At 67.7% G+C, this 56902-nt stretch carries 49 protein-coding genes (2 of these 49 running past the window's edge); 22 read left to right on the forward strand and 27 right to left on the reverse strand.

Translation table 11 applies throughout. The features are described 5' to 3' along the window. Both UAA55_RS22535 and UAA55_RS22540 read right to left on the reverse strand, forming a co-directional pair. Positions 1–8, reverse strand: the beginning of a protein-coding gene (locus UAA55_RS22535; RefSeq protein WP_322955535.1) for a tetratricopeptide repeat protein. The gene continues 1081 nt to the left of window position 1, outside the view; 8 of the gene's 1089 nt are visible here — the first part of the coding sequence; its start codon is at positions 6–8; its stop codon lies off the left edge, out of view. A 337-nt stretch (positions 9–345) separates the two neighbouring features. Continuing rightward, positions 346–2058 carry a methyl-accepting chemotaxis protein gene (locus tag UAA55_RS22540; RefSeq protein WP_322955536.1) on the reverse strand — a complete coding sequence of 571 codons (1713 nt, stop codon included), beginning with the start codon at positions 2056–2058 and terminating at the stop codon, positions 346–348. A 452-nt stretch (positions 2059–2510) separates the two neighbouring features. Between UAA55_RS22540 and cimA the strand changes: the two genes are divergently transcribed. Next, positions 2511–4133, forward strand: coding sequence for a citramalate synthase (gene cimA, locus UAA55_RS22545; protein ID WP_322955537.1), 1623 nt, complete (start codon positions 2511–2513; stop codon positions 4131–4133). 32 nt (positions 4134–4165) lie between these two features. Then, on the forward strand, positions 4166–4972 hold the full coding sequence (locus tag UAA55_RS22550; RefSeq protein ID WP_322955538.1) for an RNA methyltransferase: 807 nt from the start codon (positions 4166–4168) through the stop codon (positions 4970–4972). A 24-nt stretch (positions 4973–4996) separates the two neighbouring features. On the opposite strand, the gene UAA55_RS22555 is transcribed toward UAA55_RS22550, so the two are convergent. The 5 genes from UAA55_RS22555 to UAA55_RS22575 all read right to left on the reverse strand — a co-directional run bounded on the left by UAA55_RS22555 (position 4997) and on the right by UAA55_RS22575 (position 11998). Continuing rightward, complete coding sequence (locus tag UAA55_RS22555) at positions 4997–7144, reverse strand: peptidase domain-containing ABC transporter (protein WP_322955540.1); 2148 nt, start codon at positions 7142–7144, stop codon at positions 4997–4999. After that, the gene (locus UAA55_RS22560) at positions 7141–8424 is read right to left on the reverse strand and encodes an HlyD family secretion protein (RefSeq protein ID WP_322955541.1); all 1284 of its coding nucleotides are present in this window, start codon (positions 8422–8424) and stop codon (positions 7141–7143) included. The genes UAA55_RS22555 and UAA55_RS22560 overlap by 4 nt, the downstream gene beginning before the upstream one ends. Beyond that, positions 8421–10451, reverse strand: a complete 2031-nt coding sequence (locus UAA55_RS22565) for a S9 family peptidase (protein WP_322955542.1) — start codon at positions 10449–10451, stop codon at positions 8421–8423. The genes UAA55_RS22560 and UAA55_RS22565 overlap by 4 nt, the downstream gene beginning before the upstream one ends. 62 nt (positions 10452–10513) lie before the next feature. Beyond that, a complete protein-coding gene (locus UAA55_RS22570) occupies positions 10514–11707 on the reverse strand; it encodes a radical SAM protein (RefSeq protein WP_322955543.1) in 1194 nt (397 codons plus the stop codon). Between the two features lie 66 nt (positions 11708–11773). Further along, positions 11774–11998, reverse strand: coding sequence for a hypothetical protein (locus UAA55_RS22575; protein ID WP_322955544.1), 225 nt, complete (start codon positions 11996–11998; stop codon positions 11774–11776). Between the two features lie 168 nt (positions 11999–12166). Here UAA55_RS22575 and UAA55_RS22580 point away from each other — a divergent pair, with 168 nt between their 5' ends. Further along, entirely contained in the window at positions 12167–12928 is a 762-nt protein-coding gene (locus UAA55_RS22580; protein ID WP_322955545.1) for a Fic family protein, read from the forward strand. A 23-nt stretch (positions 12929–12951) separates the two neighbouring features. Here UAA55_RS22580 and UAA55_RS22585 read toward each other — a convergent pair whose 3' ends face one another. After that, positions 12952–13842: a S1/P1 nuclease gene (locus tag UAA55_RS22585; RefSeq protein WP_322955547.1), complete on the reverse strand. Its 891-nt coding sequence runs from the start codon at positions 13840–13842 to the stop codon at positions 12952–12954. A gap of 145 nt (positions 13843–13987) precedes the next feature. Then, on the reverse strand, positions 13988–14881 hold the full coding sequence (locus UAA55_RS22590; RefSeq protein ID WP_322955548.1) for an AraC family transcriptional regulator: 894 nt from the start codon (positions 14879–14881) through the stop codon (positions 13988–13990). Between the two features lie 131 nt (positions 14882–15012). On the opposite strand from UAA55_RS22590, the gene UAA55_RS22595 reads away from it, so the two are divergent. From UAA55_RS22595 to UAA55_RS22620, 6 genes are all read left to right on the forward strand, one after another. Then, complete coding sequence (locus tag UAA55_RS22595; protein WP_322955549.1) at positions 15013–15963, forward strand: alpha/beta fold hydrolase; 951 nt, start codon at positions 15013–15015, stop codon at positions 15961–15963. Between the two features lie 14 nt (positions 15964–15977). After that, complete coding sequence (locus tag UAA55_RS22600; protein ID WP_322955551.1) at positions 15978–16412, forward strand: nuclear transport factor 2 family protein; 435 nt, start codon at positions 15978–15980, stop codon at positions 16410–16412. Positions 16413–16494: 82 nt separating this feature from the next. Continuing rightward, on the forward strand, positions 16495–18201 hold the full coding sequence (locus UAA55_RS22605) for an amidohydrolase (RefSeq protein WP_322955553.1): 1707 nt from the start codon (positions 16495–16497) through the stop codon (positions 18199–18201). Between the two features lie 103 nt (positions 18202–18304). Further along, positions 18305–19087, forward strand: coding sequence for a tetratricopeptide repeat protein (locus UAA55_RS22610; protein ID WP_322955555.1), 783 nt, complete (start codon positions 18305–18307; stop codon positions 19085–19087). Positions 19088–19089: 2 nt separating this feature from the next. Further along, the gene (locus tag UAA55_RS22615; protein ID WP_322955556.1) at positions 19090–19854 is read left to right on the forward strand and encodes a tetratricopeptide repeat protein; all 765 of its coding nucleotides are present in this window, start codon (positions 19090–19092) and stop codon (positions 19852–19854) included. A gap of 106 nt (positions 19855–19960) precedes the next feature. After that, complete coding sequence (locus UAA55_RS22620; protein ID WP_322955557.1) at positions 19961–20659, forward strand: peroxiredoxin-like family protein; 699 nt, start codon at positions 19961–19963, stop codon at positions 20657–20659. A gap of 7 nt (positions 20660–20666) precedes the next feature. On the opposite strand, the gene UAA55_RS22625 is transcribed toward UAA55_RS22620, so the two are convergent. Together UAA55_RS22625 and UAA55_RS22630 are read right to left on the reverse strand one after the other, a co-directional pair. Further along, positions 20667–21275: a hypothetical protein gene (locus UAA55_RS22625; RefSeq protein WP_322955558.1), complete on the reverse strand. Its 609-nt coding sequence runs from the start codon at positions 21273–21275 to the stop codon at positions 20667–20669. Continuing rightward, positions 21272–22102 carry a MerR family transcriptional regulator gene (locus UAA55_RS22630; RefSeq protein WP_322955559.1) on the reverse strand — a complete coding sequence of 277 codons (831 nt, stop codon included), beginning with the start codon at positions 22100–22102 and terminating at the stop codon, positions 21272–21274. The genes UAA55_RS22625 and UAA55_RS22630 overlap by 4 nt, the downstream gene beginning before the upstream one ends. Positions 22103–22403: 301 nt before the next feature. Here UAA55_RS22630 and rpsD point away from each other — a divergent pair, with 301 nt between their 5' ends. Further along, positions 22404–23018: a 30S ribosomal protein S4 gene (gene rpsD, locus UAA55_RS22635; protein WP_322955560.1), complete on the forward strand. Its 615-nt coding sequence runs from the start codon at positions 22404–22406 to the stop codon at positions 23016–23018. 74 nt (positions 23019–23092) lie between these two features. On the opposite strand, the gene UAA55_RS22640 is transcribed toward rpsD, so the two are convergent. Next, a complete protein-coding gene (locus tag UAA55_RS22640) occupies positions 23093–23647 on the reverse strand; it encodes a cytochrome b (RefSeq protein WP_322955561.1) in 555 nt (184 codons plus the stop codon). A gap of 18 nt (positions 23648–23665) precedes the next feature. Next, positions 23666–26167: a cation-translocating P-type ATPase gene (locus UAA55_RS22645; protein ID WP_322955563.1), complete on the reverse strand. Its 2502-nt coding sequence runs from the start codon at positions 26165–26167 to the stop codon at positions 23666–23668. Between the two features lie 242 nt (positions 26168–26409). Between UAA55_RS22645 and UAA55_RS22650 the strand changes: the two genes are divergently transcribed. After that, positions 26410–26799 (forward strand): VOC family protein, encoded by a 390-nt coding sequence (locus UAA55_RS22650; RefSeq protein ID WP_322955564.1) that lies wholly within the window; start codon positions 26410–26412, stop codon positions 26797–26799. Between the two features lie 444 nt (positions 26800–27243). Next, positions 27244–28260: a sulfotransferase family protein gene (locus tag UAA55_RS22655; protein ID WP_322955565.1), complete on the forward strand. Its 1017-nt coding sequence runs from the start codon at positions 27244–27246 to the stop codon at positions 28258–28260. 15 nt (positions 28261–28275) lie between these two features. Here the strand turns inward: UAA55_RS22655 and UAA55_RS22660 are convergent, their stop codons facing one another. The 5 genes from UAA55_RS22660 to purQ all read right to left on the reverse strand — a co-directional run bounded on the left by UAA55_RS22660 (position 28276) and on the right by purQ (position 32787). Continuing rightward, complete coding sequence (locus UAA55_RS22660) at positions 28276–28563, reverse strand: hypothetical protein (RefSeq protein WP_322955567.1); 288 nt, start codon at positions 28561–28563, stop codon at positions 28276–28278. 375 nt (positions 28564–28938) lie between these two features. After that, the gene (gene grxD, locus UAA55_RS22665; RefSeq protein ID WP_004272927.1) at positions 28939–29277 is read right to left on the reverse strand and encodes a Grx4 family monothiol glutaredoxin; all 339 of its coding nucleotides are present in this window, start codon (positions 29275–29277) and stop codon (positions 28939–28941) included. A gap of 218 nt (positions 29278–29495) precedes the next feature. Further along, positions 29496–29732 (reverse strand): BolA family protein, encoded by a 237-nt coding sequence (locus UAA55_RS22670; protein WP_040846404.1) that lies wholly within the window; start codon positions 29730–29732, stop codon positions 29496–29498. Positions 29733–29881: 149 nt separating this feature from the next. Next, positions 29882–32101: a phosphoribosylformylglycinamidine synthase subunit PurL gene (purL, locus tag UAA55_RS22675; RefSeq protein WP_322955568.1), complete on the reverse strand. Its 2220-nt coding sequence runs from the start codon at positions 32099–32101 to the stop codon at positions 29882–29884. Beyond that, complete coding sequence (purQ, locus tag UAA55_RS22680; RefSeq protein WP_277907354.1) at positions 32098–32787, reverse strand: phosphoribosylformylglycinamidine synthase subunit PurQ; 690 nt, start codon at positions 32785–32787, stop codon at positions 32098–32100. Before purQ ends, purL begins: the two co-directional genes overlap by 4 nt. Before the next feature lie 251 nt (positions 32788–33038). On the opposite strand from purQ, the gene UAA55_RS22685 reads away from it, so the two are divergent. The 3 genes from UAA55_RS22685 (at position 33039) to UAA55_RS22695 (ending at position 36241) form a co-directional block, all read left to right on the forward strand. Beyond that, positions 33039–34145 (forward strand): hypothetical protein, encoded by a 1107-nt coding sequence (locus tag UAA55_RS22685; protein ID WP_322955569.1) that lies wholly within the window; start codon positions 33039–33041, stop codon positions 34143–34145. A 90-nt stretch (positions 34146–34235) separates the two neighbouring features. After that, the gene (locus UAA55_RS22690) at positions 34236–34667 is read left to right on the forward strand and encodes a hypothetical protein (protein ID WP_322955570.1); all 432 of its coding nucleotides are present in this window, start codon (positions 34236–34238) and stop codon (positions 34665–34667) included. Between the two features lie 182 nt (positions 34668–34849). Continuing rightward, positions 34850–36241, forward strand: a complete 1392-nt coding sequence (locus UAA55_RS22695; protein WP_322955571.1) for an NAD-dependent succinate-semialdehyde dehydrogenase — start codon at positions 34850–34852, stop codon at positions 36239–36241. 47 nt (positions 36242–36288) lie between these two features. On the opposite strand, the gene UAA55_RS22700 is transcribed toward UAA55_RS22695, so the two are convergent. From UAA55_RS22700 to galA, 3 genes are all read right to left on the reverse strand, one after another. Further along, entirely contained in the window at positions 36289–38463 is a 2175-nt protein-coding gene (locus UAA55_RS22700) for an EAL domain-containing protein (RefSeq protein ID WP_322955573.1), read from the reverse strand. Beyond that, complete coding sequence (locus tag UAA55_RS22705) at positions 38460–40241, reverse strand: PAS domain S-box protein (RefSeq protein WP_322955576.1); 1782 nt, start codon at positions 40239–40241, stop codon at positions 38460–38462. Before UAA55_RS22705 ends, UAA55_RS22700 begins: the two co-directional genes overlap by 4 nt. 382 nt (positions 40242–40623) lie before the next feature. Further along, the gene (gene galA, locus UAA55_RS22710; protein WP_322955577.1) at positions 40624–43161 is read right to left on the reverse strand and encodes a beta-galactosidase GalA; all 2538 of its coding nucleotides are present in this window, start codon (positions 43159–43161) and stop codon (positions 40624–40626) included. 142 nt (positions 43162–43303) lie between these two features. Between galA and UAA55_RS22715 the strand changes: the two genes are divergently transcribed. Further along, positions 43304–43534: an AbrB/MazE/SpoVT family DNA-binding domain-containing protein gene (locus tag UAA55_RS22715; protein ID WP_322955578.1), complete on the forward strand. Its 231-nt coding sequence runs from the start codon at positions 43304–43306 to the stop codon at positions 43532–43534. A 2-nt stretch (positions 43535–43536) separates the two neighbouring features. On the opposite strand, the gene map is transcribed toward UAA55_RS22715, so the two are convergent. Both map and UAA55_RS22725 read right to left on the reverse strand, forming a co-directional pair. Then, a complete protein-coding gene (map, locus tag UAA55_RS22720; RefSeq protein ID WP_322955580.1) occupies positions 43537–44316 on the reverse strand; it encodes a type I methionyl aminopeptidase in 780 nt (259 codons plus the stop codon). After that, positions 44316–44537: a ParD-like family protein gene (locus tag UAA55_RS22725; RefSeq protein ID WP_145609532.1), complete on the reverse strand. Its 222-nt coding sequence runs from the start codon at positions 44535–44537 to the stop codon at positions 44316–44318. Before UAA55_RS22725 ends, map begins: the two co-directional genes overlap by 1 nt. Before the next feature lie 187 nt (positions 44538–44724). Here UAA55_RS22725 and UAA55_RS22730 point away from each other — a divergent pair, with 187 nt between their 5' ends. From UAA55_RS22730 to UAA55_RS22750, 5 genes are all read left to right on the forward strand, one after another. After that, the gene (locus UAA55_RS22730; RefSeq protein ID WP_322955582.1) at positions 44725–45681 is read left to right on the forward strand and encodes an ImuA family protein; all 957 of its coding nucleotides are present in this window, start codon (positions 44725–44727) and stop codon (positions 45679–45681) included. Positions 45682–45684: 3 nt separating this feature from the next. After that, the gene (locus UAA55_RS22735) at positions 45685–47400 is read left to right on the forward strand and encodes a Y-family DNA polymerase (RefSeq protein ID WP_322955584.1); all 1716 of its coding nucleotides are present in this window, start codon (positions 45685–45687) and stop codon (positions 47398–47400) included. Between the two features lie 140 nt (positions 47401–47540). Then, positions 47541–50801: an error-prone DNA polymerase gene (locus UAA55_RS22740; protein ID WP_322955586.1), complete on the forward strand. Its 3261-nt coding sequence runs from the start codon at positions 47541–47543 to the stop codon at positions 50799–50801. Between the two features lie 71 nt (positions 50802–50872). Then, positions 50873–51106: an antitoxin gene (locus UAA55_RS22745; RefSeq protein ID WP_004273055.1), complete on the forward strand. Its 234-nt coding sequence runs from the start codon at positions 50873–50875 to the stop codon at positions 51104–51106. Then, positions 51106–51507, forward strand: a complete 402-nt coding sequence (locus tag UAA55_RS22750; protein WP_322955587.1) for a type II toxin-antitoxin system VapC family toxin — start codon at positions 51106–51108, stop codon at positions 51505–51507. The genes UAA55_RS22745 and UAA55_RS22750 overlap by 1 nt, the downstream gene beginning before the upstream one ends. Before the next feature lie 5 nt (positions 51508–51512). Here UAA55_RS22750 and UAA55_RS22755 read toward each other — a convergent pair whose 3' ends face one another. After that, entirely contained in the window at positions 51513–52055 is a 543-nt protein-coding gene (locus UAA55_RS22755) for a MarR family winged helix-turn-helix transcriptional regulator (RefSeq protein ID WP_322955590.1), read from the reverse strand. A gap of 336 nt (positions 52056–52391) precedes the next feature. Between UAA55_RS22755 and UAA55_RS22760 the strand changes: the two genes are divergently transcribed. Next, complete coding sequence (locus UAA55_RS22760; protein WP_322955592.1) at positions 52392–53189, forward strand: SDR family NAD(P)-dependent oxidoreductase; 798 nt, start codon at positions 52392–52394, stop codon at positions 53187–53189. A 4-nt stretch (positions 53190–53193) separates the two neighbouring features. On the opposite strand, the gene UAA55_RS22765 is transcribed toward UAA55_RS22760, so the two are convergent. The 3 genes from UAA55_RS22765 to UAA55_RS22775 all read right to left on the reverse strand — a co-directional run. Continuing rightward, positions 53194–54651, reverse strand: a complete 1458-nt coding sequence (locus UAA55_RS22765) for an esterase/lipase family protein (RefSeq protein WP_322955595.1) — start codon at positions 54649–54651, stop codon at positions 53194–53196. A 79-nt stretch (positions 54652–54730) separates the two neighbouring features. Further along, positions 54731–55066, reverse strand: a complete 336-nt coding sequence (locus UAA55_RS22770; protein WP_322955596.1) for a MoaF-related domain-containing protein — start codon at positions 55064–55066, stop codon at positions 54731–54733. Between the two features lie 134 nt (positions 55067–55200). Further along, positions 55201–56902: the 3' portion of a TonB-dependent receptor gene (locus tag UAA55_RS22775; protein WP_322955597.1), read on the reverse strand. It continues 608 nt past the right edge of the window; only the last 1702 of its 2310 coding nucleotides appear in the window; its start codon lies beyond the right edge, outside the window — the gene reads right to left on this strand; the stop codon is at positions 55201–55203.

Below are 56902 nucleotides of genomic sequence, written 5' to 3' on the forward strand. Positions count from 1 at the left end.
GCCGGCATGCGGGGATGGTTTCCTGCAAAGGGTGCCGGCCAAAGGTGGGGACTGGGTCCGGGGCTGTCAACGCGCGGCGGCCCCGGGGGGCCTTATGGGCAGGGGGACTGTACGCCGGCTATGGAGGAAGGAATACGGCGCGCGCCATAGCCAACCCCGCGAAAGACCAAGGCCCCCCGATGCGTGGCGGGCGGCCTTGCCCTTTCGATCAAGCACGGGCGTCACAACGCCGCGGCGGTCCCGTCACATCTTCCAGTTGATGCTGAGGGTGCCGTTCAGGCCCAGGTCGTAGTGGCGCTGCGGCCAGTGCACACTGCCGCCACCCGGGGCCCCAGGTGCCGCCCCTCACGCCGCCCGCACCGTCCCCAGGAATCGCTCCACGGCGCCCGTCAGCACGTCGGCGTGTTCCGCCAGCTTGCCTGAGGTGCCGCGGATCTGGGTGGCGGCGCTGCCGGTGGTGGCGGCCGCGGCGCTGACTTGGGTGATGTCGCGCGACATGTCCTCGGTGCCGGTGGCGGCCTCGTTGATGCCGCGGGCCACTTCGCGGGTGGCGGCGGTCTGTTCCTCCACGGCGGACGCGATGGCCATGGCGATGTCGGCCATGCCGGTGATGGCACTTTGCATGCCGGCGATGGCGGCGACCGTCCGTTCGCCCAGGGCCTGGATGCGCTGGACCTGGGCGGTCACGTCCTCGGTCGCCCTGGCGGTCTGGGTGGCCAGCGCCTTGACCTCGCCGGCGACGACGGCGAAGCCCTTGCCGGCCTCCCCGGCGCGGGCGGCCTCGATGGTGGCGTTCAGCGCCAGCAGGTTGGTCTGTGCCGCGATGCCGGCGATGATCCCCACCACCTCGGTGATCCGGGCGGTGCTGTCCTTCAGCTGGCCCACCACCTCGGTCGAGGTGGCGCAATCGGTGATGGCGTCCTGGGCCTGCAGGCGGGAGCGTTCGACCTGGCGGGCGATCTCCTGCACCGTGGCGGCCAGTTCCTCCGACGCGGTGGCCACCATCTGCACGTTGGCGGAGGTCTGCACGGCGGCCCCGGCGACGGAGCTGGAGCGGTCGCGGGTGACCCCCGCCGCTTCCGCCATGGCGTCCGCCGTGTCCTTCATCTCGCGGGCGGCGCCGGCCAGGGCGTCGATCAGGCTGGCCACCTGGGCCTCGAAGGCGTCGGCCACGGCGGCCTGCGCGGCCTTGCGGTCGCGCTCCGCCCGGGCGCGCAGGGCCGCCTGTTCCGCCTCCAGCCGCCGCACGGCCAGGGCGTTGTCGCGGAAGACGGCCAGGGACCGGCCCAGCAGGCCGACCTCATCCCGACGGTCCTGGCCCAATAGGGTGACGTCCAGGTCGCCTTCCGCGACATCTCCACGGGCCAGGCGGCCCAGCGCGTCCGCCATGGCGGTCAGGGGCCGGGCCACGGTGCGCGACATGGCCAAAATGACCACCACGCCCAGGGCCAGGCTAGCGGCCAGCGCCCCCAGCACGGCGGTGCGCGCGGCCTCGCCGGTGGCGTTCGCCGACTGGGCCAGCTCCCGCCCATGGCGGGCGTTCCATTCCAGCGCGTCGGTCAGGGGGCTGATGACGGCACGGAAGGCGTCCTTCAGCGGGCCGGAGGCGAAGCTCTGCATGCCGGCGTCGTCATGCGCGTCAATCAGGGTGACCAGCTTGGCCGTGGCGGCCGTATAGCGCTGCCAGGCCTCGGTGAAGGCGCGTTGCCCGTCCGGGTTGTCGGCGCCGGCCTTGGCGGCGTAGTCGCGGATGGCCGCCTCAACCGCCGCCCGGGTCTTGGGAAGGTCGGCCTCGGCCCCCTGGACGTCGGCGGCGTCGTGCACGGCGGCGGCCAGCGCCAGGCGCAGTTCCAGCCGGCGGTAGCGGTTCAGGCTTTCCATCAGCTCGCCCAGCCGCACGGCGTTGGGCAGCGCCGCCCCGGCCAGGGTGTCGGTCGTCCGTCCCAAGGTGGCCTGCGTCCATAGCGACGTGCCGCCCAGGGCCGCGATCAGGAACAGGACGGCCAGGAAGGAGGTGAGGACCTTGGCGCGTAGCGACAGGTTCAGCCAGAGCGTCATGGGGCGGTTTCCTTCCGATGGGGACGGCGGGTGCATGCGGGGGTGATGAAAAACGTCGGCGGCGGCGTAGCGGCCCCGCGCTCGAATAAAATTTGATAAAATTTTCGATATTAACTGGATTATTCTCGGTTCAGTTTGGCGTAGGTCAGATGATTTCTATATCAAAGGTATAGGTATGAAGTGAAGGGAAGCAATAGCCGCCGAACAAATTCCGGGATTTTGATTGGTGAATTGGTGGAAATAAAACCCGCTTGACGTGACGTTCGCCTGAACGTGGCGGCGCGGGCCGCTTTTTCACCATTCCACCGGCCTTTTCCTCCCGCCCCGTCGACCAGTATGCCGGCGGGGAGCGGGTAGCAGGGCCGCCATGCCCTGTCCTGACGTCTCATAAGGTTGCTTCGTTGCGTGCGATGGGCCATTGTCGCAACTCCATTACGTTATTTGGCCTTGTTATGACCGATCGCACCCGCATCCACCTGTACGACACCACCCTGCGCGACGGTGCGCAAACCCAGGGCGTGGACTTCACCGCGGCCGACAAGGCGGCCATCGCGCGGGAACTGGATGCGTTGGGCATCGACTACATCGAGGGCGGCTGGCCGGGCGCCAACCCCACCGACGACGCCTTCTTCGCCGACCCGCCCCGCTTCAAGCGGGCGCGGCTGACGGCCTTCGGCATGACGCGCCGCCCAGGGCGCAGCGCCGGCAACGATCCGGGCCTGAACGCCCTGTTCAACGCCACGGACGGGGTGCCGGGCGCCGGCGTCTGCCTGGTGGGCAAGACCTGGGACTTCCATGTCGACGTCGCCCTGAACATCCCGCGCGGGGAGAACCTGGACCTGATCCGCGACAGCGTGGCGGAGACGGCCGCCCGGGGGCGCGAACCGCTGTTCGACGCGGAGCATTTCTTCGATGGCTACAAGGCCAACCCGGACTACGCGCTGGCCTGCGTGCGCGCGGCCTATGAGGGCGGGGCGCGCTGGGTGGTGCTGTGCGACACCAACGGCGGCAGCCTGCCGCATGAGGTGGAGGCCATCGTGGCGGCGGTGGCGCGGGAGATCCCGGGCGACCGGCTGGGCATCCATTGCCATAACGACACCGAGAACGCCGTGGCCAACAGCTTGGCGGCGGTGCGCGCCGGCGCCCGCATGATCCAGGGCACCCTGAACGGCCTGGGGGAGCGGTGCGGCAACGCCAACCTCATCTCCCTCATCCCCACCCTGTCGCTGAAGATGGGGTATGAGACCGGCGTGGACGCGGAGGGGATGCGGCGCCTGGTCCATGTCAGCCGCCTGCTGGACGACCGGCTGAACCGCGCCCCCAACCGCCACGCCGCCTATGTCGGCGAGAGCGCCTTCGCGCACAAGGGCGGCCTGCATGTCTCGGCGGTGGAGAAGGACCCCACCAGCTATGAGCATGTGCCGCCGGACAGCGTGGGCAACCGGCGCCACGTGGTGGTGTCGGACCAGGCCGGCCGCTCCAACGTCTTGGCCCGCCTGCGCGAGGTCGGCATCGCGATCGAGCCCAACGACCCCCGCGTGGGCGCCTTGGTGGAGGCGGTGAAGCGGCGGGAGTTCGAGGGCTACGCTTATGACGGGGCGGAGGCCAGCTTCGAGCTGCTGGCCAGGCGCACGCTGGGCACCCTGCCGGACTATTTCCGCCTGATCTCCTTCCGTGTGCTGGATGAGCGGCGCTGGAACGCGCAGGGGCAGCTGGTCACCCTGTCCGAGGCGACCGCCAAGCTGGAGGTGCCGGGGGTGGCCGACGCCCTGATGACGGTGGCCGAGGGCAACGGCCCGGTGAACGCGCTGGACACGGCGTTGCGCAAGGCCCTGATCCCCGCCTACCCGCATCTGGACGGGATGCGGCTGGTCGACTACAAGGTCCGCATCCTGACCCCCCAGGACGGCACCAAGGCGGTGACCCGCGTCATGATTGAAACGCGGATGCCCGATGGCGCCCCTTGGGTTACCGTCGGGGTATCGGCCAACGTCATCGACGCCTCGTTCAACGCGCTGTTCGACAGCATCACCTATTGTCTCTACCGCGCGGGGGCCACCGTCCCCGCCGCGTGAGGGACGCCAGCAGTTTCAGGACCCCCCAAGCCATGAGTGGAACCGACCGCCGTATGCTCGCCAAATCCCAGGCTGAAGGGACGGAGGAGGGGGCGGGCCCGGCCGTCATCCTGGTGGAACCCCAGTTGGGGGAGAACATCGGCACCGTGGCGCGGGCCATGCTGAACCATGGCCTGACCGACCTGCGCCTGGTGAACCCGCGCGACGGCTGGCCTAATGAGAAGGCGGTGTCCGCCTCCGCCGGCGCCACCCTGGTGCTGGACCAGGCCCGCGTGTACGAGAGCACCAAGGACGCCATCGCCGACCTGCAGAAGGTCTACGCCACCACGGCGCGCCCGCGTTACATGGTCAAGACCGTGCTGACCGCGCGCGAGGCGGCGACGGAGATGCGGGCGCATGCCCAGGTGGGGCGCGGCGTCGGCATCCTGTTCGGGCCGGAGCGCACGGGCCTGGTCAACGACGACATCGCCCTGGCCGACACCATCATCACCATCCCGCTGAACCCAGGCTTCTCCTCCCTGAACCTGGCGCAGTGCGTGCTGCTGGTGGCGCACGAATGGTTCCAGGCGGGCTATGAGGGCGAGGAGCGGCAGCTCTACACCGGCAACTCCCGCCCCGCCACCAAGGAAGAGCTGGTCAACCTGTTCGAGCATCTGGAGCTGGAGCTGGACGCCACCGGCTTCTACACCAGCGAGGAGAAGCGCCCCAGCATGGTGCGCAACATCCGCAACATGTTGCAGCGCGCCCACATGACCGAACAGGAGGTGCGCACCCTGCACGGCGTCATCGCCGCGCTGACCGGCCGGCGCAAGGACGGCGGCCCGGTGAAGGGGCACTGAGGTGGCCGGGGCCGCTCACATGCGTCAGCGGTAGCTGTTGGCCACGACCGCCGCCGGGGGCGTCTGTTTCAGGGTGGCCAGCCCTTCGCGGTTGAGCTGCAGGACCCGGTTGCAGAACTGGATGGTGGCGGGGCGGTGGGCGACGATGATGCGGGTGACGCCCAGCGCCGCGATGCTGCGGCCCACCGCCATCTCCGTTTCCTGGTCCAGGTTGGCGGTGCCTTCGTCCAGGAACAGGATGCGCGGGGCGTGGTACAGCGCCCGCGCCAGCAGGACGCGCTGCTTCTGCCCGGCGGACAGGCTGCTGCCCATGTCGCCGATCAAGGTCTGATAGCGCATGGTGGTCGCTTCGATCTCGTCGTGGATGTGCGCCCGCCGGGCGGCGTCGACGGCCCGGTCGCGGTCGCCCGCCAGGTCGAAGAAGGTGATGTTGTCCAGGATGCTGCCGGACAGCAGGCGGTCCTCCTGCATCACGGCCCCGATCTGGGCCCGGAAGTCCGAGATGCCGAAACGGTGGATGGGCATGCCGTCGATCAGGACGTCGCCTTCCGTTGGCGGCAGCAGGCCCAGCATCACCTTGATCAGGGTGGTCTTGCCCACGCCGGTCACGCCGGTGATGGCCACGCATTCCCCCGCCTCGATGGTCAGGTCGATGTTGCGGAAGACGAAGTCCTCGTCATTGGAATAGCGGAAGCCGCAGTTGCGCAGCGTCAGCGTGCCCTGCACCGGCCGGGTCGCGCCGCTGCGCTGAAAGGCGATGGGTTCCGGTTCGGTGTGCAGCATGTCGCCCAGCCGCGTCAGGTGCAGGCGCACCAGGCGCAGTTCCATCACCTGGGTCTGGACGCTGCGCAGCCGGGTGCTGAACATGTTGCGGTAGGCCATGAAGGCCATCAGCATGCCGACCGTGAAGCCGCCGTTGAGCACGGCGCGCACCCCGAAATAGGTCACGACCACCATTTCCACCGTGCCGATGAAGTCCGCCGTGGAATCGAACACCGACCGCTCGCGCCCGGCCAGGACATTGGTGTTGACGGAATCCGCCAGATGGTGCTGCCACGCCACCTGCCGTTCCGCTTCGCGGCCATAGAGCTTCAGGCTCTGGATGGCGCGTATGGTTTCCAGGAAGAAGGAGCTTTCCCGCGAGGTCGCCACGATGTTGGCGTGGTTCCGGGCCGAGACGCGCTCCAGATAGACCTTGGTCAGCACCAGGGTGATGACGGACGAGACGCAGGTGATGGCCGACAGCTCCGCGCTGTAGAAGAACATGATGCACAGCGTCAGGATGCCGAAGCCGCCGTCGATCAGCGAGGTGACCAGCCCTTCCGTCAGCGACTTCTGGATGGTCTTCAGCGAGCCGAAGCGGGCGACGATGTCCCCCGAATGGCGCGTCTCGAAAAACGACAGCGGCAGCCGGATGAGGTGGGAGAACAGGTTGCTGGAAAGCTGGTAGATCAGCATGTTGCTGATGTGCGTGGTGAACCAGCTGCGGGTCAGGGTGGCGATCCAGGTGAGGGCGGCCACGCCGCCGAAGATGATGGCGATGGCCGGCAGCAGGTCGGTGTCGTTCTTGACGATGACCTCGTCCACGGCGATCTGGCTGTAGAACGGCATGGCGATGACCAGCAACTGCACGATCGCGGCCAGGACGAGCAGCTGGGTGGCGGCGGCGCCCATGCCCGAGATCTTCCGCCAGAAATCGGAGAAGCGGACCGAGCGCACCTCCTTCTGCGGCCGGAAGTCGGCCGTGGGCCGCAGTTCCAGCACCACGCCGGTGAAGTGCTTGGAGAATTCCGCCAGGCCCAGTGAGAACTCGCCCTTGGAGGGGTCGGCGATGGTGACGCGGCCGCCGGTGACGGCGGTCAGCACCACGAAATGCTTCAGGTCCCAGTGCAGGATGGCGGGTAGCTGCAGCTTGGACAGATGCTCCAGCTCCACGCGCAGCGGGTTGGAAGCCAGCCCCAGCTGGCCGGCGATACCCACCAGGGTCTTCAGGTTGGTGCCCTTCATCGAGGTGGAGAAGCGCTGGCGCAGCGTCGTCAGCGAGGACTCCAGGCCGTAGTAGTTGGCCACCATGGCCAGGCAGGCCAGGCCGCATTCGGCCGCTTCCGCCTGGTACACCACCGAGAGGCGCCGCCTGAACGTGAAATTGAGGAGGCTCAGGATGTCGGTCATTCGAGGTGCGCCCCGTACAGCGGTTCCAGGATCCAGGCGATCAGCGGCCGGCGTTCCAGCACGATGTTCGCCTTGAACAGCATTCCCGATTGCAGATCATAGGGCGTGTCCATGACGCTGATGGCCTGGCCGTCCAGGGCGGCCACCACCTTGTAGACGGGCTCGCCCACGGCGAAGGGCACATTGGCCTCGGCCGGCGCCAGCACGGTGCGCGACACCGACTTGATCTTGCCGCCGAAGGTGCCGAAGCGCTGGTAGGGGAAGGCGTCGTACATCATGCGCACGTCCTGGCCCGGCTTCACGAAGCCGATGGCCCGGGTGGGCACCATCATCTCCGCCTCCAACTGGGCGCCGTCGGGCACCACGCCCATGGCGAACTGCCCGTTGGTGACGGCCTCGCCCGCCTTCACCTGGACCGAGACGACGCGGCCGGCCACCGGCGCCTTGACCACGTAGGCCCGTCGCGCCTCGATCTCCTCGATCTTCTGGCCCAGGTCGCTGATGGAGGCCCGCAGGGTGGAAAGCTTGGCGCCCAGCTGGATGGGGCCCTGTTCGAGCGACGCCTGGATGTCGCGCATCTGGCGTTCCACGTCGCCGATGTCGCGGTTGGTGGTCACCAGATCCTGCTGCGCCTGCAAGGCCGCGTCCTTGCGGGTTTCCCAGTCGACGGTGGCGGCGTAGCCGGCCTTCATCAGTTCCTCGGTCCGGGCCAGTCGGCTGCCGGTGAACTGCAGCCGCTCGGCCTGGAACTGCTTCTTGGCGCGCAACCCCGCCAGATCCTCCTTCAGGGAGGCCAGCCGGGACAGATAGCGGCTGTGCTCGCTGTCCTCCTGCTGTTGGCCAAGGGCGATCTGGCGTTCCAGCTCGGCCTTCTGCGCGCGCAGCTCGGTCAACTCGCGTTCGTCGCTGTTCTGGCCATCGGCGCGCCAGGTATCGACGGTGACGGCCATCAGGGGCGCGTCCGCGGTCACATGGGTGCCTTCCGCCGCCAGGATCTGGCTGGCGATGCCGGTGCGCGGCACCAGCACCTTGGAAAGGCCCAGGTTGGGGGTCAAGTAGCCCGACACCGTCTCCTTGCGGGCGTACTGGCACACGGTCAACACGCCGATGGCGAAGACGATGATGGCGCCCAGTAGGATCACCATGCGGCGGTACAGGCGCGGCGCCTCGATGACGACGTCGCCGTAGAGGCGATAGCGCTGCTGCGCCATGACCTCGCTGCGGAAGATGACGGCGGGCGCCGGCGCGCCGTCCTCCGCCGTGGCCGGCGGCGCCGTCATTGCCCGGCCCCCGCTTGCGTCCCCGCCTGGGCCGCCGCGCGGGAGGCCTGGGCCTCGGCCAGGCCCGGGACGCGGTCGGCGCCGCCCCGGATCTCCACCGAGGAACGGGCCAGCAGGGCGCCCGTCACCGGCGCCGGCGGCGTGCCGACCGTGGGGCCCAGGTGCCGTGCCAGAAATTGGCCGGCGATGGTATAGAAGGCGACGATGTTGCCGGCCTTGCCGAAGCTGTGCCCCTCGTCGGGGAAGACCAGGTAGGTGTAGGGACTCTGATGGTCGCGCAGCTTTTCCGCCAGCCGCTCGGACTGCTCGACATGGGCCCGGGGGTCGTTGGCGCCGTGCGCGATCAGCAGGGGGGTGCGGATGCGGTCGGCCCGGTTCAGCGGCGACCGTTCCGCCAGCAGGGCCCGGCCCTCGGGGGTGGCGGGGTCGCCCACGCTGGCGCGCAGGCGACCGCCCAGGGCCTTGTTCTCGTTGATGGTGTCCTCGACGAAGCTCACCAGGTCGCTGGTGCCGACGATGTCGATGGCGCAGGCGAAGCGCTGCGGCTCGGTCGCGATGGCGTTCAGCGCGGCATAGCCACCGTAGCTGCCGCCCATGATGCACAGGCGCGTGGGATCGGCGATGCCCTGGTCGACGGCCCAGGCCACGGCGTCGAACAGGTCGTCCTGCATCCTGCCGCCCCACTGCCGGTCGCCGGCGGCGGTGAAGGCCTTTCCGAAACCGGTGGACCCCCGGTAGTTCACGCTCAGCACCGCGTAGCCCTGGCCGCTCAGCCACTGGTGCAGCGGGTTCCAGTTCAGGCGATCCCGCTCCCACGGGCCGCCGTGGACCAGCAGCACCAGGGGGACCGCCCCCGCCTGGGCGGGCCGGGTGAGGTAGCCGGACAGCGGCAGACCATCGCGCGCGGTGAAGGCCACCGGCGCCATGGCCCGCCCGGCGGGAGGCTCGCCCGCGGGGTCGGCCAGGACGGATGTCAGGGCCCGCGTCTTCGTATCGTAAAGGTACCAGGCCTCGGGCCGCACGGTGTCGGTGAAGCAGACCAGCCACAGGGTTCCCTTGTCGGTGCGTCCGCGCACCTGGGGGAAACCCAGGCCGCGGGCCTGCAGGTCGGCCAGGGGTTCCGCCACCGCGGGATCCAGCACCCGCCATTCCGGCGTCCGCCCGTCCAGGGCCACGGCCTGCACCTCGCGGCTGTGCTGCTCCAGCAGGACGGACGCGATCTCCTGGTCCGGCCGCAACAGCACCTGGCGGGCGCCGGTGGCGGTGTCGATCTTGACCAGGGCCGGGAAGTCGCCGGCCGTCGCGTCCTGCATCACCACCCAGCCGCCGTCGGAGGCGATCGCCAGAGGTTTGCTGCCGGCGAAGTCCGCCGCCGCCATGACCAGCAGGCTGTGGCTGTCCTTGCCCGTCAGCCACAGCCATTCGCCGCCACCGTCGGGCAGGGGGCGGATGGCGATGCGGGGGGCCAGATCGTTGTCCACGCCGATCCAGCCATACTGCCGGTTCTCGGTCGTCTGCGTCTGGATGCCGGTGGCGATGTCGATGTTGACCAGGTTGGGCGGCTGTCGGGGCAGGGTGATCAGGGTGGACACCAGACCCGGGGCGGTGTTGCTGGTGGCGATCAACTGGGCCCTGAGATCGGGGCCCGGGGTGAGGTCGCGACCGGCGCCGCCGGCCACGGGCACGGCGTAGACGTGGTGGCGCTCGCCGCCGCCGGTGGCGTCCTGCGCCACCAGCACGAAGCGGGAATCGGCGCTCCACAGGTGGGTGGCGATGCGGCCGCTGCCGCCGATATCCAGGGGGCGGCGGTTGTCGGGATGGTGGCGGTCGGCCAGCCATATGGTGCGCGTGCCGCCGTGGGGGGCCAGATAGCTGATCCAGTCGCCGTCGGGGCTGAGCTTGGCGTCCGTGACGCGGTCCCGCACCATCAGCTCCGGGCCGGCCGCGGCGGGACCGGGGGCGGCTTGGGCGGCGTCAGCAGGGGGCGCGGCGACAAGGGGGGCGGCGGCCAAGGCGATAGCGCTCATCACAATTCCCATGGAGATTTCAATGGTATGGGGGAAAACACGCACAATACGGATCCCTGGTGTCAGGCCGCTTCCAGCAGGCCCAGCGCTTCCTGCAGCCTTTCATAGGACAGCCCGTGCCGCAGCAGGTACGCGGCGACGTGGCTGAAGAAATCCTGCAGGCCGTCGCAGATGACGGAGGGGTTGTCGAACCGCCGCTCAGCGCTGAAGCGATTGATGGGCCGTCCGCCCCGGCAGGCGTTCTTCCAGCAGCATTCCTGGCATTTCGCCGGCAGGTTCCGCCGGGATTCCGCCAATTCCTGGAACATGGGGCGGTTGATGAAGTCGATCAGCGGGGTGTTGGCGACGTTCACGCCGCTTTCGAAGAAGTTGCCGCTGGTGGCCCGCAGGGTGTCGTCCGGCCCGATGTCGCCGTTGGAGGAAATGGTGAGGGCCTGGTGGCCGTAGTGGTATTCGTCGTCGATGCGCCGGACGCCCGCCCGCCCCTGTGACAGGATGATCAGGGCGTTCTTCAGGATGCGCACCTGGATGGCCGGGTTGTCGTCCGCCGTCCACTCATCGAACAGGTCGCAGAGGTAACGGCCATAGTTTTCCGCCTGGGCGGGATCGAAACTGTCATGGTCGTCCAGGGGCAGCAGGAAATCCATGCCGGTGAAGCCCAGGTCGTCCACGAAGTGGCGGTAGGTCCGGCGCGCGTCGAAGCGCGGGTTGATGACGCACAGGGCGCCGACGCGGCCGATCCGCTGGGCCGAGGCGGCGGCCTGCAACTTGGCGACGCCGGCGGCGGTGCCGTCGTAGGTTCCCCGGCCGCGGTGGTCCACCCGTTCCAGATCATTGTAGTCGCGGGGGCCGTCGATGCTGACGCCGATGGAGAAGTTGTAATTGGAAAAGATGCTGATCCATTCGTCGTCGACCAGCATGCCGTTGGTCTGCACCTTGAATTGCAGGTGGCAAATGGGATCCAGCCTGGAACTGAAGATGTCGCAGATGGCGATGAAGGCATCCTTCTTGATCATCAGCGGCTCACCGCCGTGCATGTCGATGGTGACCGCCTCCGCCCCCAGGTCGATCACGCCCTGACGCAGGAAATCGGCGATGGATTCGGCGGTTTCCAACGGCAGATGAATCGGATGTCTCTTATAGTCATCATTATTCATGTTAAAAAAATAACAATAGGTGCAGTTGATGTTGCACCGTTCAGTGATTTTAACAATAACCTCGATGCGCCTGACTTTCGTCTTCATTATTACAGACATCGCCTACCCCGCCCATTACCTGATTGGGAAGGACGGCATGGGGTTCGCCCATGCCGTCCGCTTAAATCACGAGAAGGAAAGATCGAAAGACAAATCGAATGACAGGTCGAAGCTGAGATCGAACGACAGGTCGAAATCACCACCGGCCACGCTTTCCAGCGCGGCGGCGGACAGACGGGTCATGGGCATGCCGACGATGGCGTCCGGGGCGGTGATACCCTTGCGGGCAAGCATCGAAGAAAGTTGCATTTTATGTTTTCCCTTCATGATGATGAGGGTGAATTTCCCCATCAATGAAACCATAGATGGTGATACAATTATGCTACAATATGACTCATTGAAATATGCCATCAGAAGTATTTTTGATTACGGGAGTAATCAACTTTGACTTGTTACGTAAGCGCCGATGCGTACACCGCAACCCTCGGCCCTCTTCCCCCGGCAATTCCGCTGGGCCGGTTGCGGGGTGTAGCGGCGCGGGCCGCCGAAACCGTCCGGGCGGCCTGTCTGCAGCCGTCACCGCCGCTGCAACTCGATGACGCGGCGCTGTTCATCACGGGCGATCCGTTCGCGGGCGTCCCCGACGGGCGCATCCCCCGCGCGCCCGTCGCGCCCGGCGACGCTTGGCGCCTGTCCGACCCGATGGAGGCGGTGCGCGCGGCGGCGGCTTACGCCGCGCTGTCCGCGGCTTTGGAGCGACCGCTGACCTTGGACGATTTGATCGCCGCCCACGCCGCGTTGGACGCCAACTTGCCGGAGGAGGTCCGCGCCTACATGCGTCCGGGACGGCTGCGGGTGGTGGCGACCACCATGCGGCGGGAGGGGGAGGGGCAGGTTTACGCGCCGCCGCCGCCCGACATGGCCCATGACCTGCTGCGCCAGCTCCTGGACTATGTGGAGGCGGTGCGGCAGGCCGGCGCCATCACCTTGATCCAGTGCGCGCTGGTCTATTACCAGTTCGTCGCCATCCATCCATTCCATGACGGCAACGGTCGCCTGTCCCGCGCCCTGGCCCGCCTGCTGCTGGAGCGGCATCACGCCGGTGCCGGCGCGCTTGACCTGACGGCCATGGTGCGCGTCAACCGGGCCTATCACGACTATCGCATCGTCGCCGTGCACCGGTCGGGGCGCTGGGCGGAATGGGTGCATTTCTTTTGCCAGATGCTGATCCGGCGCTGTGCGGCGGCGCAGGAGGGAAAGGGCGCGGCGGCGCGGGGGTGAGGTCGGGAAACGTGGGTGGGCGGTCAAGGGGCGAGCGCCGCGTTCAGCAGGGCGGCCAGGCGCACCCCCGCCTGCTGCACGCGTTGCCGGATGGCGGGCCACGCCGCCTGGTCGTAGTCCTGTCCCAGATCGCCCGAGGGCGGCAGCTTGCCGTAGACCACGTTCCTGGCCATCACCCGGCCTTCCGCCGCCCAGTCCAGGGCCAGCGGCTCCAGCCGGCCCGGAAGGCCGGGCGCCGCCCAAAGCGCCGCCTGCTCCGCCGTGATCGCCTGGTCCAGGGTGGCCGCCGCGGTGCGCGCCTTGGCCGGGTCCGTGGTGTAGTCGGGCAATACCTTGAGGCCGGTCTTATAGGCCAGGATGTCGTCGCCCCACAGTGAATGCAGGTTCAGGCGCCCCTGCGCGTCCTGACCGTAAAACGTCACCTTGACCTTCAGGCCGCCCTTGTCATGGTCGCGTTCCGCGACGTTCAACGGTTCATGCAGGTCGGCCATAAGGTGCACGACCCATTTCAGGGCGGTCAGGCGTTCGGCTGCGGGGCGGGTCTTGTCCGCCAGCGTCCGGGCGAATTCCGGCAGCTTGGCGACCACGCAGGCCCCGCCGGGGCAGTCGCGCGCCGGAGCATAGGCCGGGGCGTTGATATCGACGTCGACATAGTGCCAGGGTAAGGTCTCGGGCATGCCACCTTGGTCGCGGGGAGCGTGGCCGATGATGTCCGCCCATCCCGCCACCTCGTCCAGGCCATGATGCTGTTCCAGCGCCAGCAGGGCGTCCACCTGCTGGCGGGCCGCCGGTGTCAGGCGGGTTTCGGCGATATCGGCGACCAGCACGTGGCCCACCAATCCCCAGGCGGTGGCGGGGCGGGAGGTCAGGGCCAGCAAGGCCAGGGCGATGGACGCGGCGTGCTTCAGGCGCATGGGGCTTCTATTTATGATGGCATTCGATATTGAATAGAAGCCCAACAGGTGGCTACCGTCAATTTTCGCGCCCCAAAAAATTGACGGATACAACCATAAGAGATAGACGCTGCGCCTGCCGGCACCCGCGTCGAAGGGGTGCCGATCATGGGGTCACGGGGACGTGGAAATCGATGGTGGCGCCGGGGCGGGTGGGCGCGAATTCACCGTCATAAAGCTCGAAGTCCGGGCTGTCCGCCACCGCCAGGCCGGACGCGGGGATCAACTCGCCCCAGATCCGGGCCATGGCCGCCTTGACCTGCGGATGCAAGGGGCCGCCGTTCAGGGTGATGCGGAACACGGCATAGGTGGCGGCGGGGATGCGCAGGGTGGTGAATCCCGCCGGCGGAGTGGCGTCGGGGGCGACGCGGACGCCGGCCATGTAATCGAAGCTGCCTTCCGCCCTGTCCGCCGCCCAGACCACGCCATAGGTGGCCCAACCGGGCTCCTGACCCGCGAAGGGCAGGGCGCCGATCAGCACCGACCATAATTGGGGGATGGCGGCTTTCGTGGCCCCGTCGAACCGGCGCGATGGCCCGGCGACGGTGAAGGCGTCCAGGGAGACCAGGCCGGGTAACTGGACGACGCCGACATCGACGGTCTCGGGCATGCTCATGGGATATTGTCCTTCCAAGGGAGTGGCGGCGAAGCCCTTCCGGAACCGTCCGGGGGCCACGCCGAAGAGGCGCCCGAAGGCGCGGGTGAACGCTTCCTGGGAGTCGAAGCCGCAATCGAACGCCAGGTCGATCAGGCGCACGTCGGGGTCGCTGGCCAGGCGCTGCGCCGCCCTGACCAGCCGCCGGCCCCGGACGTGCGCCATGACGCCGCGCCCCATGCGCGCCGCGAACAGGCGGGAGAAATGATAGGGCGACAGCGCCATGCGGCCGGCGATGCTATCCAGGGTCAGCGGCTGGTCCAGGTTGTCCTCGATCCAGGACAGGAGGTCGGCGAGGCGGTCGGGCCCCGTGGGACGGAGTTGGGAGGGGTGGTGCTGGCTCATGCCGGCACTATGACCAATGCCGACATCCCCGTCCTGACCGGTCTTGCTGTTTTGGGGGGAGGGAGGCACCTTGTTGCCCTACCGGCCCCGGTGGGTCGGCCAACGATGCGGGGAACCCAATGCGGTCAGGGATGATGATACGGGCGGCGATGCTGGCGGCCGCCTTGGCGATGGCGCCCATTGTGGCGCCGGGGGACGGGCACGCGGCTGAGGGCGCACAACCCGCCGCCACCGGACCCGGGGCGAAAACCGGGGCCCAGACCATCCAGCTGTTCGGCGCGTCCATCAAATACTACGAGGCGGGGCAGGGGCCCACCCTGGTGCTGGTCCATGGCCTGGGCAGCAGCGCGCAGGGCGACTGGGGCAAGGTCATGGCCGACCTGGCCAAGACCCACCACGTGCTGGCGCTGGACCAGCTGGGTTTCGGCGCGTCGGACAAACCCATGATCGACTATGCCATCCAGACCTGGGTGGACTTCCTGGGCGAATTCCTGCGCCAGAAGAAGGTGACGGACTTCACCCTGATGGGCGAATCCCTGGGCGGCTGGATTTCGGCGCAGTATGCCATCCAGGCGCTGGACGGCGTCGCCGCCGACCCGGCCTTCGCCCTGCCCAAGCCATCCCGGCTGGTGCTGTGCGACGCCGCCGGCCGGCACGACACCATGGCCAAGGCCTTTGGCCCCAAGCCGACGGGTACCGACGCGCCGCCGCCTTCCGCCTCGCTGGCCGGGCAGAAGGCCGTGCTGGGCGCCATCTTCCATGACCCGCGCTGGTCCAGCGGCCCCGCCGCCCTGAAGCGCGGCTTCGCCTGGAGCCTGTCCAAGGGCGACGCCTGGACCATCCACGCCGTCTACAGCAACCCGGCGCTGCTGAACGAGACGGTGGACGGCAAGCTGAAGGACATCACCATCCCCACCCTGGTGGTCTGGGGGGCGGAGGACAAGTTGCTGCCTCCGGCGGATGGCCAGTTCTACGCCGACGGCATCCCGGGGGCCAAGCTGGTCACCATCCCCGACAGCGGCCACGCCCCCATGATCGAGACGCCCAAGGCCTTCCTGGCGGCGGTGGAACCCTTTCTGTGACCCGAGGACCTGAGATGCCGACTGCGGACTACGCCGTCTATGATACGGTGCAGCCTTACTTCGACTTGGTCCGGGGCGCCTTGGGCGAACGGGTGGAGGGCGATCACTTCTTCGATGCCGTCGCCGACGACGTCGCCTATGAGGTGCTGTACGAATTTCCCGGCTGGCCCCGCCTGATCCGGGGCCGGGCGGAGTTGATGGCCAAGTTCGTGGCCTATGGCCGCAACATGGCCCTGCATGCCGCCGACAACCTGGTGGTGCACACGGCGGATGACGGTCAGGTCGTGGTCATCGAATATGAGGTCCATGGCACTGTCCTGGCGACGGGCGTGGCGTACGATAACCGTTTCGCTTCCATCATCCGAATTGAGAACCGGAAGATCGCGCACTGGCGCGACTATATGGACTCGCTGGCCGCCTGGAACACGCTGATGGCGACCACCCGCTAAGCCGCGCGGCCGCCATGCGGAATTTGACCGCAAGGAAATCCCCTGTACCCTTGGCGGCAATGAAACCAAGGGGATGGGGATCATGATGCGAATGGGGCGGGTCGCGGTGGCGGTGTCCGCGTTGGCGCTGTTGGCGGGCCAAATGGGGGCCCCGTTGGGGGGCCAGGCCTGGGCCGCGCCCACGCTGCTGGTCAACGCCCTCATCCATACCGAGGACACGGCCCACCCCACGGCCAGCGCGCTGGCCTGGGATGACAACGGCATCCTGCTGGCGGTGGGGGAGACGGCGGACCTGGCCCAGCGCTTTCCCGGCGCCGCCACGGTGGATGCCGGCGGCGCCCCCGTGGTGCCCGGCCTGATCGACGCCCACGGCCATGTGCAGGAGGAGGGGGCGGCGCTGCTGACCGCCGACCTGTTGGGCAGCACCAGCAAGGCCGAGATCCTCACCCGTCTCAAGGCGCAGGCGGCCAAAGTGCCGCCCGGCGATTGGCTGCAGGGCTGGGGCTGGGACCAGAACCGCTGGGCGGACAAAGCCTTCCCCACCGCCGCCGACCTGGACGCTGCCTTCCCCGACCGGCCGGTGCGGCTGGAGCGTATCGACGGCCACGCCGTCTGGGTCAACAGCGCCGCCCTGCGTGTCATGGCGGCGCAACCCAAGGCCAAGAGCCTGGACGGCACCTGGCAGCCGCAAGGCGGCCGCATCGTGCGCAAGGGCAAGAAGGCCACCGGCGTGCTGATCGACAACGCCATGGACCTGCTGACCGAGGCCCTGCCGCCGCGCACCGATGACCAGATCCGCCAGAACTATAAGCTGGCCTTCGCCGAGATGGTGGCGTTGGGCCTGACCGGCGCGCATGAGCCCGGCATCGACCTGCAGTCCTTCCGCGTGCTGCAGGACATGGCCGCCAAGGGGGAGGTGCCGGTGCGCCTCTACACCATGGCGGATGGCGACCATGAGGCGCTGGCCTGGCTGTGCACGCAGAACGGTGGCTACACCGACCCCACGGGCCGCGTGCGCATGCGGGCGGTGAAGCTGTACATGGACGGCGCGCTGGGCAGCCGGGGGGCCAGGCTGCTGCGGCCCTACAGCGACGATCCCGGCAACAGCGGCATCTACGTCACCAACCCGGCCGACTATCCCCGCATCGTGGCCAAGGCCAAGGGCTGCCACCTGCAGGTGGCGACCCACGCCATCGGCGACGGCGGCAACCGCCTGGTGCTGGACACCTACGCCAAGGTGCTGGGCGCGGACGCCAAGAGCGACCACCGCTGGCGGGTGGAGCATGCGCAGATCCTGACCCTGGACGACATTCCCCGCTTCGCCCAGCTGGGCGTCATCGCCTCCATGCAGCCCACCCACGCCACCTCGGACATGCCGTGGGCGGAGAAGCGCCTGGGCCATGACCGGCTGGCCGGCGCCTATGCCTGGCAAAGCCTGCGCCGGACGGGCGCCCGCCTGGCCCTGGGCTCCGACTTCCCGGTGGAGAAGGTGAACCCCATGCTGGGCCTGTACGCCGCCGTTACCCGCCAGGATCTGGCCGGCCAACCCCCGGGCGGCTGGCTGCCCGACCAGAAGCTGACGCGGGAGGAGGCGCTGGCCGGCTTCACCCGCGACGCCGCCTACGCGGGCTTCATGGAGGGGGAGGTGGGCGCCCTGAAGCCGGGCCTGCGCGCCGACTTCGTCATCCTCAGCGCCGATCCCCTGGTCGTGGCCCCGCGCCAGATCGCGGACATCAAGCCGCTGTCCACCTGGGTGGACGGTAAAAAGGTGTATGAGGCCGGGAAATAGGATTTGGCGCGCCTCTTGAGTTGCGCCCCTGGTGCGTCGCAATCGTCCTGATAGTATGCTTACCAAGCTGCGACGATTGCGGCGGTGGAGATTGGGGGGGACGATGCGCGCTGGCGTGTTTGCCGTTCTGTTGACGTCGGGTCTGGTTTTTTCGACCGGTCACGCGTGGGCCCAGGATCAGCAGGCGGCCCAGCCCCAGACCCAAGGCCAGGCGGCGCCGGCCCCGGCCGATCCCAAGAAGGAGGCGGAAAACGCCGAGGACCAGGCTATGGTCCGGTTGCTGCAGGAAGGGACGCAGGCGCTGCGCACCGGTCAGCCGCGCCAGGCCATCGCATCCTACGACCAGATCATCGCGACCTACGATGCCCGCTACAAGGATCGCAAGGAAAAGGTCTATTGCGGCAGCACCCCTGCGGAGACGCTGGCCTACATGGTCCTGGCCGCCAGCCAGAAGCAGTCGGCCATCGCCGTGGCCCCCACCTGGGCCGTCGCCCATTTCCTGAAGGGCTATGCCCAGGTGGAACTGCAGGACTTGCCGGGAGCCAAGGTGAGCCTGGAGCGGGCCCGTGACCTGTCGCCTTACAACCCGCAGTTCCTGATCGAACTGGCCAACCTGTACAAGTCCGAGAAGAATTGGCCTTTGGCGCTGGAGACTTATCAAGCGGCCAAGGAACATTCCGCTGCTTTCTCGTTGCCTCAGGCCAAGGCCACGGACGAGATGAAGGCCCTGCATGGCATCGCCTTCATTTACTCCGAGACCGGCAAGCTGGATGAGGCCGAGGCCATCTACGAGCAGTGCCTGGCGAAGAACCCGCAGGACGCCTACGCCCAGCACGAGCTGGACTATGTGACGCAGCAGAAGGCCAAGCAGGCGCAGGTTCATTGAAGATGCGGGGCGGCAACAGCCACCCCTTGCCGATCCTGGTCTTGCTGGCTTGTGCCGCCTGCGCCGGGCCGCCGGCGGGTGAGACGGCCGCCCCGCCAGTCAAAGTACCGTTGGTCACCTCTTCCTTGCCCACCGCCGACCTGACCCCTGATCCGGCCTTGGGCAAGGCCCTGCGCGAGGGACTGCTAGCGGTTCGGGCGGGGGACCCGCGCCGGGCGGTGAACGCCTATTTCGATCCGGTCATCAACATCTACGAAGCGCGCTACCGGGCCGCGCCGGGGCGCCTCTACTGTGCCCGCAGCATGGAAGAGGCTGCCCGCTACATGAAGGACGCCCTGCGGGCCCATCAGCCGGCACGGGTGGTGGAGGCGGGACTGGTCCTGGCTTATGTCTACCGGGCCCGGGAACTGATGATACTGGATGATCCGGTGGCGGCGCAGGCCGGGCTGGAGCGGGCGCGCGTCCTCTCACCCGCCAACGCGGCCGTGCTGGTGCAACTGGGGGCCGCATACAAAGCGCAGAACAAGACACCGCAGGCGCTGGAAGCCTACCAGGCTGCGGTGGAGTCGGTCGACCTGTCGCCATCGGAGACCAAGGAGAGGGAGACCATCGACGCCTTCTATGGCCTGGGCAGCACCTATGTCGCCCTTGGCCGGCTGGACGAGGCGGAGGCGACCTACCGGCGCTGTCTTAAGGTGCTGCCCGGCAATGCCCTGGCAGAGATGGAACTGAAAGAGATTCAGCGCCAACGGACCCAAGGCCGCTGATCAGGTCTCTTCATCCCCGCCAATAAGACGCTCAAGGATTACTCGGGTTTCTCAAGAGTCTGTCGCTGGCACAGTGGCGGCAACCGTCAAACCTGGGAGCCCGTCCATGACCCATTCCGCCGAACCCACCCTGACCCAGCTGTTCGCCGACCTGCACGCCCACCGGGTGGCGACCATGGATCCGGCCCAGCTGCAGATCAACATCGACCAGCGGCGGGAATTGGTGGAGACGGTGGATCGCGCCGCCTTCGTTCGGCCGGGCGACCGGCTGGTGGGCGAGGTGCTGCAGGATGTGGAGGGCGGCACGCTGCACCTGGGCGCATTGCTGGCCCGGGGGCCGGTGGCGCTGGTCTTTTTCCGCTTCGCCACCTGTCCGGCCTGCAACATCGCGCTGCCCTATTACCAGCGCCATCTGGAGCCGGGCCTGCGGGCCCTGGGCATCCAGCTGGTGGCGGTCAGTCCCCAGGTGCCGGAGCGGCTGGTGGACATCAAGCGCCGCCACGACCTGACCTTCATCGTCGCCAGCGACCGCGACAACACCCTGGGCCGTCGCCTGGGCATCGTCTTCACCGCCAACGCCGCCTCCCAGGCCAGCCAGTTGGCCAAGGGCACCTCGTTGGGTGAGGTCACGGGCACCGGCACCTGGGACCTGCCCATGCCCGCCGTGCTGCTGCTGGACCGCGATGGTGTGGTGCGCTACGCCGACGTCACCCCGGATTGGCTGGCGCGGACGGAGCCCGGCCCCATTCTGCAGGCCGCGCGCACCCTGGCGTTCCAGGATGCCGCCCGCCGCGCGGCCGAATAGGCACCCATCATCCCTGGACCAAGCGCGCCCCGTCGCCGCGCGGTGACGGGCGCGGCAGATCTTCCGCCGCCAGGCGCACGGTGGCGACGGTGAGCGGGGTCACGGCCAGGGTCAGCAGCACATAGACGCCGCCGATGGCCAGGACGTAACCGGGCATGGTGCCCAGTTGCCGTACGCCCCAGCCCACCAGGTCGCCCAGGGGGCCGGGGCCGTCCTCCGCCAGGCTCCAGTTGTTGGCGGCGGCGAGCCCGCGCAGGGCCACGAAGGCCTGGGCATAGGCGATGGCATGCAGGGGGGCGCGGTCCAACCGTCGCCACGGGTTGACGTAGAACCGCAGGAAGGAGCGTCGCGGCCGGCGCAACCAGCGCGGTTCCACGTCATGGGCATGCGCGATGCCGAAGAGATAGAGCGCGGTCAGGAAGACGGCGCCCAGGCCGGTGGCGATCCAGGAGCGCGCCAGGGCTAAGCCGTCCGGCGCCGCCAGGAAGCTGTTGCCCTCATGCACGCCATAGGCGCGCAATGCCAACAACGTCGTCCAGATGTCGGCGCCGCTGGCCAGCAGATAGGCGAGCAGGTATTGCAGGGCGGATAAGGCCAGGCGGCCGCGTCGGGTCATGCTTTCTCTCCCGGCAAGGACGTGGGGGGCGTGGTGGCCAACGCTTCGGTCAGGAAGGTGAAGGCGGCCGACAGGGGGGAGGCGGTCTGGAAGTCCTGGGCCAGTTGCCGCATGTCGCTTCCGAAGGTGGCGGACAGCGCCTCGCCGTCGGCTTCCCCCACCAGGGCGACGATCTCCCGCCACTCCCGCGCCAGATCCCGCACGGCTGGTGACGCGGCGGTGTGGTTGGCCTGGCGCAGGCGGTCGGCGGTGGTCAGCGCCTGGGAGATGCGGTGGCGCAAGGTGGGCAGATCCACGCCCGTGCCCTTCAGCCGTTCCGCCATCGACAGGCGCAGGCGGGCGATCTCCGGCTCCAGGCCCCGGCTCTCCACCAACTCGATCAGCAGGCGGCGCACGTCGTCGGTGGTCAGCGTCTGGGGGGCGGTGGCCTGGCGGGCCAGGTCGATCAGTTCATCCACCGACAGGGGCACGCCCGCTGCCAGGCGCTGGCGGGCGTGCGTCACGGCGTCCAAGCGCTGGCGCAGGGCCGCGATCTGGTTCTCCAGATGGCGGCTTTGCAGGCCCAGGATCTGGATGAGGTCGGCGCCATCGCCGGCCAGCACCTCGCCGATCTGGCGTAGCGACAGGCCCAGGCCTTTCAGCGCCAGGATCTGGTGCAGCCGCGCCAAGTCCTCGCGGGTGTAGCGGCGCCAGCCGCCGGCGCGCCGTTCGGGCGTCAGCAGGCCGGCGCGTTCATAGACGCGCAGCGCCTTGGGCGTGACGCCCAGTTTGGCGGCGACGTCGCCGGGGCCGAGGCCGGCGATGGCGGGGGGCTTTCTCTGGTCCATAAGGTCAGCGTAGAACCGGACCCAAGGTCCGGTGCAAGCGCCTCTTGCCATCATTCCGCACGATCCGCTAAACCGGCGCCGCATGGGCCGCCTGCGGCCGGCGCTGGCCCGAGGTCTGCGGTTTCCGTTGACTTGGCTGGCGTCGTGCTTATAGTGCCGGCCTTCCCTTCCCGGGAAGGTGGGTCCGGGGGATCTCTCCCCTTGTCCCCGTCCCTGGGCTCCGATCCGGATTTATGCCGGAGGGGGCGCCATGGAACTACCGGGACAACAAGCCGCGACAGCGGCACTCTGGAGCTTAGAGATGAGCAAGCGTTTAGAGTCCAAGTACAAGATTGACCGCCGCCTCGGCGTCAACCTCTGGGGCCGTGCCAAGAGCCCGGTCAACCGCCGCGAATACGGCCCCGGCCAGCACGGCCAGCGCCGCAAGAAGCCGTCCGACTTCGGCCTGCAGCTGATGGCCAAGCAGAAGCTGAAGGGCTACTACGCCAACATCGGCGAGCGCCAGTTCCGCCGCATCTACCAGGAAGCCGTCCGTCGCAAGGGCGACACCGGCGAGAACCTGATTCAGCTGCTGGAGCGTCGTCTGGACGCTGTGGTCTACCGCATGAAGTTCGCGCCGACGCCGTTCGCGTCGCGCCAGATCATCAACCACGGCCACATCCTGGTGAACGGCAAGCGCCTGAACATCGCCTCCTACCGCGTGAAGGACGGCGACGTGATCGAGGTCCGTCAGAAGGCCAAGCAGTTCGCCATCATCCTGGAGGCCGTCGCCTCGGGTGAGCGCGACGTCCCCGAATACGTGCAGGTCGACACCGGCGCGCTGAAGGGCACCTTCGTCCGCGCCCCGAACCTGGCCGACGTGCCGTACCCGGTGACCATGGAACCGAACCTGGTGGTCGAGTACTACTCGCGCTGATCCAGGGGCCTTCGGGAACCGACAAGATCAGGCCGCGTCCTTCGGGACGCGGCCTTTTCTTTTGGCGCTCGCGGTCAGGTGCGCGAGCGCGTGTGGGGCATCATGCGATCCATGATCCGATCGCGCCACAGCACGACATGGGCGGCAACGGCGGCCACGTGCAGGCCCACCAGGACCAGCAGCACGGTCACCAGAGCCTCATGCATTTCCCCAAGCGCCCGCCCGGTGGGCGAGCCCGTGGCCACCAGCGCCGGCAGGTCCACGCCGCCGAACAGCGTCACCTGCCAGCCGCGGCGGGAGGCGTCGGCCCAGCCTGTGAGCACCAGCGAGAAAACCAGAAGGTAGAGCAGGCCGTGGACGGCCGCCGCCGCCTTCTCCTGCCACGCCGGCAGGCTTGGATCGCCCGGCGGCTGGGGCGTCAGCACCCGCCAACCCAGACGCAAGGCCATGACCGCGCCGATGGCCACGCCGAACGACAGGTGCAGGTTGACCAGGCCTTCCGGCGGCATGCCGCGACGCAGTTCCGGCATGGTCCAGCCCAGCGCGTACTGCACCACCAGCAGGCCCACCACCAGCCAGTGGAATCCCTTCATGGCGCTGCCGTATTCGGTCAAGGGTTCGCGTTTCATCTGTTTCCTCCTTCAAGGTCAACGGCGCAGGTGATCGGCCCAAAGGGGCTTCACCATCTCCAGGGTCAGCACCATGACGGCGGCGGCGGCGAGCGTGACGGCCAGATCGTCGGCATGCAGGGGGCCGAAGGCGAACAGGGCGGCCGCGGGCGGCCAGGCCAGGGTGGCCGCCATCACCACCACCATCACCGCCAGCACCGTCCATAGCGCGGCGTTGGGCCGGAGCAGCGCCGTCAGGGGCGAGGCGGCGAAGGAACGATTGACCAGCACCAGGCCGAAATTGATCAGCATCAGGGCGACGAAGGCCAGGGCGCGGGCCTGGTCCGCCGGCATGCCCCCATTCAGCGCCGCCACGAACAGCAACGCGACGATGGCGAAGGCGACGATGCCCTGGGCCAGGCTCCACAGGACGAGGGCGCGGGAGAACAGGGTGCTGCCCGGCGGGCGTGGCGGTCGGCGCATGATGTCCGCCTCCGACCGTTCCGCTTCGAAAACGATGGAGCAGACCGGGTCGATCACCATTTCCAGGAAGGCGATGTGCACGGGGGTCAGCAGCAGCGGCAGGTCCAGCGCCAGCGGCAGCAGCGCCAGGCCGGCAATGGGCACATGGACCGCCAGGATGTACCCCATGGCCTTGCGCAGATTGTCATAGATGCGCCGTCCCAGCCGGATGGTGTGGACGATGGACCCGAAGTCGTCGTCCAACAGCACCAGGGACGCCGCCTCGCGCGCCACGTCCGTGCCACGGCCGCCCATGGCGATGCCGATGTCCGCCGCCTTCAGCGACGGCGCGTCGTTCACGCCATCCCCGGTCATGCCCACGATCTGGCCATCGGCCTGCAGGGCCTTCACGATCGCCAGCTTGTGCGCCGGCCTGGTGCGGGCGAACAGGGCCGCCCCCCGGATGCGCGCGGCCTGTTCCGGGGGCGGCAGGCCATCCAGTTCCGCCCCGGTGACCAGGGGGCCGTCGGGCAGGCCGGCCTGGGCGGCGATGGCGCGGGCGGTTTCCGGGTAGTCCCCCGTGATCATCACCACCCGCACGCCCGCCGACAGGCAATCCCGCACCGCCGCCGGCACTTCCGCCCGCAGCGGATCGCTGAAAGCCACCAGGCCCAGCAGGCGGCAGGGATAATCGCGGCGGTCGGCGGGCAGGGGGGCTGCCGCCTCGCCGCCGGCGACGGCCAGCACGCGCATGCCCTCGCCGGCCAGGCCGTCCACCGCGCGCAACATCGCGGCATGCCTCTCCCCATCCAGCCGGCACAGCGCCGCCACCGCCTCCGGCGCGCCCTTGACCGCCACGACGGCCGCGCCCCCCGGCGGCTGCCAGACCTGGGTAACCGCCGGCAGGCCTGGCTCCAGCCCATGTTCCCGCGCCAGGACCCAGGAACAATCCGGTGGCGCCACGCCCAGGCTGTCGCCCAAGTCGCGGAAGGCGCGTTCCATGGGGTCGAACGGGGTGGGGGCGCTGGCCAGGATGCCATGCCATACCAGGATGCGGATGGCGCTGGCGGCGTTTTCGTCCCCTGGCGTCAACCGCCGCGCCAGGTCGCCGGCATCCCGCACCTCGGCGATGGCCATGCGGTTCTGCGTCAGGGTTCCGGTCTTGTCCGTGCACAGCACCGTGGCGGCGCCCAACGCCTCGATGGCGGCCGCGCGCCGGGTCAGCACCCGCGCCCGCGACAAGCGCCACGCCCCCATGACCATGAACACGGTCAGCACCAGGGGAAACTCCTCCGGTATCATCGACATGGTCACGGCCAGCCCGGCGAGCGCGCCTTGCAGCCAGCTTCCCCGCGCCAAGCCGTACAGCACCATGACCAGGACGCTGACGGCCAGTCCGGCCACGGCCACGCCGCGGACCAGGCGCCGCGTTTGCCGGTTCAGGCGCGTCGGCTCCGGATGGATGCCGCCGAGGGCCAGCCCGATCTTGCCGATTTCGCTGTGGCGGCCCGTGGCGACGGTGGCGCCGCAACCGCGGCCACGCACCACCAGGGTGCCGGAAAAGGCCAGGGGCAGGTCGTCGCCCCCGGGGGCGGCCGCGCAGACCTCCGGCCCGCCGGGCCGCTTGCGCACCGGCGCGGATTCACCGGTCAATCGGGATTCGTCGACCTCCAGATCCTGGGCGGACAGGAGGTGGATGTCGGCCGGCACCCGGTCGCCTTCCTCCAGGAACACGATGTCGCCGGGCACGACCTCCCGTCCCGGAATGCGCACGCGCGCGCCATCACGCAGCACTTGAGCCCGGGGACTGGTCAGCGTGCGCAGCGTGTCCAGCACGCGCTCGCTCCGGCTTTCCTGGGCGGCGGCGATGCCGACCGACGCGGTGGCGAAGGCCAGCAGCATCAGACCTTCACGCAGGTCGCCGAGCACCAGGTAGATAAGGGCGCTGGCCACCAGCAGGCCGAACATGGGTTCGGCCAGGATACCCAGCAGGATGCGGAGGAAGGGGCGCCTGTCCGGCCGGGGCAGTTCGTTGTAGCCCTCGGACACCAGCCGCCGTGCCGCTTCCGTGGCGGACAATCCGGCGGTCGGAACTGGGTCGCGCGGCATCATGGCACCGGGGGGCGGATACGGTGTTCAGGCGGAGGCAGTGTGCCGCGATGCCGGGGCGTGGGCCTTGATTCAGGTCAGGGCGATGGGTGGATACCCGCCGCCCCCGCGCCTCTTTGCCGCGCGTCCATCTGGGACGTGGCCTTTTCTTTTGAGTGTGGCGATGCGATGCTGCGCCATCCAAGCAGGGACGCCAACCAGAGGGCAGGGGCATGGAACGGGTCACGGGCATTGGCGGCGTCTTCATGAAGGCGCGGGACGTCAAGGCGCTTAGCGCCTGGTACCGCGATGCCCTGGGCGTGCCGCTCAGCCCGTATTTCGCCGGCGCCAAATTCAGCTGGCCCGAGGGGCAGCGCCCCGACCGGCCGGGCACCACCGCCTGGAGCCTGTTCCCCGAGGACAGCACCTACTTCGCCCCGTCCACGGCGCCCTTCATGATCAATTTCCGGGTGGACAACCTGGACGCCATGCTGGCGCAACTGCGGGCCTTCGGCGCCGCCGTGGACGACCGGGTGGAGCAGAGCGAATTCGGCCGTTTCGGCTGGGTCATGGATCCGGAAGGCAACCGCGTCGAGCTGTGGGAACCGCCGCCGGGCAAGTGAACCCTCGGGGTTCCGCGCGTCTGTCGGCGTTCCGGCCATGCGCCTTGGAATGCCGGGGGGAATGGTCGCGCGCCGTTTGCCTCCCAACCCATCACGAAACCTGTCCGGCTGGCTGCCGGAGGCGTATGCACGCGCTGGTGGTGGATGAGAGCGTCCGGTTCCAGGACGCAACCTAGGCCAAAATAAATAATCTTCGCAAACATGATTGCGAATATGGGAACAGGCCTATAACGATGGTCGTGGTCCGATATTACCTATGGATATTCTCGTAATAAGAATCCTAGACGGAAGAATCCAATTCCGATGCTTAAATAGAGGCAGGATTTTTCATTCCCCTACGTAACAGGAAAATCACAGAGAGATCCTGTGACGTGTGGACGCATCCCGACCTTGACTGGTCCAGGAACGGGGCGTCCGCCCAATCACTGCGATGGGGACAAGGTCTTGTCGAACGCCTATGCCAAGAATTGGGATAGTCAAAACCGCGCCGGCGCCTCGGTGGCCGGCCGTGTGCGGCCCGTTGGCGGCCAGGGCGGCACGATAGAACGGTTGCGGCGGCGCTTCGCCGATTTGCCGGCGCCGGTGATCGTCTACAACAAGTCGCATTCCGGCAGCCGGCTGCTGGCCCAGATGCTGGACGACCAGGGCGTGTTCATCGGCGGCAAACTGAACGAGTCCAACGACGCCATGGCCATCCTGCCCCTGGTCGAGCGGCTGGTGGAGGACTATTACCCCGATTACCACTCGCTCTGGGACCAGGAGTGGCCCACGGACCTGGAGGCCCTGTTCGTCACCGCGCTGATGGAGCATCTGGCGGGCTACGACGGGCGGTCCCCTTGGGGCTGGAAGCTGTGCGAGACGACCTACATCGTCCCCATCATCGCCGCCGTCTTCCCCCAGGCACGCTTCATCCACCTGTTGCGCGACGGGCTGGACGTGGCCTTCAGCGACCATGTGCCGCCGCAGGCCCGCTTCTGGCGCAAGGTCTACTTCAACAATGGCGACATCCAGGGCTGGCGCGGCCTGTCCATGACCAACCGCGCCTATGTTCGCCGGCCGCATGTCTACAACGCCTTGCACTGGATGAATTCGGTGGAGGTGGGGCGCACTTACGGCGCCATGCTGCAGGAACGTTACCTGGAGGTCCGGTACGAGGATTTGTGCCAGGACTTCATCCCCACCTCCCGCCGTATCCTGGCCTTCATGGGGCGGGTGCCGGATGAGGGAGCGCTGATGAAACGCTCCGCCTCGGTACGCAAGGGCGCCATCGGCAAGCACCAGCGCCACCGCCGCCAGCGGCGCCAAGTGGTGCGCCTGATCGAGCCGACGCTGTTGTCCCTGGGGTATCTGGAGGCGCCCAGCCAACCTACCCTGATGTGGCGCCTGCGGGAACGCTGGTACAGTGTTCTGCGCGAGGCGGGCAAGGGCTGGGGCCGGCTGCGGGGACGCCGCCACGGGTAGGATGGGATGGCAGGGTCAGCCGGCCTTGCTCAGGCGACGGCGGTTGGCGCGCACCTTGCGGCGGTAATGGGCCAGCACCTTGGCGGCGGCGCCGTCGGCGGTGGCGCCCAGGCCGCCGGTCAGCGCCCGCATCTGCAGGTCCAGTCCGGCGGCGATCTTCTCACTCACCATGCGTTGCGCCTCCGTCTGGGCGGCGGCCCCACCGGCCGCCAGCTTCATGGTGCGCAGGGTGATGACCTGCAAGGCCTCCATGCCCAGCAGCCAACTGTCGAAGCCATTGCGCATCCAGGCGTTCTTCGCCATCGGTGTCTCCGCGATCGGGAATAACAAGCCAGACTTAAACGGCCGCCGCGCCCCATTGTTCCGGTTCGCTTGGCACCATCGCCTGGAACAAAGTCCGACTTCGCCGTGTTCCAGTCAGCGTGGGCCCAGTCTCGTGGGGCCGCTCTCAAAGAACTGAGAGATCAAGAACCGGGAAACAAGGAGTTCGCGGCGATGCGATATGGGCTTTTATGGCTGTTGGGGGTGCCGTTACCCGTCCTGATCATCATCTACCTGATGTTCCATTGAGGGACGGTACGCCGCGACCGCGCCAGGCGGCATTCCAGCGTGCCGAAAATGAAAGGGCCGCGCCCGGCATCCCGGGGCGGCCCTTCGTCAATTCTCAGCCCTGGGTGATCAGGCGGCGGCCTGGGCGGCGACGCCCTTCTCGGCCAGCAGCTGCACCAGCTCACCCGATTCATACATGTCCCGGATGATGTCGCAGCCGCCCACGAACTCACCCTTCACATACAGCTGCGGGATGGTGGGCCAGTTGGTGAATTCCTTGATGCCCTGGCGCAGGGCCGGGTCGACCAGGATGTCGATGCCCTTGAACTTCACGCCCAGGTGGCTCAGCACCTGCACGACGGCGGCGGAGAAGCCGCACTGCGGGAAAACGGGGGTGCCCTTCATGTAGAGCACGACGTCGTTTTCGGTGATGTCGCGGCGGATGCGCTCTTCGACGGTCTTGTCCATGTACGATCGATCCTCTGGTGCCGGGGCCGCCTTCCTCACGCGGGGAAGACGGTCGGCGGTCTAACCAAGCCGGCCAAACGGGGCCGGTGTCGCTGGCGACCATGATACCGCTGGCGGCGGCTTGGTTCACCCAACAACGTGTACCCGTCATAAATGAGCGCGCGCCGGGCGTCTGTCCAGAGGGAATAGCCGGCGCATCGCCCCGCGATGTTCGCGGATCAGTCTTGCGTGGCCGCCGTGGTCAGGGCCAGGGCGTGCAGTTCATTGCCCATGCGGCCGCCCAGGGCCGCGTAGACCATCTGGTGCTGCGCCACCCGGCTCTTGCCCTTGAAGGCCGCCGCGGTGACGTAGGCGGCGTAATGGTCGCCGTCGCCCCGCAGATCCTCGATACGCACCTCGGCGCCCGGAATGCCTTCCCGGATCAGGCGCTCGATTTCAGAGGCGTCCATGGCCATAAGTTATTTCCTTTCTATGTTCCCTCAGGCGCCGGGCGGCCGCATCCGCGGCCTTGGCTTGTCCTCGCTGTGCCCTGCGGTGCTCGCTCCGGCGCCCGCAGTCGCGGACTACGCTGGCATGACTAAGTCATGCCAGCGCTCCCATTTACTTAGGCGTCGCCGGCCATGTAGCCGGGCAGCCAGCCTTCGTGCACCTCGCGCAGGTCGGCCAGCGCCAGGGCGCCGCCGCCCAGGCCGGTGATGGCGTCGCCGCCCACCGTGCCCAGGGTGGTGACCGGTACACCGGCGGCCTTGGCGGCGTCGGTGACGGCGGCCACATCGCCGGCGGCGGCGGTGACCAGGTAGCGGCCCTGGTCCTCACCGAACAGCAGGCCGGCGTCCGCCGCCTCCAGGCCGGTCAGGGCGATGCCCTTCTTGCCGCGCAGGGCCATTTCCGCCAGGCCCACGGCCAGGCCGCCGTCGGCCAGGTCGTGGCAGGCGGTCAGCGTGCGGGCCTCGATCAGGCCGCGCACCAGGTCGCCGGCGCGGCGCTCGGCCGCCAGGTCGACCGGCGGCGGGGCGCCTTCCTCACGGCCGTGCACCTCGCGCAGGTACAGCGACTGCCCGACATGGCCTTTCGTCTCACCGAACAGCAGGACCACGTCACCCTCGGCCTTGACGCCGCTGCCGATGGCCAGGGTGCTGTCCTTCAGCAGGCCCACGCCGCCGATGGCGGGGGTGGGCAGGATGCCTTCGCCATTGGTCTCGTTGTACAGGCTGACGTTGCCCGACACGACGGGGAAGTCCAGGACGCGGCAGGCCTCCGCCATGCCTTCGATGCAGCCGGCGAACTGCCCCATGATGCGGGGCTTCTCCGGGTTGCCGAAGTTCATGTTGTCGGTGATGGCCAGGGGCAGGGCGCCCACGGTGATGATGTTGCGGTAGGCCTCGGCCACCGCCTGGGCGCCGCCGCGCACCGGGTCGGCGTAGCAGTAGCGCGGGGTGCAGTCGGTGGTCATGGCCAGCGCCTTGGGCGTGCCGTGCACCCGCACCAGGGCGGCGTCGCCGCCGGGGCCGATCATGGTGTCGGCACCCACCTGGCTGTCGTACTGCTCCCAGATCCAGCGGCGGGAGGCGAGGTCCGGCGTGCCCATCAGGGCCAGCAGGGTGTCGCGGACCGACGCCTTCAGCGGGGCGTCCGCCGCGGCGATCTCGGCCTGCGGCGGGGTCGGCTCCGTCGGGCGGTTGTACAGCGGCGCCTTGTCGAACAGGGGCGCCAGCTCCACGTCGCACCAAGTATGGCCGTGCATGCGGATGACCATGCGGCCGTTGTCCGTCAGCTTGCCGATGACGGCGAAGTCCAGTTCCCACTTGTCGAAGATGCGCTTGGCCTCTTCCTCGCGGCCGGGCTCCAGGATCATGAGCATGCGTTCCTGGCTTTCCGACAGCATGATCTCATACGGGGTCATGCCGGCTTCGCGCTGGGGAACGGCGTCCAGGTCCAGGTCGATGCCCAGGCCGCCCTTGCCCGCCATCTCGACGGAGGAGGAGGTGAGGCCGGCGGCGCCCATGTCCTGGATGGCGACGATGGCGTCGGTGGCCATCAGCTCCAGGCAGGCCTCGATCAGCAGCTTCTCGGTGAAGGGGTCGCCCACCTGCACCGTCGGGCGCTTGGCCTCGCTGTCCTCGGTGAACTCGGCGGAGGACATGGTGGCGCCGTGGATGCCGTCGCGGCCGGTCTTCGATCCCACGTACACGACGGGCTTACCCACGCCGGCGGCCTTGGAATAGAAGATCTTGTCCGTCTGGGCCACGCCCACGGTCATGGCGTTGACCAGGCAGTTGCCGTTGTACGCCTTGTGGAAGTTGGTCTCGCCGCCCACGGTGGGCACGCCGACGCAGTTGCCGTAGCCGCCGATGCCGGCCACCACGCCCGCCACCAGGTGGCGGGTCTTGGGGTTGGCGGGCTCGCCGAAGCGCAGGGCGTTCAGGTTGGCCACCGGGCGGGCGCCCATGGTGAAGACGTCGCGCAGGATGCCGCCCACGCCCGTCGCCGCACCCTGGTAGGGCTCGATGAAGCTGGGGTGGTTGTGGCTTTCCATCTTGAAGATAGCGGCCTGGCCGTCGCCGATGTCGATGACGCCGGCATTCTCACCGGGGCCGCAGATGACCCAGGGCGCCGTCGTCGGCAGCTTCTTCAGCCACACGCGCGAGGATTTGTAAGAGCAGTGCTCCGACCACATGACGGAGTAGATGCCCAGTTCCGTCAGGGTGGGCGTGCGGCCCACGCTTTCCAGCATGCTGGCGTATTCGTCGGGCTTCAGGCCGTGCTCGGCCGCCAGCTCGGCGGTAACCTTCGGTTCGCGGTCAGGGGTGTGGGTGACGCTCACGACAGGCTCTCCAGCAGGCTGGTAAACAGGGCGCGGCCATCGGTGTTGCCGTGCTGCGGGTCAAAGGCGCGTTCGGGGTGGGGCATCATGCCCAGGACGGTGCGCGTCTCGTTGAAGATGCCGGCGATGTTGTTGGTGGCGCCGTTGGGGTTGCCGGCCTCGTTCACCACGCCGGCGGCGTCGGTGTAGCGAAAGGCCACGCGGCCCTCGCCTTCCAGGCGCTTCAGCGTCTCCTCATCCGCCACGTAGTTGCCCTCGCCATGGCCCACCGGAATGCCGATGTGCTGGCCCGGGGTGTAGTGGCGGGTGAAGGCGCTGTCGGTGTTCTCCACCTTCAGGTCCACCGTCTTGCAGATGTACTTCAGCGACTGGTTGCGGATCAGCGCGCCCGGCAGCAGCCCCGCCTCCGTCAGGATCTGGAAGCCGTTGCAGACACCGATGACCTTCACGCCCTGGGCGGCCCGTTCCTTCACCACCCGCATGACGGGGGAGTTGGCGGCCATGGCGCCGCAGCGCAGGTAATCGCCATAGGAAAAGCCGCCGGGAACGGCGATGACGTCGACCTCGGGCAGGTCGGTGTCGCGATGCCAGGCGTGGAAGGTCTTGTGGCCGGAAACCTGTTCCAGGGCCACGGCGATGTCCCGTTCACAGTTGGAACCGGGAAAGACGATGACGGCGGACTTCATGGGGGCCGCAAATCCGATCGTTGGAGGCCGGGGAAGGCGGGATTCCCGCCGATCTTAAGCCGGCGCTGCACCCGTCGTCTTGTGGGGCGGAAGCTAGCCGCGCCGCTAGTCGAATGCAAGGTGCGGGGGTGGGGGGCTACCCCGCGCGGATGTGGGGGCGGGATACGCGGGCACCACCGGTCTTTGGTGTCGAGGTGGACCAGAACAAAATAGGAACATATAGTGCTATTCCATCAACCTGGAGAACAAACATGGATGGTTGGCAGCGTCGATACCGTTTGAGTAATGGACTAGGTGGCTTAGGCGTCACCTGTACGGCGGAAGGCTTGGCCTTGGCCGGTGTGCCCTTGCTGGCTAAGGGCGCCAACGGTTTTCAGGTTCGGCCGGGGGGCGATGTGTCAGTATTGTTGAAGTGTGCCTATGGGCCTGCGGAACCGAATGCCGCCGTGCTGCTGCCCGGTCTCAGCAAGATCGCCGACGCATTGAACCAGGGTGACTTGGTTCAGGCCATGATCCGCGCCGTGCATTTGCGATTGACGGAACTTGACTGGGATGCTGCGGTCCGTGTGGCTCAGGCCAACAACAAGTTGGCAAAATTCGATCCAGCTCAACCACGCGATTGGCATGGGTGCTGGACGACTGGAAGCGGCTCCGCCGGCTCGACCGATCAATCACATATGCCCAGAAACCGTCAGAGTGCTCCAGTATTTCCCTGGGGAGACGTTAATAATCCTACCAACCAAAAAGTGGTGCCTATCGATAGCGCGTTGAAGCTCCCGATTTCGGATTCGCCGCAGCAAGCGCCGGAATGGATTATGAGTTCACCGGAGTTGCAGGCGAAATATGAAATGCTCTGGCGAGGGAGTTTCCCAGATGGCTCTCCGAGAGAAATGGGAGGAACTATTGTTTCTGATATTTTTGGAAACCTTAGTGTGGTTAATATTGGTGGAATTCGTAGCGATGATAGCACATTCGAGCCAAATCTTAATTTAGGGCTTCTGGCACCATTTTATGATGTGGAAGGTACAACCCATACACACCCATATGGAACGCCCCGACGCGGGAATCGTGGCGTCTCGTTTAGTGACGCAGATTCTAACTATCTAATACTTGAGCCCATAAAATTTTCTGTCGTGCAGAGCGGTGAGAAGCAATTTATGTTCTTAAAGACCCGGGAAACCGCTTCTGTTTTCGCTCCAGCGAATTTTCCATTTCAAGATAGAGGCACTAATGGCCTTCACGCCCTGGGAATGGACTTTGGTGAAGCCAGTCGCGTTTTGGCGGCCAAGGCAGCAGAAAAATATGGATTTGCCTATTATGAGGGAAGCAATGGCCTGTTTCGCCGGGTCTACCCATAAGGCTGGTGCGAGGGAGCGGTGCTCGTTGCATCGCTCCATGACGGGGAGTGGCGCCTTGCATCACTCCATGACGGGGAGTGGCGCCGATGAATGCTTGCTTCGATAGGGGCGCGCTTGCGAGGTGATGAAATGCCACTCCGTAAATATCTGACTAATCACCACAGAATAGCATTATTATTGATTTCTTTAATTTTAGTTTTTACGTTTAATGGCGCTAAAAATAAAGAAGATTTGTTGCCGTTGCCCGTAATCACAATGCGCGCACGTTGGATCGCCCAAAAAGCCGTTGAGGCGGAAGAGATGATCAAGCAAGGCGATTTCGAATCAGCGAATATTCTGCTTAAGCGGGCTCTAAAAGCTCTCGGTGAGTGCCAGGTGGTGCCTGGTGTTTTTGATGATACCGATCAGGGTATGGCTGTTGCCCAGGCTGACGAGGATGACGGCGACCTGGAAAACGCCGCTATCGACAGATATGCCGCACTTAGAAGTCGCATGGGTTCGTGTCCCCAAACATTCCCGTGATTGTCGCCTTTTCCGTCGCGTCTGTACGCCTGGTGTGGCGATCCTCTCGCCAGCGGCCTGCGGCCAGCGACATCCCATCCCTCGATGGCGGCCTTGACCCACGTCATGGCCGCAGGCCGGACGGGGTGCTTCGATGGGGGTGGCCCGGGACGGTGTGCCGGCCAGCAACGGAGGACGACGCCATGCCGTACGCGACCACCAATCCCTATACCGGTGAATTGCTGAAGACCTTTCCCGACGCCACCGACGCGGAGGTCGACCGCGCCCTGTCGGACGCCCACGCCGCCTTCCTGGCCTGGCGGGAAACGCCCTTCGCCCACCGCGCCGGTGTCATGCAGAAGGCGGCCGACATCCTGCGCGCCGAGGCCGACGCCTACGCCCGGCTGCTGACGCTGGAGATGGGCAAGCTGTTCACCGAGGCGAAGGCGGAGGTGGAACTGTCCGCCCGCATCTTCGAATACTATGCCGAGAAGGCGGAGGCGCTGCTGGCGCCGGAGAAACTGCCGGTGGCCGACCCGGCGGAGGGCGAGGCCGTGCTGGTGTGCGAGCCGCTGGGCGTGCTGCTGGCCATCGAGCCGTGGAACTTCCCCTATTACCAGATCGCCCGCATCATCGCCCCACAGCTGTCCGCCGGGAACACGATGCTGCTGAAGCACGCCTCCAACGTGCCGCAGTGCGCCGCCGCGTTCGAGAGACTGATGCGCCAGGCGGGCCTGCCCGACGGGGCTTTCCGGAACCTGTACGCCACCCGCCAGCAGATCGAGCGCATCCTGAACGACCCGCGCGTCCACGGCGTGGCCCTGACGGGGTCGGAGGCAGCGGGCGCGGTGATCGCGGCCCAGGCGGGCAAGGCGCTGAAGAAATCCACCATGGAACTGGGCGGGGCCGACGCCTTCGTCGTGCTGGCGGACGCCGACCTGGACAAGACCGTCAAATGGGCGGTGTTCGGCCGGCATTGGAACGGCGGCCAGGTCTGCGTCTCCTCCAAGCGCATGATCATCGTGGATGAGGTCTATGACCAGTTCCTGGACCGCTACCTCAACGGCGTCGCCGGGCTGAAGGCGGGCGATCCCTTCGACGCCGCGACCACCCTGGCGCCCCTGTCGTCGCAAGGCGCCGCCGACGAGGTGAAGCAGAAAATCCGCGAGGCGGTCGCCCATGGCGCCAAGGCGATCGAGGTGGGCCCCAAGGTTCCCAACCAGGGCGCCTTCGTCCAGCCCACCATCCTGACGGGGGTGGGGGAGGACAACCCCGCCCGCTACTGGGAATTCTTCGGCCCGGTCTCCATGCTGTTCCGCGCCAGGGACGAGGATGACGCGGTGCGCATCGCCAACGACTCCCCCTTCGGCCTGGGCGGTTCCGTCTTCACCCGTGACACCCGGCGCGGGGCGGCGGTGGCGGCCCGCATCTCCACCGGCATGGTCTTCGTCAACCACCCGACGATGGTGAAGGCCGACCTGCCCTTCGGCGGCATCCGCCGTTCCGGCTACGGCCGCGAATTGCTGGGCCTGGGCATCAAGGAGTTCGTGAACCACAAGCTGATCGACGTGGTCGATATCGACGCGCCGTTCTGACCAGTACCACCGCCCGGGCGCGGACAGCTCCGCGCCCGGGCGTGCGGTCACATATGCGCCAGCGTGGCGACCGGCGGACGGGTCAGCAGCGCTTCCAGCGGCACGGGGCGGCCCAGGGCGTAACCCTGGCCATAGTCGATGCCGACGGCCGCCAGAAGCCGGGAAATGTCGTCATTCTCCACGTATTCGGCGATGGTCTGGATGCCCATGACATGGCCGATGCCGTTGATGGCCTGGACCATGGCGGCGTCCACGGGGTTGTTCACCATGTCCTTGACGAAGCTGCCGTCGATCTTCAGGTAGTCGACCTGGAAATGCTTGAGGTAGGCGAACGACGCCATGCCGCTGCCGAAGTCGTCGAGCGCGAAACGGCATCCCCGGGCGCGCAGCATGGCGATGAAGGCGCTGGCGGTCAGCATGTTGGAGATGGCCGACGTCTCGGTGATCTCGAAACAGATGGCCTGCGGGCGGATCTGCCAAAAGTCCAACTGATGGTCGATGAAGCGCAGGATGCTTTCGTCGTTCAGGGAACAGCCCGAAAGATTGATGGCGAACAGCGACCCTTCCATCTGCCCGCTTTCGGCGATGGCGGCGAACGCCGTCCGGATCACCCACCGGTCGATGTTCCGCATCAGGCCATAGCGCTCGGCGGCGGGAAGGAAGGCCATGGGCGGAACGATCTTTCCGCCCGTGTCGCGCAGGCGCAGCAGGATTTCCACATGGCGCCCAAAGGGTTCCGTTTGGCCCAGCGCAACGATGGGCTGGGCGTAGAGGACGAAGCTGTCGTCCTGGAGCGCGCGATGGATGCGCCCGTACCAATCCATTTCGTCATGGATCTTGGTCAGCAAGGCGTCGTCGGGCTCATAGGTGTGGATGCCGTTGCGCCCGGCCTCCTTCGCGGTGTAGCAGGCGGAGTCAGCCAGCCGCAGGATCTCGTTCAACTCCAGGGTCAGCCGCTCGTCTCCACCACCGAAGCTGACCAGGCCGACGCTGACCCCGATGGGGAAGACCCGGTCGCCCCAGACGAAATGGAAGTCGTTGATCTGTTTCTTCATCGCCTCGACCACGCGGGTGGCCGCATCCAGGGGGCAGCCCTCCAGCAGCACGCCAAACTCATCCCCGCCCAGGCGGGCGAGGCAGTCGCTGGAGCGTAACGGCCCGCGCAGCAGCTTGGCGACCTGCCGCAGGGTCTCGTCGCCGGCGGCGTGGCCGCAGATGTCGTTGATGATCTTGAATTGGTCGAGGTCGAGATAGGCCAGGACGCTGGGCCGCGGGTCCGTTTCCGCGGCGGCGATGGCCTTGCCCAGACGCCGTTCGAACTCCAGGCGGTTGAACAGGCCGGTCAGGGAATCATGGGTGGCTTGGTAGGTCATCTCCGCGGCCAGTTGGCGTGCCACGCTGACATCGTGGAAAACCATCACGGCGCCGATGACCTTGGCGTCGCGATCGCGGATCAGCGCGACCGAATCCTCCACCAGCCGGTTGCCGCCGCTTCGGTCCATCAGCGCGCAGTTGACGGACAGGCCCACGCTTTTGCCTGTCATCAGGGCCGCCTCCAGGGGGGAGGCGAGGCGGGCGCCGGTTTCGGCGTCGCGCAGGTCCATGACCGTTGTGCTGGGCTGTCCGCAGGCGTCGGCTTGGCTCCATCCCGTCATCTCGGTCGCCGCCGGGTTGATGAAGTTGACCAGGCCGCGGTCGTCCGTGGTGATCACGCCGTCGCCTATGGCGTTGAGGGTCACCAGCAGGCGTTCCTTCTGATGAAACAACTCGGTGGCGTGCGTTTCCAACTGATCCTTGGCCGTTTGGATTTCCGCGTAGGCGGCCGCCAGGCTTTCCCGGCTCTGGTGCAGTTCCTTTTCGATGCGACGGCGCTCCAACGCCATTTGCAGGGTGGCGTGCAGTTCGCGCTCGGAAAATGGCTTCAGAAGATAGCCATAGGGGCCTGTCGCCTTGGCCCTGTCCAGGGTGCTCTGTTCCGCGTAGGCGGTCAGGTAGATCACCGGGGCGTTGATGGCGGCGGCGGTGTCGATGCCATCCTTGTGGCCGGAGATGTTGATGTCCATCAGCACAAGGTCGGGCGCCGTCACGCGCGCGCCTTGCAATGCCTGGTCATAAGAGGCCGCGACGCACGGCACATCATATCCCAGCCGGGACAGGATGAGGCGCAGGTTCAGCGCCACCACGGCCTCGTCCTCCACGACCATGATCTTGGGTTTCATCATGCTGGAACCTTCTCGATGGCGGGGGTCATGGGGAAGACAAGGGTGAAGCAGGTCGGGTCGCGGCGGTGGACCTGCAAGGTTCCCATCAACTGTTGCGACAGCAGGTTGACCAGCGACAGGCCCATGGTGGTGGCCAGCTGAATGTCCAGGTCGCCGCTTATGCCCACGCCGTCGTCGCTGACCCGCAGCATGGCCTGGTCCTCGCCCAGGCGGGCGAAGGTGACCGACACCTCGCCGTGGCGGTCGCCGGGGAAACCGTGTTTCAGGGCGTTGGTGATCAGCTCGTTGACCAGCAACCCGCAGGGGATGGCCGCGTTTATGGGCAGGAACAGTTCACCCACGTCGATCTTCAGACTGACGCGCCCGGCGTCCAGCCCGTAGGCCGCCACCAGCGTGGGGGCCAGCCCCTTGAGGAAAAGGCCCAGGTCAACTTCCGAGAAGTTCTTGGATTCATATAATATCTGATAAATCAATGACATCGACTGGACGCGATTTTTCGTGTCACTCAACATGTCCCGGATGGCCTGGTCCTGGATCCTGTAGAGCTGCAGGTCGATGAAGCTGTGCACGATCTGCAGGTTGTTTTTGACGCGATGGTGGATCTCACCCAGCAGCAGGTCCTTTTCCTGCAAGGCCGCCTGGATGCGCGCCTCCTTCTGCTTGCGGTCGGAGATGTCGACGATGGCGGAGAGGACCATGGTCTCGCCATCGGTTTCGATGGGGTTGAGGCCGATCTCCACCGGGAATTCGCTTCCGTCCTTGCGGCGGCCGAAGAGGTCGCGTCCCGCCCCCATGGGACGTGATCGCGGGTCGCTGAAGAACGAGGCCCGCTTTTCCGGATGGTCATGACGGAAACGGTCGGGCACCAGCATTTCCACCGACTGGCCCAGCAGCTCATCGCGGGCGTAGCCGAACAGCCGTTCGGCCTGGGTGTTGACCATCTCGATCCGCCCTCGGGCATTGATCATGACCATGGCATTGGGGGCGGATTCGACGACCTGGCGGAAGCGTTCCTGCATGCGCTTCCGGTCGGAGATATCGACGATGGCGGAGAGGACCATGGTCTCGCCATCGGTTTCGATGGGGTTGAGACCGATCTCCACCGGGAATTCGCTTCCGTCCTTGCGGCGACCGAACAGGTCACGTCCCGCCCCCATGGGGCGTGATCGCGGATCGCTGAAGAACAGGGCCCGCTTTTCCGGATGGCCGTGACGGAAGCGGTCGGGCACCAGCATTTCCACCGATTGGCCCAGCATCTCGTCGCGGGTATAGCCGAACAGCCGCTCGGCCTGGGTGTTGACCATCTCGATCCGCCCTCGGGCGTTAATCATGACCATGGCATTGGGGGCGGATTCGACGACCTGGCGGAAGCGCGCTTCCGTCCGCCGCCGTTCCGTCAGGTCCTTGCAGATTTTGATGAACCCCTTCAGCCTGCCGTCCGCGTCGCGGAAGGCGGTGACGTCGATGCTGGACCAGAACGTCGAGCCGTCCTTGCGTCGGCGCCAACCCTCGCCCTCATGCGTGCCGTTGGCGGTGGCCATCGCCAGCTCGTGCGCCGGCTCGCCGCGCGCCAGGTCTTCCTCGGTGAAGAAGATTTCGAAGCTCCGCCCCAGGATTTCCTGTTCCTGGTACCCTTTGATGCTGACCGCCCCCTGGTTCCAGCTGCGGACACGGCCCTCAGGATCCATCATGAAGATGGCGTATTCCTGGATATTATGAATCATTTGGCTGAACTGACCGACGGCAAGGCCCGTGTCATGGATGCGGTGGTCGGTCATTTCTGCGCCTCTGGCAATCCCGTATCGATTGCCAGGATCGTCCTGTCGTCTACGACGGAATAACCCTGGGCAAATTCTATTATAGATTTAAACCAGGATGATTATTTAACGTTAATAGACCGTAAAGAAATATCTCCCCGGCAACTACCTAGCCTGAAGATAGGTAATGAGAGGAAGGCATTCCGTGAACCTGTTAATCATAGGCTACTCGTGGCGCGTCTGACGGCGGGAGGGGGCGCGCCAAAGCGCATTGGCCAGCTCATGGAGCCGCTGGGAAGGGAATGCATCTGATTTTTTTGAATATTGGCGGGTGTGGCCGCCAATACCGCAGCATCTAGACATATTGTTCTACTTCAAGTGGCGCTGGTGGCAGGGTTTCCCGTCATACCTCGGGAATGGCCATCGCTTGCTCCAGCGCCAGTTCCACCGTCGCTGATTTCAGCCCGGGGGCCGTGGCGGTCACGCGCACGTGGCCTTTATTCTTGCCCGTCTGCATGATGGCGCCGCACAGGCCCTTGAAGGCCTTGCGATAGGGGGCGTGATCGGGTTCCAGGCTGGTGGGGTCGCCGTTGCCCACGCCCAGCAGGCGGGCGCCACCTTCAATCGCGAAGGTCACCAAATGATCGGCGTCGGGCACCAGGCGGCCCTTGGCGTCGACCACGCTGGCCGACAGCACCGCCACGTCGTCGCCGTCGGCCAGCAGCTTGACGCGGTCGGCGGCCAGGGTCAGGGCGTGGGCCGGGCCGGCGGTTTCCTGACGCTGGGTCAGGACGCGGCGGCCGTCCTTGTAGCCGTGGGCCTCGATGGCGCCCGGCTGGTAGGGCACGGTCCATTCCAGGTGGCGGTTGCGCGTGACGTCCTTGCGCCCCAGGCTGCGGCCGTTCACGAACAGCTCCACCGCGTCCAGGTTGCTGTGGCACCAGACGGCGATGTCCTGGCCCTCCCGCCCCGGCCAGGTCCAGTGCGGGAACAGGTGCAGGTGCGGCTGGTCCGGCCGCCACCAGGCGCGGTAGTAGTGGTAGTTGTCCTTGGGAAAGCCGCACAGGTCCAGGATGCCGAAGTTGGACACGGTGTTGGGCCAGTCGATGAAGGGTGTCGGCTCCCCGCGATAGTCGAAGCCCGTCCAGGCGAAGCCGCCGGACAGGAAGGGGCGGCTGTCATAGAAGGTCCACCACTGTTCCGCCGTGCTGGCCCACTTGGGATACTCGGTGTCATAGGCGGGGACGTAGTGGCGCTGGTCGTCATGGGCATAGACGCCGCGCGTGCAGACGGTGCTGGCCGTTTCCGTGCCGATCATGGGCTGGTTGGGGAAGCGGGCGTGGAAGGCGTCGATCTCATCCAGGTAGTAGTTGAAGCCCATGACGTCCAGCACCGGGCTGGCGCCCTGGCCGAACTTGCCGTTGAACGCCTCCGTGACCGGGCGGGTGCCGTCCAGGCGGTACACCGCGCGCTTCATGCTGGCGGCGATGCGGGCGCCCTGTTCCGTGCCGCGGTGGATTTCCTCGTTGCCGATGCTCCACAGGAAGACGCTGGGGCGGTTGCGGTCGCGCCTCACCATGCGCTCCAGCTGGCTCATGCCCTCCGGGTTGCTGGACATCTGGCGGGTTTCCTCCATCACCAGGATGCCCAGCCGGTCGCAGGCATCCAGCAAGGCGGGGGCCGGCGGGTGATGGGTGGTGCGCCAGGCGTTGGCGCCCATCTCCTTCAGCCGCTCCACGCGATAGGCATGCAGGCGGTCGGGCACGGCGAAGCCCACCCCGGCATGGTCCTGGTGGTTGCAGGTGCCCTTCACCTTCACCGGCCGGCCGTTCAGGAAAAAGCCCTGGTTGGCGTCGAAGCGCAGGGTGCGGATGCCGAAGGGGGTGTGATAGCGGTCGACCACCGCCCCGCCCACGCTGACCTCCGTCACCAGGGTGTGGAGGTTGGGCGCCTCCAGCGACCACAGGGCGGGTGAGGGCAGGGTGGCGGTCTGTGTCACGGCGCCGGTGTCCCAGGCGCCCAGCGTCACCGGCGGAGCCTCCAATTGCAGGACGGCCGTGCCGTCGGGGCCCAGCACGGTGCTGCGGACCGTGAGGTCCGCCGCCGGGCCCTCGTTGGCCAGCTCGGTGGTGATGGTGAGGTCGGCGCCCTTGGGCGTCACCGTGCTGCGCACGAAGGTGCCCCATTGCGGCACGTGGGCGGGCGCGGTCTTCACCAGCCAGACGGGACGGTAAAGGCCGGCGCCCTCATACGACCAGGCCTCGCCCAGGGTGGCGTCCACGCGGATGACGAGAGTGTTGGTGCCGCCCAGGATGGCGAAATCGGTGATGTCCACGCGGAAGGGGGCGTAGCCGCTTTCGTTGGTGGCGACGATGAAGCCGTTCAGCACCACCAGGCAGTTGCGGGCGACACCATCGAACTCCAGCGACAGGCGGCGCCCGGCGTCCGTGGCGGGCAGGGTGAAGTTGCGGCGATACCAGCCGACGCTGGTTTCGGGAAACTGCCGGCCCAAGGGCTTGAAGCCCTGGTAGGCCATGGCCTCCGCCGCCTCCTTGCCCGGCAGCCGTGCTTGGGCGAAGGGCAGATCCACCGCCCAGTCGTGCGGCAGGGTGACGGCGGCCCAGTCCTTGTCGTCGAAATCGGCCTTGGCCACCGGGGCCCTGAGGTCGCCGGACTTGGCGTAGGTGCTGCGGTCGGCGCCGAAGCCGAAATCCTGCAGCGGGTCGGCGGCATGACCCAGGTGGAAGCGCCAGCCGTCATTCATGCGCAGCCGCTCGCGCGGGGACAGGTCGGCGGGCACGGGGGCGGGGGATGCCGCCGCGACCTGCGCTGGCGCCGCCATCGCCGACGGGACACCGGCCGGGGCCACGCCCAGCGCGGTCCCAAGGGTGGGCAGCGTGGCGGCGGTGGCCAGCAGGCGGCGGCGGGTCAAATGAGGCATGGCAAGCGTCCCCAGGGTGCGGCGATTTATAAATAATATATAATATCCAATTTGCGCCGCGTAAAAGCCTTATGACCTTCAAGATGCTTGATCAGCGTCAGTGGCCAGCTGCACGCTGGCGATCTGTAGCGGGGAGGGCGCCATGCGGGTCACAAAGTGGGGGAACAGCCTGGCCGTTCGGTTGCCTGTGGCGATGGTCAGGGCTCTGGGGTTGAAGGAAGGCGACGAGGTCGAAATCCATGTCGCGGATAGGCGGGAAGTCACTGTCACCCATAAGCCCGGACGGGAGGATTTGTTAATGCGTCTGCGTTCCTTCCGAGGGCGGCTGCCAGCGGATTTCAAATTCGACCGTCACGACGCCAATGCCCGGTAGGATCATCGGGTCTCGGCCCGCCGCTTGCGCTCTTCCGCGCGCAGGGTTAGCACACGCACGCCGGTGGCGGTGACCGCCACGGTGTGCTCGAACTGGGCGGACAGCGTGCCGTCGACCGTCACCACCGACCAGCCGTCGTCCTTGGTCTCCACCTTGGCGCCGCCCTGGTTCAGCATGGGCTCGATGGTGAAGACCATGCCCTCCTTCAGGCGCAGGCCCGTGCCCGGCCTGCCGAAGTGCAGGACCTGCGGTTCCTCGTGCATCTCCCGGCCGATGCCGTGGCCGCAATATTCCCGCACCACGGTGTAGCCGTTGCGCTTGGCGTGGCGCTCGATGACATGGCCGATGTCGCCCAAATGGGCGCCGGGGCGCACCTGGCGGATGCCGTGCCACAGCGCCTCGTACGTCGTCTGCACCAGGCGCCGCGCGGCCGGCGCCACCGCGCCGATCAGGTAGGTCTTGCTGGAATCGGCGATGTAGCCGTTCTTCTCCAGCGTGATGTCGAAATTGACGATGTCGCCGTCCGCCAGGATGTCGGTGGCGGAGGGCACGCCGTGGCAGACGACCTCGTTGCGGGAACAGTTCAGGACGTAGCCATAGCCATACTGCCCCTTGCTGGCGGGGCGGGCGTGCAGCTGGTTGACGATGTAGTCCTCGACCCGGTCGTTGACCGCCAGCGTGCTGAGGCCGGCCAGGGGCATGTCGTCCAGCATGTGGAAGACGCTGGCCAGCAGGCGCCCGGCCTCCCCCAGCTTTTCGATCTCGTCGGGGCGCTTGACCATTATGGGGTGGGTTCCAACTGGCGGGGTTCCGGTTCCAGATGGACGGAGGCCATCTTCAGCTGGATGCGCAGGATGTCGTTCAGCGACAGGGTGGGGTTGGCCTCCGCCAGCATGCCGATCTTCATCCAGTATTCGGCCTGGGCGTTGATGGACCGGCACAGCACGGTGCTGGCCTTGCGCACCTCCTCATGCAGGTCGTCGTCGATCTTCACGATGCCCATGGGGCTCTCCAATATACGAAACGTATACGATACATATATCGGGGGTGACGCCGCGTCAACCGGCGCTGTCGATTCCGGATAGTCCGGTTTTGGGGTGTCGACTCATCTTGACCAGGCGGCCGACTCCGGATTAGAACATAACAAGAACATCATTCCCCCGCACGCGAGAGACCAAGGCAGCATCCCCATGCCCGCCATTCCCCCCCTCATTTCCGCAATCAGGTCAACAGCTTGCCCCGAAGAAGGGCGGGCTGAGGGCGTCCTTGAGGGTGCCCTGGACCGCCAGCGCCTGCTGGCGGTGCTGCGGGAACAGGTGCGCGCGGTGGAGGCGCCGGGCACCGGCCGGGGTGTCGTGCCCCTGGGCGTGCCGGCGGTGGACGCCCATCTGCCGGCGGCGGGCCCGGGGGAAAACGGCGCCCATGGCCTGCCGCGCGCCGCCCTGCATGAGGTGGCGGCGGCGGGCGATCTCGATGCCGGTGCCGCCACGGCCTTCACCGCCCTGCTGGCCGCCCGCCTGGCGGAACAGGTGCGCGGCCCCATCCTGTGGATGACCCGGGCACCCGACCTGTACGCCCCCGGGCTGGACGCCCAGGGCGTGGGGCCGGGCCGGCTGGTGGTGGTGCATGCCGCCTGCGAGGTCGACCTGCTGTGGGCCATGGAGGAGGCATTGCGCTGCCCGCGCGTGGGCGCCGTGGTGGGGGAGGCCGGCGGGCTGGACCTGACGGCCAGCCGCCGCCTGCACCTGGCGGCGGAAACGGGCGGCGTACCGGGACTGCTGCTGCGCCTGAACGCGGGTAAGGGGGGCGCCATGAAGGGCTTGAAGGGTGCTGGTCGGGGCAGCGGGCGGGGCAGCGGGCGGGGCAGCACCCAGGCCACCGCCGCCGTCACCCGCTGGCAGGTGGGCACGGCGCCCATCTACGCTGATGACAGCGCCGCTTCGGCCTTCACCGGCCCCGCCTGGCGGGTGGAACTGCTGCGCTGCCGGGGCGGCCGGCCGGGGGCTTGGACCCTGTATGAACGCGAGGGGTTGAGGCTGGAGGCGGCGGGCCAGGTGGCCGTGCCGGCGCCGGAGACGCCGCCCGCCTCGGCGGTGGTGCCCTTCACTTCCACCCAATTCCCCTCGACTGGGCGCGCGGTGGGCTGAGCCATGCGCCGCATCCTTTCCCTCTGGCTGCCCACCTTCGCCACCGACCGTGTCGCCCGGGGACTGACGCCGCCGCTGCCCGCGGATGCCGCCCTGGTGACCCGCCTGTCGGACCGGGGGCGCCTGACCGTGGCGGCGGTGAACGCGGCGGCGCGGGCCAAGCGCCTGGTGCCGGGCATGGGCCTGGCCGACGCCCGCGCGCTGGAACCCCAGGTGCGGGTGGTGGACGCCGATCCCGAGGGCGATGCCGCGGCGCTGGAGCGGCTGGCCGACTGGGCCCGGCGCTACACGCCCTGGACGGCGGTGGACCCCAGCGATCCGCCGGGTTTCGGCCCCAAAGGTCTTGGTGGGGGGCCCGGCCTGCTGATGGACATCACCGGCTGCGCCCATCTGCTGGGCGGCGAGCATGAGCTGCTGCTGGACCTGGAACGCCGGCTGGCCAAGGCGGGGTTCGAGGGGCGGGCCGCCATCGCCGACAGCATTGGCGCCGCCTGGGCGCAGGCCCGCTTCGGCGCCCAGCTGGTGGTGCCGCCGGGCGGGACGGCGGAGGCCCTGGCCGACCTGCCGCTGCCGGCCCTGCGTCTGGGCGGCGACCTGGTGGCCAGCCTGCGCCGGGTGGGCCTGCGCCGGGTGGGCGAGCTGATGCGCACGGCCCAAGGAACAGGGGGGCAAGGGCCCAAGAACCGGGCGGCGCTGGCTGCGCGTTACGGCGCCCAGGTCGCCCTGCGCCTGGACCAGGCCCTGGGCTGGGTGGATGAGCCGTTGTCGCCCCGCCGCGCGCCCACCCGCCACATCGCCCGCCTGACGGTGGTCGATCCCATCTCCACCCCCGAGGGCCTGGCCCAGGCGGTGCGCCACCTGCTGGGTCGGGTGGCGGCCAGCCTGACGGCGGCGGGGGAGGGCGCACGCTCGCTGGAGCTGGAGGCCTGGCGCATCGACGCCGGCCACGACGCCCCGCCCCAGGTGCTGGGCGTGGGCGCCAGCCGCCCCAACCGCGACCCCGCCCATCTCTGGCGCCTGCTGGAACCGCGCATGGACCAGCTGGAGCCTGGGGCGGGCTTTGAAACCATGGCCATTTCCGTCACCCACGCCGCCCCCTTCGATGGCGGCCAGGCGGTGCTGAGCGGCGACGGGCTGGCCGACCTGGCGGGACCTCCGGCGGCGCAGGCGGGAGGGGCGGCCGCCGCTGGCAACCCTCTGGTGGCTGATCCGCCCATCGCGGAACTGGTGGACCGGCTGGGCGCCCGCCTGGGGCCTGGCCGGGTGCTGCGCCTGCTGCCCCGGCAAAGCTGGATACCGGAACAGGCGGTGCGGGCGGTGCCGGCCGAGGCGCAGGACAACAGCCCGCCTGCTGCTCCGCCGGCACCCGAGCCTCTGGCCTGGCCCGCCGACCGGCCGCGTCCCATCCGCCTGCTGCCCCGGCCGGAGGCGGTGGAGGTGGTGGCCCCCATCCCCGACGACCCACCCCTGCTGTTCCGCTGGCGCGACCAGACCTATCGCGTGGGCCGGGCCGAGGGGCCGGAGCGCCTGCTGCCGGAATGGTGGGAAGGGGGGAGCGCCGCCCCAACCCCAACCCCGAGCCCCGCGACTATTACCGGGTGGAGGATGCCGAGGGCCGGCGCTTCTGGCTCTATCGCCTGGGTCTCTACCACGCCGGCGGCCCACCGCCCCGCTGGTTCCTGCACGGCTTTTTCGGGTGACGTCCGCCCCAACCCCTAGCCGTGACCGTTTGAGGATGCGCCCCGGAGCGCAGCGACTAGGCCGCGACTGCGGCCGCCGGAAGTTTCTGAGGAGCGCAGCGGACGGAAACTGAGGACAAGCCAAGCCAGCGGATGCTGGCGCCCGGCGTCTGAGGGAACATGCAAAGCTACTCAGAACTTCAAGTCGCCAGCAATTTCAGCTTCCTGCGCGGCGCTTCCAAGGCCGTTGAACTGGTGACGGCGGCCAAGGCGCTGGAGCATCGCGCCATGGCCTTGACCGACCGCAACAGCCTGGCGGGGGTGGTGCAGGCGCATGCGGCGGCGCGCGAGCTGGATTTCCGCCTGGTGGTGGGGGCGCGGCTGGATTTGACGGACGGCCCCTCGCTGCTGTGCTGGCCCACCGACCGCGCGGCCTATGGCCGCCTGTCCAGCTTGCTAACGGTGGGCATGCGCCGGGCGCCCAAGGGGCAATGCTTCCTGACCCGCGCGGATGTCGAGGCGCATTCCGCCGGCCAGATGATGGCGGTGGTGCCGCCGGACACTCTTGACGCGGACTTCACCGCCGACCTGGCCGATTACCGCCGCCGTTTCGGCCGCACCCTCAGCCTGTGCCTGACCCACCGCTACCAGGGCGACGACGCCCGGCGGCTGGACCGGCTGGCGGCCTTGGCCGAGGTGCACGGCCTGTCGCCGCTGGCCACCAACGACGTGCATTACCACCACCCCGGCCGGCGGGCGCTGCAGGACGTGATGACCTGCATCCGCGAGCATTGCACCATCCAGACGGCGGGCTGGCGCCTGGCCGCCAATGCCGAGCGCCACCTGAAACCGCCGGAGGAGATGGCGCGCCTGTTCCACCGCCATCCCCGCGCCCTGGGGCGCATCCGCGACATCGTGGAGGCCTGCACCTTCTCCATCAGCGAACTGCGGGCCGATTACCTCTACCCGTCGGAGGTGAAGGGGGGTGAGACCCCACAAGGACGCCTGGCCCAGCTGACGGCGGAGGGCGCCCGCAAACGGTACCCGGCGGGCGTGCCGGCGGAGGTGCAGACGCAGATCGACAAGGAATTGGCCCTGATCGGGGAACTGGGCTACGCCTCCTACTTCCTGACGGTCTATGAGATCGTGAAGTTCGCCAACGAGCAGGGCATCCTCTGCCAGGGGCGGGGATCGGCCGCCAACTCCGCCGTCTGCTTTTGCCTGGAAATCACCTCCATCGATCCGGTGGAAAGCGGGCTGCTGTTCGAGCGCTTCATCTCCAGCGCGCGCAACGAGCCGCCGGACATCGATGTGGATTTCGAGCATGAGCGGCGGGAGGAGGTGATCCAGCACATCTACGAGAAGTACGGCCGCGATCACGCCGCCATCGCCGCCACCGTCATCTGCTACCGCTCGCGCGGGGCGGTGCGCGACGTGGGCAAGGCCATGGGCATGAGCCAGGACACGGTGGGCCAGCTGTCGGCCATGATCTCCGGCTGGGGCACCGGCACACCGGAGGAGGAGCGGGCGCGGGAGGCCGGGCTGGACCCCGACGATCCGCTGCTGCGCCAGGTGCTGGACCTGACGGGCCAGATCTCGAAATTCCCCCGCCATCTGTCGCAGCATGTCGGCGGCTTCGTCATCACGCCCAAGCCGCTGGCCACCTTCTGCCCCATTATGAACGCGGCCATGGAGGACAGGCAGAACATCGAGTGGGACAAGGACGATCTGGACGCCGCCGGCCTGATGAAGGTCGATGTCCTGGGCTTAGGGATGCTCAGCTGCCTGCGCCGGGCGTTCACCCTGCTGCGGGATCATTACGGCCGCGACTTGACGCTGGCCACGGTTCCGCAGGGCGACGTGGCGACCTACGACATGCTGTGCGCCGCCGACACCCTGGGCGTGTTCCAGGTGGAGAGCAGGGCGCAGATGTCCATGCTGCCCCGCCTGCGCCCCCGTGAGTTCTATGACCTGGTGGTGCAGGTGGCCATCGTCCGCCCCGGGCCCATCCAGGGCGGCATGGTCCATCCCTACCTGCGCCGCCGCCAGGGGCTGGAGCCGGTGGACTATCCGTCCGAGGCGCTGAAGAAGGTGCTGAAGAAGACGCTGGGCGTGCCCCTGTTCCAGGAACAGGCCATGCAGATCGCCATCGTCGGCGCCGGCTTCACCGGGGCGGAGGCCGACGCCCTGCGCCGGGCCATGGCCAGCTTCCGCAAGCTGGGCGACATCGACACGTTTGAGGAAAAATTCCGCAACGGGATGCTGAAGAACGGCTACACGGCGGAATTCGCCGAGCGCTGCTTCAACCAGATCAAGGGCTTCTCCACCTACGGCTTCCCGGAAAGCCATGCCGCCAGCTTCGCCAAGCTGGTCTACGTCTCCGCCTGGATCAAGTGCCACTACCCGGACGTCTTCGCCTGCGCCCTGCTGAACAGCCTGCCCATGGGCTTCTACGCCCCGGCGCAGATCGTGCGCGACGCCCGGGACCATGACGTGGTGGTGCTGCCGCCGGACGTGAACCATTCCGATTGGGACAGCCGGCTGGAGCCGCCGGCGCGGGGGCAGCGTTTCCAGACCCTGCGCCTGGGCCTGCGCCTGGCCAAGGGCCTGAGCGAGGCGGCGGTGCAGCCCCTGCTGGAGGCGCGGGGGCATGAGCCCTACGCCAGCCCGCAGGATCTCTGGCGCCGCGCCCGCCTGGCGCCGCGCACCCTGGAACTGTTGGCGGAGGCCGACGCCTTCCAGTCCATGGGCCTGGACCGGCGCCAGGCGCTGTGGGCGGTCAGCGCCCTGGGCGAACGGCTGCCGCCCCTGCTGGATCTGGCGCTGAACGCGGAGGAGGAGGGGACGGGCGCCCCATGGGCGGAGGACCCGTCCATCGCCACCCTGCCGGCCATGACCCTGGGCGAGCACTTGGTTGAGGACTACACCCGCCTGTCCTTGTCGCTGAAGCGCCATCCCATGAGCCTGGTGCGCGACGACGTGGTGGCCCGGCTGGAGCGGTTCGCGGCGGAGCCCAAGGAGAGGATGGTCCGCCGCTATCCCCTGATGCGCATGGAGACGCTGGAGACACTGGCCGATGGCAGCCGCGTGGCCCTGGCCGGCCTGGTGCTGGTGCGCCAGCGGCCGGGCAGCAGCAAGGGCGTCATCTTCATCACGCTGGAGGATGAGAGCGGCATCGCCAACCTGGTGCTGATGCCCGAGACCTTCACCGCCTTCCGCCGCCACATCCTGGGTAGCCGCCTGCTGCTGTGCCTGGGGCGGGTGGAAAAGGTGATCGCCCCCACCCAGGACCGGGGCCCCAGCGCCACCCCCGTCACCCACGTGCGCGCCGAGCGCCTGATCGATTACTCCGACCTGCTGTCCCGCCTGGACGAACCCACTGGTGCGGCCCCCGCCCGCCGCGCGGATGCGACCTTCCCGGATGGGCGGAATTTCAGGTGAGGGCCGGGCTGCCCTGGAAATTAGCGAGCGAATGACCTATGCTATGGCATATGCCAGATCGTGAGGGCGTCATGTTTCCGGAGCGTCACGTCAAATTATTCAAGAATGGCCGTAATCAAGCCGTTCGCATCCCCCGGGAATTCGAATTACCGGGAGAGGATGCGGTTATGCGCAAGGAGGGGAACCGGTTGATCATTGAACCGGTCAAGCTCAAATCCTTCGTGGCATTGCTGGATAGCTGGGAACCTTTGGACGAGGATTTTCCCGCTATTGACGATCTGCCAGCCGAAGATGTGTCGCTATAGTGCGCTACCTGCTGGATACCAACATCATTTCCCATATGATCCGCCATCCGGATGGGATGGCAACGGAACAGGCTCGTTTGGTAGAGCCTGCAGCCCTTTGCACCAGCATCATCGTGGCGGCGGAGTTGCGTTTTGGCGTTGCCAAGAAAGGGCTCCCAGCCCTGACGGCCAGAGTCGAAAATGCCCTTGAGATGCTCGATATCTTGCCGTTCGAAGCACCTGCTGATGAATTCTATGGACAGTTACGGGCGCGCGTGGAGGGGATGGGGCAGCCTATCGGGGCCAATGACATGCTTATTGCCGCCCAATGTCTGGCCCTCGACTACATTCTCGTGACTGACAACGAGCGTGAATTCGCCCGTATCGAAGGATTGCGGGTGGAAAACTGGCTGCGGGGATAGTGCGCTTATTCCTTCTTCTTGAACGCCGCCGCGAACTCCTCTGACGCCACGATGGCCAGCGCGCGGCGCAGGGCGGCGGATTCCTCCGCGCCGAACAGGGCGTCGAAGCGGCCTTGCGCCACCTGCCACAGCGCTTGCCCCTCGGCCTGCTTGGCCTCCCCCGCCGCGGTCAGGCGCGCGCGCTTGACGCGGCGGTCCCTGGCGTCGGGCACCAACTCGACATAGCCGTCGCGGACCAGCGGCTTCAGGGTGTGGCCCAGGGCCGACAGGTCCATGACCATGGCGGCGGCCACGTTCTGCAGCGTGCCGGCGGCGGGGTCGGACGCGGCGGCCGCCAGCTTCAGATGGGTCAGCAGGGTGTGCTGGGTGGGCATCAGGCCGGCCGGTGCCGTCATGTCGCCATAGAGCTGGCCCAGCCGGCGGGCGGCACGGCGCACGGCCGTGTTGGTGCAATAGTCCCAGCCCCAGCGGTTCGATGGGCGCCCGTCCGGGCCTTCATTCGATGATGCCGCCACCGGGGCCGGCGCTGTGGAGGCACGTTCATCCAATTCCATCATCCTTTCTAGACCAGCTCTTCCAAGACCGGCGGGCCGGTGCGGGCCATCCTGTCATCCGGCATCGCGACCAGTTCACAATAGGCGTCCCCAAGGCCGGTAGCCATTCCCGCCGTCACAAGCGAAGCGGGCCTGGGGCCCACACTTCATATGAGCAGGCGGCGGGCCAGTCGTCCCGGCATTCCCACCCGCCCTGCAATGCCCCCGGCGCGGTGCTTGAGGTCCACAAGCTCGATTGACTTGCATGATAATAGTGGCATATACCAGTTTCGTGATCAACGACGCCGACGGCGCCCCGCTTCCACCGCTTCTTCCCAAAGGAAAACTCCCATGAGCACCAAAGGTACCGCCCTCGTCACCGGCGCCTCTTCCGGCATCGGCGCCACCTATGCCGACCGCCTGGCCCGCCGCGGCTATGACCTGATCCTGGTCGCCCGCAACCAGGGCCGGCTGGAGGAAGCGGCCGCCCGGCTGCGGGCAGAGACCGGCGTGACGGTCGAGGTGCTGGCCGCCGACCTGGCCAACCAGGCCGACGTGGAGACGGTGGAGCAGCGCCTGCGCACCGACGCCGCCATCACCCTGCTGGTGAACAACGCCGGCCTGGGCCCCAAGGAGGGCTCGCTGGGCAGCGACATCGCCTACCAGGACACCATGATCGCGGTGAACGTCACGGCGGTGAACCGCCTGGCCGTCGCCGCCACCGACGCCTTCGCCGCCAAGGGGGCGGGAACCGTGGTCAACATCGCCTCCGTCGTCGCCCTGATCCCGGAGATGTTCAGCGCCACCTACGTCGCCACCAAGGCTTTCGTCCTGGCGCTGACCCAGTCGCTGCAGGCCGAGACCGCCAAGGCCGGCAAGGCCGTGAAGTTCCAGGCCGTGCTGCCCGGCCTGACGCGGACGGAGATTTTCGACCGTGTCGGCAAGTCCTTCGACGACCTGGACCAGAACATGGTCATGGAGGTGGGCGAGATGGTTGAGGCGGCCCTGGCCGGCCTGGACCAGGGTGAACTGGTCACCATCCCCTCGCTGCCCGACCCGGCGGATTTCGACGCGGTGAACAAGGCCCGCTACGCCCTGGGCCCCAACCTGTCGCGCAACCACGCCGCCAGCCGCTACAAGGCCGCCTGATCCATCACGGCGTGTCCACGTCCGTCCCGCTGGGCTTGCGGTTCTTGAAGTCCACCGGGGCGGGCGTCACCGGGCCGAGGCGGAGGACGTTCCGGTCGACGTGGCGTTTCAGCACCACGTCGACATAGGTCGTCTCATTGGGCTTCAGCGCCACGGCCAGGCCGGCGCCGTCGGTGCGGAACTCCACCGGCGCGTAGCGGACGAAGCCATCGTCCGGCCGGGCGTGGACGCGCAGGCCGAAGAGATTGCCCCGCAGCCCCGCCATGACATCGTAATCCAGGTAGTAGACCAGACAGTTGGGGGAGACGCCGTTGCGCTGCCGGTCGACGAAGAAGCCTTCGGGCAACGCGTCGGGGCTGTAGGCCGGCCCCCCCAGCAGATAGAGGTCGAAGTCGTTCACCGGGTCGCCCTGGTCGTCGCGGATGCGGAAGACCAGTTGGCTGTGGCGGCGGCCGTGCCCGGGCTTGGCCAGCGTGACCGCCGCCTGGGTGGCCGTGGTCAGGGCCGCCAGTTCCACCACGCGCGCATCATAGGCTGTGACCGAATCCACCCGCAGGCAGCGCAGGATTTCCCCCACGACGGGCTTGGCGGCGGCGGACTGCGGCGTGACGCTGCCCATGATGCCCAGGCGGTCGCCGGAATGGCTGGCGTCGGGGATGACGCCCAGGCCGATGGGGCGCCGGGGGGCCGGGGGGCCACCGGCGGGGGCGAGCAGGCCGGCCGGGCCGAAATGCCCGTTGACCACCGTCGTCGCCGTCTCGTTCAGCGTCAGGAACAGGCAGTTCAGGTTGGCGCCGGCCACCCGCACCACGCCGTCCGACCCTTCCTCCGCCAGGTAGGGATTGAGGAAATCGTAGAAGTGGCTGTCGATGGTCTGGCCCGTCAGCACGAAGGGGTAGAGGCCGGCGGCGGGCGGGTCGTAGTCCAGCCAGCGGTGGTTCAGGCGCCACTGGTCGGCGCTGCCCAGCGCCAGCCAGTCCAGGATGCGCTCCCCTGGTTCCACGCCGTTGAAGAAGGCCTTGATGCGGCCCACCCGCTCCTTCCCCAGGGTGGCGAGGGGGGAACCATGGTTGGCCGGGGCCAGCATGACCAGGTGGCGCAGGGGCGACGGGCGCAGGCCGGTCCCGCCGTCGTGCATACGCGTCACCCATTCCCGCGCCACCGGGCCGCCGGTGGAATGGGTGACGCAGGAAAAGTCGGGCAGGGGCGTGCCCGGCGCCGTGCCGGGGCCGACCAGCGTGTCGCGCAGGGCCTGGTCGAAGGCGCGCACCACGTCGGTCATGGTGACGGGGTTCTGGAAGCTGATGTAGCTGCCCAGATGAATGTGCCGCACGTCCAGGACGAGATTGGGCAGGGCTGGGCCGGGCGCCGGCAGCGCCGCCTGTCGCACCAGGGCGTCCGGCAAGCCGCCATAGGTCGCGGTGCTGGTGACGCTCCAGCCATGCACGAAAACCAGGATCATGGGCTTCCCCGACACGCGCCCCTCCGTGCTATCCCGGCCCGCAGTATAGCCGGGCGGACCCGGGTGGACAGCCCGTGCCTCACAGGGCTCCCGCCGGGTCCCGCACCTGGACGAAGGTGCCGTGGTCCTGGAAGAAGGTCAGGTCGGGGTTGGTTATGTTGGTGACGATGGTGTGGCGGGCATAGTCCTCGACATGCACCACCGTGGTCTTGTCCGCCTCCTGCCAGGTCACCAGGAACTGGTCGTCCCGCAATTCCTCCACCCGGATGGCCACGGTTTCCGATGGGCCCCGGCTGCCGTCCTTGCGGATGCCGGTGTAGGTCAGCGACGTGATCGAGGTGAAGTGCAACTCGACCCGGAAGGTGCTGAAGGTCACCAGGTAACGGTGGCCGACGGCGGGAAAAGGCTTGGCCATGGCAGGTCTCCGCGAAGGGATGCGCCGGGGGCGGGCTTCCTCCCCGGCATGCGTCACCTTAACAGGGATGCTCGTGCTGAATTACAACCATAAGGGGTTTAACCCTTCAGTTTGGCGCCGTATTGCATGTGGCGTCAGTACGCCACCCGCACCCGCGCGCCGTACAGGCGGGGCGGGCGGATGCTGGCGGTGTTGTAGCCGGCGCCCAGGGCCTGGGCGGGCTGGTAGCCGCTGGTCACCACCGCCTGGTTCTCCACGTTGTTGACATAGCCCGTGACGCTCCACCACGCGTGGGCGGGCGTGTAGGTCAGGCGCAGGTTGGTCATGTGGTACCCGCCCTGCACCTGCTGCGGCGCGTAGTCGTACGCGGTCTGGTAGGAGGAGGAGAGGTACACGTCCGCCGCCGCCGTCACCGTGCCGTCGCCGTCCAGGCGGAAATCGTGCTGGTAGCCGACGGTGGCGGTCCAGCGTGGGGCGTTGACGGCCGGCTTGCCCGCGCAATCCACCGCCCAGATCCTGGCCGCGCCCACGGGCTTGGGCACCGCGGTGGCCGAGGCGTTGGCGTAGGGGCAGCCCACGGCCGGCGTGGCGCCCAGGCCGCTGTAGTAGGTGTAGTGGAAATCGTCGTAGGCGGTGTCCAGGTACTGGCCGCTGGCGGTCAGCAGGTCGTCCCCCGTCACCTGCCACTTGCCGTCCACGGCCAGGCCGCGCATGTGCGCCCGGCCGGCGTTCTGCGTCACCAGCAGGGCGGCGTAGGGCGCCAGCGGCACGCCGGTCTGCACCGGGGCGGTGTAGGTGATCTGCTGGTCGCGGTATTCGTAATCGAACGCTTCCAGGTTCACCTGGGCCTTGCCGCCCAGAAGGCTGTTCTTCAGGCCCACGGTATAGGCCGTCAGATGCTCCGGCCCGTAATAGTCGCGCTGGTTGACGGGGGAGGAGAAGAAGCCCCCCGCCTTGAATCCGGTGGCGACGCTGGCATACAGCAGCGAGCCCGGGGCCACGTCGTAATCCGCCCCCACCTTCCAGCTGGCGCCGTTCCAGTCGTGCGTGTCCTGGCGGGGCAGCAGGGGGGGCAGGGTGGCGGAGAAGGTGTTGCTGCCGAACAGGATGTCTTGCGCCTTCTCCTCATGCGACAGGCGGCCGCCGGCCGTCAGGCGCAGGTCCGGCACCACGGCGTAGGTCACCTGGCCGTAGGCGGCCTCGGACTCGGCGTTCAGGTCGCCCTTGCCCACGGCGTGCTGGATGTAGTTGTCGTAATACTGGTTGGCGTAGAGCTTTTCGTTGAAATAGCTGACGCCGCCCACCCAATTCACCGGCCCCTGGCCGTTGGACGTCAGGCGCGCGTCGACGGAGGTGGAGCGTGAGCGGGCCGTCAGGCTGAAGGCGCTGGGGACATAGGCCAGGTAATCCTCATCCATGCCGCGATAGGCGGGGGTGAGGGTCAGGGTGGCGAAGCTGAAATCCTTCACGATGTCGGCCTTCAGGCCCCAGGACCTGTCGTCGATGAAGCCGTCGTTCCGGGCGTTGCGGATCAGCGGGTTCAGGCGGGCCAGCGGCGGCAGGGCGGCGTAATAGGCCTTCACCGCCGCCGGGTCGGACGGGCCGATCCAGGGGTTGTCGCCATTCACGAAGGGGTACTGCACCTGGGCGTCGCCCTTGCCGCCGCGATGGGCGTAGTCGGCGGCCAGGCGCACGCGCAAATCGTCCGCCGGCTCCAGCAGCACCTGGACACGGCCGGCCTGGCTCTGGTCGTCGTCATAGCCGTCGGAGAGATAGCCCTTGCGGTCCACCACCTGGGCCGCCACGCGCAGCGCCGCCTTGTCCGCCAGCGGCACG

The organism is Nitrospirillum guanabarense (assembly GCF_034653355.1).
Taxonomy (GTDB): Bacteria; Pseudomonadota; Alphaproteobacteria; order Azospirillales; family Azospirillaceae; genus Nitrospirillum.

Bases quoted from the DNA above. Each gene is read 5' to 3' on its own strand.
- UAA55_RS22715 (WP_322955578.1), top strand. From the start codon at position 43,304: ATGCGGGTCACAAAGTGGGGGAACAGCCTGGCCGTTCGGTTGCCTGTG.
- UAA55_RS22565 (WP_322955542.1), bottom strand. From the start codon at position 10,451: ATGAGCGCTATCGCCTTGGCCGCCGCCCCCCTTGTCGCCGCGCCCCCT.
- UAA55_RS22605 (WP_322955553.1), top strand. From the start codon at position 16,495: ATGATGCGAATGGGGCGGGTCGCGGTGGCGGTGTCCGCGTTGGCGCTG.
- UAA55_RS22765 (WP_322955595.1), bottom strand. From the start codon at position 54,651: ATGATCCTGGTTTTCGTGCATGGCTGGAGCGTCACCAGCACCGCGACC.
- grxD (WP_004272927.1), bottom strand. From the start codon at position 29,277: ATGGACAAGACCGTCGAAGAGCGCATCCGCCGCGACATCACCGAAAAC.
- UAA55_RS22685 (WP_322955569.1), top strand. From the start codon at position 33,039: ATGGATGGTTGGCAGCGTCGATACCGTTTGAGTAATGGACTAGGTGGC.
- UAA55_RS22650 (WP_322955564.1), top strand. From the start codon at position 26,410: ATGGAACGGGTCACGGGCATTGGCGGCGTCTTCATGAAGGCGCGGGAC.
- UAA55_RS22555 (WP_322955540.1), bottom strand. From the start codon at position 7,144: ATGACCGACATCCTGAGCCTCCTCAATTTCACGTTCAGGCGGCGCCTC.
- cimA (WP_322955537.1), top strand. From the start codon at position 2,511: ATGACCGATCGCACCCGCATCCACCTGTACGACACCACCCTGCGCGAC.
- UAA55_RS22540 (WP_322955536.1), bottom strand. From the start codon at position 2,058: ATGACGCTCTGGCTGAACCTGTCGCTACGCGCCAAGGTCCTCACCTCC.
- UAA55_RS22550 (WP_322955538.1), top strand. From the start codon at position 4,166: ATGAGTGGAACCGACCGCCGTATGCTCGCCAAATCCCAGGCTGAAGGG.
- UAA55_RS22695 (WP_322955571.1), top strand. From the start codon at position 34,850: ATGCCGTACGCGACCACCAATCCCTATACCGGTGAATTGCTGAAGACC.
- UAA55_RS22575 (WP_322955544.1), bottom strand. From the start codon at position 11,998: ATGGGGAAATTCACCCTCATCATCATGAAGGGAAAACATAAAATGCAA.
- UAA55_RS22660 (WP_322955567.1), bottom strand. From the start codon at position 28,563: ATGGCGAAGAACGCCTGGATGCGCAATGGCTTCGACAGTTGGCTGCTG.
- UAA55_RS22740 (WP_322955586.1), top strand. From the start codon at position 47,541: ATGCAAAGCTACTCAGAACTTCAAGTCGCCAGCAATTTCAGCTTCCTG.
- UAA55_RS22640 (WP_322955561.1), bottom strand. From the start codon at position 23,647: ATGAAACGCGAACCCTTGACCGAATACGGCAGCGCCATGAAGGGATTC.
- UAA55_RS22590 (WP_322955548.1), bottom strand. From the start codon at position 14,881: ATGAGCCAGCACCACCCCTCCCAACTCCGTCCCACGGGGCCCGACCGC.
- UAA55_RS22730 (WP_322955582.1), top strand. From the start codon at position 44,725: ATGCCCGCCATTCCCCCCCTCATTTCCGCAATCAGGTCAACAGCTTGC.
- purQ (WP_277907354.1), bottom strand. From the start codon at position 32,787: ATGAAGTCCGCCGTCATCGTCTTTCCCGGTTCCAACTGTGAACGGGAC.
- UAA55_RS22585 (WP_322955547.1), bottom strand. From the start codon at position 13,842: ATGCGCCTGAAGCACGCCGCGTCCATCGCCCTGGCCTTGCTGGCCCTG.
- UAA55_RS22670 (WP_040846404.1), bottom strand. From the start codon at position 29,732: ATGGCCATGGACGCCTCTGAAATCGAGCGCCTGATCCGGGAAGGCATT.
- UAA55_RS22615 (WP_322955556.1), top strand. From the start codon at position 19,090: ATGCGGGGCGGCAACAGCCACCCCTTGCCGATCCTGGTCTTGCTGGCT.
- UAA55_RS22700 (WP_322955573.1), bottom strand. From the start codon at position 38,463: ATGATGAAACCCAAGATCATGGTCGTGGAGGACGAGGCCGTGGTGGCG.
- UAA55_RS22770 (WP_322955596.1), bottom strand. From the start codon at position 55,066: ATGGCCAAGCCTTTTCCCGCCGTCGGCCACCGTTACCTGGTGACCTTC.
- UAA55_RS22570 (WP_322955543.1), bottom strand. From the start codon at position 11,707: ATGTCTGTAATAATGAAGACGAAAGTCAGGCGCATCGAGGTTATTGTT.
- UAA55_RS22625 (WP_322955558.1), bottom strand. From the start codon at position 21,275: ATGACCCGACGCGGCCGCCTGGCCTTATCCGCCCTGCAATACCTGCTC.
- UAA55_RS22595 (WP_322955549.1), top strand. From the start codon at position 15,013: ATGATGATACGGGCGGCGATGCTGGCGGCCGCCTTGGCGATGGCGCCC.
- UAA55_RS22690 (WP_322955570.1), top strand. From the start codon at position 34,236: ATGCTTGCTTCGATAGGGGCGCGCTTGCGAGGTGATGAAATGCCACTC.
- UAA55_RS22600 (WP_322955551.1), top strand. From the start codon at position 15,978: ATGCCGACTGCGGACTACGCCGTCTATGATACGGTGCAGCCTTACTTC.
- UAA55_RS22705 (WP_322955576.1), bottom strand. From the start codon at position 40,241: ATGACCGACCACCGCATCCATGACACGGGCCTTGCCGTCGGTCAGTTC.
- UAA55_RS22610 (WP_322955555.1), top strand. From the start codon at position 18,305: ATGCGCGCTGGCGTGTTTGCCGTTCTGTTGACGTCGGGTCTGGTTTTT.
- rpsD (WP_322955560.1), top strand. From the start codon at position 22,404: ATGAGCAAGCGTTTAGAGTCCAAGTACAAGATTGACCGCCGCCTCGGC.
- UAA55_RS22630 (WP_322955559.1), bottom strand. From the start codon at position 22,102: ATGGACCAGAGAAAGCCCCCCGCCATCGCCGGCCTCGGCCCCGGCGAC.
- UAA55_RS22735 (WP_322955584.1), top strand. From the start codon at position 45,685: ATGCGCCGCATCCTTTCCCTCTGGCTGCCCACCTTCGCCACCGACCGT.
- map (WP_322955580.1), bottom strand. From the start codon at position 44,316: ATGGTCAAGCGCCCCGACGAGATCGAAAAGCTGGGGGAGGCCGGGCGC.
- galA (WP_322955577.1), bottom strand. From the start codon at position 43,161: ATGCCTCATTTGACCCGCCGCCGCCTGCTGGCCACCGCCGCCACGCTG.
- UAA55_RS22725 (WP_145609532.1), bottom strand. From the start codon at position 44,537: ATGGGCATCGTGAAGATCGACGACGACCTGCATGAGGAGGTGCGCAAG.
- UAA55_RS22745 (WP_004273055.1), top strand. From the start codon at position 50,873: ATGTTTCCGGAGCGTCACGTCAAATTATTCAAGAATGGCCGTAATCAA.
- UAA55_RS22760 (WP_322955592.1), top strand. From the start codon at position 52,392: ATGAGCACCAAAGGTACCGCCCTCGTCACCGGCGCCTCTTCCGGCATC.
- UAA55_RS22560 (WP_322955541.1), bottom strand. From the start codon at position 8,424: ATGACGGCGCCGCCGGCCACGGCGGAGGACGGCGCGCCGGCGCCCGCC.
- UAA55_RS22620 (WP_322955557.1), top strand. From the start codon at position 19,961: ATGACCCATTCCGCCGAACCCACCCTGACCCAGCTGTTCGCCGACCTG.